Source organism: Aeromonas sp. FDAARGOS 1405, from assembly GCF_019048265.1.
GTDB classification, from domain to species: Bacteria; Pseudomonadota; Gammaproteobacteria; order Enterobacterales; family Aeromonadaceae; genus Aeromonas; species Aeromonas veronii_A.
Map to the genome: position 1 here is coordinate 2,741,704 of NZ_CP077311.1, position 57,671 is coordinate 2,799,374.

Here is a 57,671-nt window from a genome sequence, read left to right on the forward strand (position 1 = left end):
CACGGACATTATCAAGAACGAGCAACTGAGCGACCTGCTGTTCGATCATGCCGAGCAGCTGGACATGGACTCGGACTACTGGTTTCGCCTGCGCGGCCAGAGCATCAACCCGATGATCGATGCGGTGACCCCCTTGCTGGGGCTGGTGCAGCGGGTACGCCTGCTGTCGCGCTACGACCGGGTGCCCGAGCTCTACCAGCGGGTGGTGACCGAGATCCAGTCCATCGAACAGGAGCTGATGGCGCAGGGCTACGAGAACGGCGTTGTCCTCTCGTTTCGCTACATCCTCTGCACTTTTATCGATGAGGCGGTGATGGGACGTGACTGGGGTAGCCAGAGTGAATGGTCCCAACACTCCCTGCTGGCCCGCTTTCACAACGAGACCTGGGGGGGCGAGAAGGTGTTCGTACTGCTGGCGCGCCTGCAGGAGGACCCGGTGCGCTATCGCGACATTCTGGAGTTCATCTATCTCTGTCTGTGCCTCGGTTTCGAGGGGCGCTACAAGGTGATGAGCCAGGGCCGTGACGAGTTTGAACGGATCGTCAAGCAACTGCACAAGCAGCTGTCACCTGAAAGTGGCGGCGAGGCCCCCAGCGTGTTTCATCTTGATCTCGGTCAGCAGGCATCTCGCTACCAGCTGCGCAAGCAAGTCTCCCTGCGCACCCTGTTTATGGGCGGCGCGCTGATCCTGGCCATCATCTTTGGCCTCTATCACCACCAACTCGATAACCAGACCCAGGACGTACTGCGTCAACTGGGCGAATTATTAAAATAAAATACTAAGGAGAGCACGCCGTGATTCGTATAGAGCTACCGGTACTGGTGGAAAGACTCAACCCCATCTGCCGTCACATGCTGGAGGAGGCCGCAGCCCTCTGCGTCAATCATCAAGGGGCCGAGATCCGCATCGAGCACCTGCTGCTGAAGATGCTGGAGACCCCCCTCTGCGATGTGCGCCAGATCCTCAAACGGGCCGAGGTCGAGGTTGAAGAGTTAAAGAGCCTGCTGCAACCCTCGGCGGCCGATAACGGTTATGGTCAGGGTTATCCCTCCTTCTCGCCGCTATTGGTGGAGTGGCTGCAAGACAGTTGGTTGCTCGCCTCCGCCGAGCTGCAACACGGCCAGCTGCGCAGTGGCGTCATGCTGCTTGTGCTGCTGATGACCCCCCACCGTTACCTGCCGGTCTCGGTGACCCGTCTGCTTGCCAACGTCAATCGCGAACTGCTGCGCCAGCAGTTCGACGACTGGGTCAAAGATTCCGCAGAAACCCAGGTTACCGTTGCGGCAAATGGCACTGCCACTCAGGCTGCATTGCCCGCTGACGCCAGCTTGCTGGCCCGCTTTACCGTCAATGTGACAGAACAGGCCCGTCAGGGGTCGCTTGATCCCGTACTCTGCCGGGATCACGAGATTGATCTGATGATCGACATCCTCTCCCGTCGCCGCAAAAACAACCCCATCGTGGTGGGGGAGGCGGGTGTCGGTAAAAGTGCCCTGATCGAAGGGTTGGCGCTGCGCATCGTCGCAGGCCAGGTGCCGGAAAAATTGCGCGATGTGGAGCTGATGACCCTGGATCTTGGCGCCATGCAGGCCGGAGCCTCGGTCAAGGGGGAGTTCGAGAAGCGTTTCAAGGGGGTGATGCAGGAGGTCAAGGATGCCGTGCGACCTGTCATCCTCTTTATCGATGAGGCTCACACCCTGATTGGTGCCGGCAACCAGGCGGGCGGCATGGATGTCTCCAACCTCATCAAGCCCGCGCTGGCACGGGGCGAGCTGCGCACCATCGCTGCCACCACCTGGGGCGAGTACAAGAAGTACGTTGAAAAAGATGCCGCCCTGTCGCGCCGCTTCCAGCTGGTGAAAGTGGGTGAACCCAATGCAGATGAAGCCACCGTGATCCTGCGCGGCCTGCGCAGCATCTACGAGAAGGCCCATGGGGTGCTGATTGACGAGGAGGCGCTGCAAGCTGCCGCCCAGCTCTCCGCCCGTTACATCTCCGGCCGTCAGCTGCCGGACAAGGCGATCGACGTACTCGATACCGCCTGTGCCCGGGTGGCCATCAACCTCACCACGCCGCCAAGCGCCGTCAGTCACCTGCAAAACGAACTGCGCCAGCGCGAGCTGGAGATCCGTCAGCTGGAGCGCCAGAGCCTGATTGGTCTGGGTGACAACGATGAGCGCCTCGCCGAACTGCAAGCGGCCCAGCAGACCTGTCGTGACAACCTGCGTGAGCAGGAAGCCCGATGGCAGCAACAGCAGGGGCTGGTGCATCGGATTGTCGAACTGCGTGCCGCCCTGCTGGCGGATCAGCAGGATGAGATGCTGGCCAGAGAGGCGCTGGATCTCGCCGATGCGCCGCTCGATCCGCAAGCGGCCGCCGGGCAGCTTGCCGGGCTCGAGCGAGAATTGTCCGAGCTGCAACAGGGTGAGGTGCTGGTCTCTGCCCACGTCGACAAGACTCAGGTCGCCGCGGTGATAGCCGAGTGGACCGGGGTGCCGCTTAATCGCATCTCCCAGGGGGAGCTGGATGTGGTGACCCGTCTGCCGGAGTACCTTGGCGAGCTTATCAAGGGGCAGGATGTGGCGGTGGCTCACCTGCACAAGCACCTGCTGACCGCCCGCGCCGACTTGCGTCGTCCGGGCCGCCCGCTCGGGGCCTTCCTGCTGGTGGGGCCAAGCGGGGTCGGCAAGACCGAAACCGTATTGCAGATTGCCGAGCTGATGTTTGGCGGTCGCCAGTATCTGACCACCATCAACATGTCCGAGTATCAGGAGAAGCACACCGTATCCCGTCTGATCGGTTCGCCTCCCGGCTATGTCGGCTTTGGCGAGGGTGGCGTGCTGACCGAAGCCATTCGCCAGAAACCCTACTCGGTGGTGCTGCTGGATGAGGTGGAAAAAGCCCATCCTGACGTGCTCAACCTCTTCTATCAGGCGTTCGACAAGGGCGAGCTGGCGGATGGGGAAGGGCGGATCATCGACTGCAAGAACGTGGTCTTCTTCCTCACCTCCAACCTCGGTTTCCAGACCATCGTTGAGTATGCCGAGCAGCCCGATGTGCTGCTGGATGCCCTCTATCCGGAGCTCGCCGCCTTCTTCAAACCGGCCCTGCTGGCGCGGATGGAGGTGATCCCCTACCTGCCGCTCGGTCACGACACGCTGGTGCAGATCGTCGGTGGCAAACTCAACCGGCTGGTCAAGCTGCTCAAGGAGCGTTTCGGTGCGGAGGTGGTGCTGGAGAGCGAGGTGGCCGAGGAGATCCTGCTGCGGGCCAACCGTAGCGAGAACGGCGCGCGGATGCTCGAATCCGTCATCGATGGCGCCCTGTTGCCGCCGGTCTCCCTGCAACTGTTGCAGCGCCTCTCGGCCGGTGAGCCCATCAACCGGGTGCGCTTCTCGGTGGCCGATCACCAGTTTGTGGCCGAGGTGGAGGGCTGACCATGGAGCAAGCCCTCGCATTCGCCCTCGCGCTCACCTCGCAACGGGATGAACAACATCTCTGCCACTGGTGGAGCTCGACCCTCAATGCCAGCTTCCAGCCCAAAGGCTTGCTGCTTGGCATGCTGGATGTGAGCGGCCGTCAGCTGGAGTGCAAAGGGTGGGTCAAGGGGCAGGAGGTGGCGCTGGCGCTGGCGGTGGATGATTTCTCTCATCCCCTTGCCTATGTGCTGCACAAGGCGCAATCCCGCACCTGGGACTCCCTCCATGGTGGCGCTCGCATCGAGCATGCCGGTTTTCGTGAACTGCTGGCCAACCTTGGCCAGCCGTGCGGCCTGCACGCTTTTCCACTCAATGATGGCAACGGCAAGCCGTTTGCCGTGCTGGCGATGATGGACAGCGGCGATGTGCTGCAGGAGTGGGCGGCCCGCCCCGAGCTGGCCAGTCTGGCCCAGGTCTTTTGCAACCAGCTCACCCTGATCCGCGATCTGGGACGTAGCCGCCGGGATCAGAGCGTGCTGCGCGACTCCCTGCGTCAGATAAAGGGGGAGGGGGAGCGCCAGCGCCAGCATGAGAAGTTGCTGGGCGAGCAGTTGGTTGGCCAGTCGGCGGTGATCCGCGGCCTGCGCGAGCAGATCGCCCAGGCGGGCCAGCACAAGCTGACCGTGCTCATTCAGGGGGAGACCGGCAGTGGCAAGGAGGTGGTCGCCCGGCTGGTGCATAAGTGCTCCGATCGCGCCAACAAGCCCTTCGTCGCCATTAACTGCGCCGCCATTCCGGAGAATCTCATCGAGAGCGAGCTGTTCGGTTATCAGAAGGGAGCCTTCTCCGGTGCCCTCTCCAACAAGACCGGGCTGGTGGCGCAGGCCAATGGTGGCACCCTGTTTCTCGATGAAGTGGGCGACATGCCCGCCGCCATGCAGGCCAAGCTGCTGCGGGTGCTGGAAACCCGCAGCTACCGGCCCCTTGGGGCAGAGCAAGAGTATCACTCCGATTTTCGCCTCATCGCGGCCACTCATCAGCCGCTGACCCGCCATGTGGAGGAGGGGCGGTTCCGTGCCGACCTCTACCATCGTCTCTGCCAGTGCCTGCTGCTGATCGCCCCGTTGCGAGAACATATCGAAGATGTGCCGCTGCTGTGCCAGCACTTCATGGCCCAGTTTGCCGCGCAGGATGACAAGGGACTGGCTGGCTTGCAGCGCAAGTTCCTCAAGCAACTGCAAAGTTACGACTTCCCCGGCAACGTGCGCGAGTTGCGCAACCTGCTGGAGGTGGCCTGTGCCCACACCCGTCACGGTGAAGAGGTAGGGCTTGGCGCCTTGCCACCGGAACTGCGGGATCGGGTCTGTGCCGAGCTGCCCGATGCGCTGGATGATTACAACCATATCCGCGATCTGCGCCGGGCCATGCAGCAGTACGAGGCATCGGTGATTGAAGCGCGCCTGCGCTACTTTCAGGGCAATCGCATGCTGGTGGCCGAGAGCCTCAATATTCCCAAGCGCACCCTGGATCACAAGTGCCAGAAACTGGAGGTGAACTGATGATCATCATGGGTTTGTTGCCCCTGCTGCTGGCGACCGGCAACGCAGTCCCCCCCCTCGATATGGCGGGTTGGCAAGCGTGTCGCCGCGAGCCATCCCCGCTGATCCGGCTCGCCTGTTATGACGCCCTTGGCAATGAGGCGATGCCATCAGGCAGCAAGGAGAGCACCAAGTCTCCGTCCTGGCTGGCGATAGCGGAGCAGGAGTTGGCACGAGTGCCCGATAGCTCCCCCTTCCTGTTGCGACAGGATGAGGAGAGCGGCACGGCGGTACTGACCCGTCCGGCCCTGCGCGGTGCCACCCTGGCGATCGGCTGCGTCAACAACATCACCCATATCCGCTTGCGACTGGATGCGCCGTGGCGCGGGGAGAGTGTCGAGGTCGCGCTGGATGGACAAGCCACTCGCAGCAGTCAGAGCTGGTTTATCCGGGATCAGGGATGGCTGCTCGAATATGGCCGCGGTCTGCCCGCTATAGAGGAGCTCAAACGCTGGATTGGTCATCGTGAATTGCAGGTTCAGGCGGCCAACGGTGCCTTGCTGCGGGTCGATCTCGGCGGTCTGAAAGAGGCGCTGATACCGGTGCGCCAACAGTGTCGCTGGTAGGGGGGCAAATGAGCTATCAACACCCCTGGTGTAGCCGTCTGCTCACCAGCTTGCCGGATGCACAGATCAAAGGGGCTGTGCTGGCCGATGAACCGCGCTGGGACTATGTGGAGACCGAGCTGGTCAAGTTGGGCTCCCTTGCCCACAGCCAGGTCGATCTCAATGCGGTGGCCGAAGCCTGTCTGGGGTTGCTGGAGAGTCGCACCAAGGATATGCGGGTGTTGGCCCAGCTGTTGCGCTGCCTGCAACATCCGGCCAAAGCGACCCCGATGGGAGCGGCATTGAGTTTGCTGGAAGCCTGGATCAAGGCTTACTGGCTGTTGGCCTGGCCCGGGAATGCGGCTCAGAAGCAGCGATTGATGGTGCAGATCATCAAGCGCTTCGAGGGGGCCCTGCCGAGGGTGAGCGAGAGCGCTTCGGCGGCCGAGCTGGCTCAGTTGCTGGCGCAGGCTGAACAGCTGGAGGCCGTCTGGCTGGCCCAGTGCCCCGACAAGAGCGAGCTGCTGGATCCCCTGATGATGGGGTTGAAGCGAGCGCAGCGACAACAGGTTGTCCAGGCTCAGGCTGATGCCGGAACTCAACCTGTAAGCAGCGCTGTTGCAGCCACCGCCAGCGCGAGCAGCATGGCGAGCGCTATGGTGCTCAGTGGCAGCAGCAAGGGCTCCGGCATCGAGATTGACAGCTCCAACGATCGGGCATGGCGACAGACCCAGCTCAAGGTGGCGGAGCTGCTGATTGAGCGCCAGCCGGAGGCTGCGATCGGTTATCGGCTGCGTCGTCACGCCATCTGGGCCGGCATCACCACCCCGCCGATGACGGCGCAGGGGAACAAAACCCAGCTGGCCTCCATGTCGGTGGACATGGTGGATGAGTATCGCGCCGCCATGGGCACGCCAGATCTGGCGCTCTGGCAGCGCATCGAGCAGAGCCTGATGCTGGCCCCTTACTGGTTCGAGGGGCACAGGCTCTCGGCCGAGGTGGCCCAGAAGCTGGGATATGGCGCGGTGGCGCAGGCCATCATGGCGGAGCTGGATGCGTTTTTGCTGCGTCTTCCCGCGCTGCGGGATCTCACCTTCAGCGATGGTTCTCCGTTTCTCTCCTCCGAGTGCAGTCGCTGGTTGCAGCCTGCCAAGAGTGGTGGAGGCGGCAGCGGACAGGCCGAGCTGGCCGAGGAGGTTGCCTTGCGTCATGGGGAGCAGGGGATTGCCGCCGCGCTCGCCCTGCTTGATGAGCGGATGGCACAGATGAAAGAGCCAAGAGCCCGCTTCCATGCCTTGCTGGTGCAGGCGGAGTTGTTGGAGCAGGAAGGCATGGAGGCGCTTGCGCGCCAGCAATATCAACACTTGTGGCAAGAGGCGAATCGCCTCGGGTTGTCGCAGTGGGAGCCTGGGCTGGTCAGCCGCCTGGCCCCCTATGCCGCTCATTTGCCGAACTAAGTGCCGAAATGAGTCATTGAGTCGGAGTTGGATCACATTTTATGTTCAAAACCATTTTTACCTTGTCGAGGCAACAGCTGCCGAAACTGAAACCCTCCTGGCCCCTGCTCGGTGTGGTGCTGTGGGTTGTCGCCCTGATCCTGGTGTGGTGGCTGGGGCCTCGCATCGAGATCCGTGATGCCAAGCCATTCGAGCCCTTGTGGGGGCGGGTGGTGTTTACCCTGCTCTGGCTCTGGTTGCTGCTGGGGGTACTCTCCTGGCGGGTATGGCGCAAGATGAAGCAGCTCAAGGCCGAGCGCCAGCATGAGGTGCTGCTGGAACAGGATCCGGTCAAAGGGCTCATCGACAAACAGGCGCAGTTCCTCAATCGTTGGTTGCAAGCCTTGAATGAACACCTTGGCAAGGGGGCGCCCTACGCCATGCCATGGTATCTGGTGCTGGGTCTGCCCGGCAGCGGCAAGAGCAGCCTGATCCACCGTGCCAATCCGGCCAACAAGCTCAATCCCAGACTCGATACCGAACTGCGGGACGTGGCGCAAGGCCAGCTGGTTGATTGCTGGCTGGGGGAGCAAGCCGTGATGCTGGATCCGGCCGGCGCGCTGTTGTCACAAGCCGAGCCCGAGCTGGATCCGCAAGCTCGCAAGCATGAGCGGCTCTGGCTGCATTTGCTGAACTGGCTCAACGAGCACCGTCGTCGTCAGCCCCTTAATGGTCTGGTACTGACCGTTGATTTGGCATGGCTGTCCGCTGCCAGCGTGGCCGAGCGCAAGGCGTATGCCCAGCTGATGCGAGCCCGGTTGCAAGAGGTGTCGGCCACCATGAATACCCGGCTGCCACTCTATGTCACCTTCACCAAACTCGATATGCTGCGCGGCTTTGATGTGGTCTATGAGCAGTTGGATAAAGAAGCACGTGACGCCGTGCTGGGGGTGACCTTCAACCCCGGCAGCAGTCAGGGCAAATCCTGGCAGCAGGATCTGGCGTTGTTCTGGGATCAGTGGGTCGACAATCTCAACCGCAATCTGCCGGAGATGATGCTGGCCCGGCTCGATGCCGCCCAGCGCAACGCCCTCTTCTCGTTTGTTCGTCAATTGGCGGGTCTCAAGGATTATGTGACCAGCCTGCTCGATGAAACCCTGACCATTGAAGAGAGCAAGCCACTGCTGGTGCGCGGCGTCTATATCAGCTCCGTTTATCAGCAAGGTGTCCCGTTCGATGCCTTTGCCCAGGCCGCTTCCCGGCGTTACAGCTTGCCCGAGCCGATCCACTCCGCCCTGCGCGGGGAGTCCAACACCTATTTCGTGCGCAAGCTCTTCTCCTCGATCATCTTCCCGGAGGCCCATCTGGCCGGAGAAAACCGGCTGCATACCCTCTATCGCCGCCGCCGGATGACCATTGGCCTCGGCTGTTTGTCGCTCTTCTCTGCCGCCCTGATCGGTGGCTGGCACTACTTTTACCGGGTCAACGAGGAGGCGGGTCGCAATGTACTGACCAAGGCGCAGGCCTTTATGGAGACGAATGAGGTGGCCGATGCCCACGCCTTCGGGGTGAGCCAGTTGCCGCGTCTCAACCTTATTCGCGAGGCGACCCTCTCTTTTGGCAACTACCGGGAACGCATGCCGCTGGTGGCGGATCTCGGCCTCTATCAGGGGGACGAAATTGGCCCCTATGTGGAGGGATCCTATCTGCAACTGCTGAGTCTGAGCTTTCTGCCGGCCCAGATGCAGGGGCTGCTGGACGATCTCGACCAGGCGCCGGCTGGTAGCGAGGAGAAGCTCGCCATTCTGCGGGTGATGCGGATGCTGGATGATGCCTCTGGTCGCAACAAGGAGCTGGTGGAGCAGTACATGGCCAACCGCTGGCAAAAAGCGTTCCCGGGGCAGGGGGCAGTGCAGGAGCAGCTGATGGGGCATCTTGACTATGCCCTCGATCATACCGACTGGCATGGCGCTCGCGCCGCTCGTGATCAGGCCGCCATCACGGCATTTTTGCCGTTCAAGGAGCCGGTGTATGGCGCCCAGCGGGAGCTCGGTAAGCTGCCCATGTATCAGCGGGTCTATCAGAATCTGGTGGTGAAGGCGGGCGATGTGCTGCCGCCTGCTCTCAACGTGCGTGACGAGGTGGGCCCCGCCTTTGATACCGTCTTTGCCCTGCGCAACGAGAGTGCCGGTCAGGTGCCGCGTCTGCTGACCTGGCCCGGTTTCAGCGATTTCTTCCTCAAGCAGGACAAGGCGCTGCTAGACCTGACCGCCATGGATGCCTGGGTACTGGGCCAGCGCAAGCTGAGCCAGTTGAGCGAGGCCGATCGCAAGGATATCACCCGTCAGGTCAACGATCGTTACGTCACCGATTACGTCAACCAATGGCAGACGTTGCTGACTAACCTTGACATCCAGCCTCTCTCCAGCCCCGAGCAGGCGCTGGATGTGCTCTCCACCATTACCGGTAATGACCAGCCGTTCCTGCGGGTGCTGGCCGCACTGGATGATAACACCCGTATTCGCAAACTGTCCGATGTGGAAGGGGATCCGGCACAGGCACTCACGGCGCGTATCGGTCGACCCTTTATGGCCACCAACGGTGTCTTGACCAGCCGTGGCGAGCAGGGGCCGCTGATTTCGGAAGTGAACCAGAAGCTGATTGAGCTGCAGCATTATATGGAGCTCATCGTCAATGCCACCGAGCCGGGACAGTCAGCCCTCAAGGCGGTGCAGTTGCGTCTGGCCAACAAGTATGCCGACCCGGTCTTTGCTCTGCAGCAGTATGCCCGTGGCCTGCCAGACCCACTTAATCGCTGGGTGGGGCAGCTGGCGGATCAAAGCTCGCAACTGGTGGTCGATCTGGCGATGTCATCCCTCAATCAGGAGTGGCAGGAGAAGGTGTTGGCACCGTTCAACAGCCAACTGGCAGATCGTTATCCGTTTAACCCGGGCTCAGCCAAGGATGTGCCGCTCTCAGAGATGGAACGTTTCTTTGCCCCCGGCGGCACGCTGGACAGCTTCTATCAGGTCAACCTCAAGCCGATGGTTGAAGGCGGGCTGATGGAGGGTGAACTGAGCTCACCCATTCAGGCCGAGCTGGTCAAGCAGCTGGATCGCGCGGCGCGCATCCGCCAGACCTTCTTCAGTCAGCAGGGCAATCTGGAGGTGCAATTTGCCCTCGAGCCCATCGAGCTCACCGCCAACAAGCGGCGTAGCGTGCTCAATCTGGATGGCCAGTTGCTGGAGTATGCCCACGGTCGTCGCAACAAGATCCCGCTGGTGTGGCCAAACACCATGCGCGACGGGGCCGAGAGCAAGATCACCCTGGTACCGGCTGCTCGTGAACGGTCGCCGCGCAGCGAAGGCTTTGTCGGACCCTGGGCCATGTTCCGCCTGATGGACAAGGGGGAGCTGACCCGGGTCAACGACGCCACCTTTGATGTCCGTTTTCCAGTGGATCACGGCGCCATGACCTATCGGGTCTATACCGACAGTGCCCAGAACCCCTTTACCGGCGGCCTGTTCAGCCAGTTCAGATTGCCTGAATCCCTCTATTGATCATGCAGGGGGGCATACGAGCCCCTCTCATCTTGGAAGCCGATATGTCACAGAATCAACAAGGCCAGCAGGCATTGAAGGTGGGGCGAGACCCCAGAATGTTGCCGGAATACGAGGCGCTGCGCGCCGAGATCAACAAGCTCAGTCACGCCTCCCGCCCCGAGGTGGATTGGGTCCGGATCCATCAGCTCGCCAGTCAAATCTTTGAAAAGCACGGGGTGGATCTGCAGACCGCCATCTACTTCACCCTGGCACGATCCCGGCTGCAGGGATTGAGTGGCTTTACCGAAGGGTGCGAGTTTCTCGCCAATCTGATCGTCACCCAGTGGGAGAGTGTCTGGCCGCCGTTACACCAGGAGCGGGCCCGTATCGAGATGCTCGACTGGTTTATCGCCCGCATCAGCGACGTGATCCGCCAGTACCAGATCAGCCACGAGGACAAGCGGTTGATCTACCGCTGCGAGCGTGCACTGCAACTCATCAGCGAGAAGTTGCACAACGTCGGCCTCAGTCGCATTCCCCGGGTCGAGAATCTGGTGCACTTCATCGAGGGGTACACCCATCTGTTTGACGAGACAGAGATCGTCATCGTCTCCGATGAGCCGGGACTCAAGGAGGAGCTGCAGATCCCGCCGATGGTCTTTTTCAAGCCGGATATTGAGCAGAGCCACGGCAGCGTGGCTTCGGCATCGACCCCGCACCTGCCTCAGGGCAGCATTCTGGTGGGGCGCGAGAAGGGACAGGTCAAGCCGACTGTGCTCAAGATCGAGCCGCATCGAAAACAGCGGCCCGCCTGGTTCTGGTTTGGTTGTGGCCTGCTCAGCTGCGCTTTGCCCATGATGGGGTGGTTTGGGTGGCAACATCAGCAGCAGGAGAAGGCTATCGCGGCGCAACGGCTGCAACAACCCGCCGCAGCGCTGCCACAGGCCCTCAGTTATGACGATATTCGCCAGGCACGTATCGTACTGGGGGAGCAGACCCTGCAGGGGATGGAGAACGAGTTGGTGTCACGTTATCAGGCCCAGTTGGACCGACTGGAGCGGGCCTCTCCCCTCTACTGGTACCGTTATGGCGATGGGCTGCGCAATTCGCTGCAGATGCTCTATCCCGACTCGCTGGCGGTCAAGGCCCTCGACAAACAGTGGCAGACCGCGCTGGCTGGCCAGCAGGGTGACCTCAACCGGGTGCCAACCTATCTCGAGGCCCGCGCCGGGGTCGATGCCCTGATCGCTCAACTGCTGGAGCTGGAGCGTCAGCGCAAGACAGTCACGATTTCCTACCTCAAATCCCAGCTCTACGAGGTGCAAAAGAACCTGATGCAGGGCATCCCGTTCAGTGTGCGACTGAGCGAACTGGAGGCTCGAAAAGCGTCGCAGGAGCCTATTACAGCCGCCGAGCTGAAAGGAATAGAGAGTGACTTGCAAGCCCTCAATATTCGGCTTTACCAACTACAGCATGGGTTACCTGATAGTTGATTACTCTGTGTTACGCAATATTTTGCGCACGATATGGAGTGTTTAACTATAGGTGCAACATTTGGCAGGGAAATTGCTCAGTTTGCGCAATTCCTTGCTAACAGCCCACCCTGTTGTTTATCGAAAAATGGTAACTGGCTGATTTTATTTGGTTAATTTTACCGATGCTGAATGGCATAGCCTGTGCTGTGGCCTGTTCTGTTTATTCGTTGTTTATCAAAAGTCCCTGTGCCCGGAGCGTTTCACCGGCTGTCACAGGGGCAGAGGGAGGATGCCGTTGCGTCTCCCCGCTCATATGGAGAATGACTATGTGTCCCGCTATCGCACTGCTCGGTGACATTGGCACCGACCACGATGGCTTTCCACCGACCCCGGTGATAGCTGCCAGTCCTGACGTGTTCCTCGATGGCAAGCCTGTGGCCCGTCAGGGTGATCCACTGGCACCCCACGACAAGCCCAACAATCCACCTCACCCGCGCAGCATCGCCGGAGGCGTAGGGTCTGTGCTGGTCAATGGCAAACCTATCGCTATAACCGGCACCGCGGTGGATTGTGGTGGCGTAGTGATTGGTTCCGGTAGCGGACAGGCCGGTTAGAGAGTGCTGTCACTGTTTTGATCGGTTATGAGGTAAGGCCGTCAATGATGGCTTTATCTCATCATCGAACCACCAAGTAGCGCGCCGCGGGCGTGCGGTAGCTATGGAGAAGGCACAAGATGGCCAATAGCACAGGATTACAATTTACCGCCAAGGTGGGGGCGCTGCCCGAGAGCACCTTCGTGGTGGCCAGTTTCCAGCTGGATGAGGGGCTGAACCGGCCGTTCAATCTGCAGCTGGAGGTGGCCAGCAGCCAGCCTGATGTCGACTTTGGCGCCGTGCTGGACCAGCCCTGCGAGCTCATGGTGTGGTACAACGGCGAGCTGCAACGCCGGGTGTGCGGGGTAGTGAGCGAATTTGCCCAAGGGGACAGCGGCTTTCGTCGCACCCGCTATCAGCTGCAAGTCAAACCCGCCCTGTGGCGACTGGGGTTGCGCCAGAACTCCCGCATTTTTCAGGCGCAGAAGCCCGACGAAATCCTCAGCATCCTGCTGCAAGAGCACGGCATCACCGACTACGCCTTTGCCCTGAAAAATGAGCATGCCCAGCGGGAATACTGCGTCCAGTACCGCGAAACAGACCTCGATTTCGTGAACCGCCTCGCAGCCGAAGAGGGCTTGTTCTACTTCCACGAATTCGAGCAAGGCAAACACCGCATCGTCTTTGCTGACGATGCCGCAGCCCTGACTGCCGGCCCCGAGCTCTTTTTCAACCTTGGCAACCGTTCGCTGGAACAAGGTCCTTACGTGCGCCAGTTCCACTACCGCGAGGCGGTGCGTCCCTCTGATGTGGAGCTCAAGGACTACAGCTTCAAGACCCCGGCCTATGGCCTCTCCCACAAGAAGCTGGGCGCAGAGCTTGAGCATCAACGGGACACTTACCAGCACTTCGACTACCCGGGCCGCTACAAGCAGGACCCGAGTGGCAAGGCGTTTGCCCAGCACCGGCTCGATGCCCTGCGCAATGACGCGGTGGCAGGCAGTGGCAAATCCAACTGCGCCGCCTTGTTGCCGGGCCAGCACTTTTCATTGACCGAACACCCCAACGGTAGCCTCAACACCGACTGGCAAATCGTCCATATCCGCCACACCGGTGAGCAACCCCAGGCGCTGGAGGAGGAGGGCGGCAGCGGCCCGACCGTCTACCACAACGAATTTGGCGTGGTGAAGGCAAGCACCACCTGGCGGGCCCGCGTCGGCAGCCCCGAGGCGCCCCACAAGCCGATGGTGGACGGCCCGCAAATCGCCATCGTAGTCGGCCCCGAGGGCGAGGAGATTTACTGCGACGAGCACGGCCGGGTGAAGCTGCAATTCCCGTGGGACAGATATGGCAGCTCCAACGACCAGAGCTCCTGCTGGGTGCGAGTATCGCAAGGCTGGGCCGGCGGCCAATATGGCATGATGGCCATCCCGCGTATCGGCCACGAGGTGATTGTCTCGTTTCTGGAAGGAGACCCTGACCAGCCCATCGTGACGGGGCGCACCTACCACGCTACCAACCGGCCACCGTATGAGTTGCCGGCCAACAAGACTCGCACCGTGCTGCGCACCGAAACCCACAAGGGCGAGGGTTTTAACGAGCTGCGTTTTGAAGACCAGGCGGGGCAGGAAGAGATTTATATCCACGGTCAGAAAGACCTGAATGTGCTTATCGAAAATGATGCGGCGTGGCATATCAAGCACGACGAGCACCGCGATATCGACAACGAACGGGTCACCCGCATCAAGGCCAACGACCACCTGACGGTGGAGGGTGAGAAGCGTGACCAGATCAAGGGGGACTATTCGCTGACGGTGGATACCTCCATGCATCAGAAGCTGGGTCAATCTCTGCTGGTTGATGCTGGTCAGGAGGTGCATCACAAGGCTGGCATGAAGATCGTGATGGAGGCCGGCGCCGAGTTGACCCTCAAGGTGGGTGGCAGCTTTGTGAAGCTCGACGCCGGTGGCGTCACGCTAAGCGGTGGCTCCATCAAGATGAACTCCGGCGGCAGTCCTGGCTCTGGCTCCGGTTGGGCTGGGCAGATGCCGATCCAGCCCGGTGCGGTTGAGGTTGTTGCCCCCCCTGTGCCTATGGATCCGGTGCGCCAGATTGCAACGCTCAAATCGGCAGAGCCGGTCTGCGAGATTTGTGAACAACTGGCCAAGGGGGAGAGCCAGTAATGGTTTTGCCCGAGTTTGATTTGGCCAAAGGAGAGCAACTCTATCTGCTGCTCGATGGCGGGCAGATCCCCGAGCTTGAACGGCAGTTGTTTGAGGTAACCGATAGCCCCGTTTACCAGCCACTTTATCTCTACGCTCCATGGGATAGTTTGCGGGAGGTCTCGCCCTGTCTGGTTGAGGCCAGCGAGCCCTTGCTCGGCTGGTTTCAGACGCTGCCCGCCAATGCCGGATGGCTGCTTTCATCCCCTTTGTCCCTTTTGCCGCTGGCTGACCAGTTGCGCCAGCTTATCGAGGTCGAAAGTCCCTACGGTAGCCGTATTCTGCTCAAACTGGCAGCGCCGGAAACCATGGCATGTCTATTGGTGGATGCGGATCCCTGGTATTGGCGAGGGATCACACAGGTCTGGCTGCCAACCCGCACAGGTTGGCTCCATTGGCAGGTCAAAGAGGCACTTGCCGAGCCGATTGGCGATACATGCAGACTAACCGATGCACAGTGGGCACGTTTGAGTGACGTGAGCTGGCAACACCAGTTGGATGCAACTTATCACCACATGGCGCACTGGTTTCCTGCCCGATTGGCGCAGCAGAGTGATCCGCAGAACTGGATTGCCCGCTGGGCCGAGCAGGCTTATCAACTTGGATTTCAGACCGAACGCGACTTGCTGCTGTTTTTCAATGTGTTGGGATTTTTGGGCGAGTCGTGGTGGCAGGACGATGCCTATCCGGTCGTGACCAAGTTATTGACTACCCCCTCGGCACAGACCCCGTCACAACGTGTTGAACAAGCTGCCAGCTGGGCAGAGCAACACGTCATTGCACAGGAAAGAACCTCATGAGCACCCCGAATCAAGCAGCTGGCGCTGCCGGCAACAAGGATTGCAAAAGTCCGGTTGGCACTTGCCCTTTTAAAAACAAAGAGATTGCTCTGGTGCCGGTGCGTTATGCCCTGGATGAGCTCTTTGACGTGCCAGCCAAACAACCTCATCCCTTACCGTCGAAAGGGTTCAAGGGCGCCCTGGATCTAAAGGCAACGCCTTACACTTTGCGCCAACTGCGCGATGGCTGGCTCTATGTCTTTGATGAAAAAGCAAAAATTCTCGACGAGTATGAGGTTAAAGGCAGCCAATTTATTCACGAGAGCAAGGGAAGCAAGGGGCATCTGCTTTATCCGGCCAACCACAAGGTGGCGATGGCCTTCTCCCATCAGCGCTGGACCGAGCGGCTGAAAAAGGCGTATCGCAAAGAGAGCGGCCTGCGCAGCAAAGGGATGCGCTCTTTTAATCTGCTCTCGCTGGCCAGCAAGATGGGGGGCGAGCATGCGGGATTGCTCGACCTGCTCTCTACTCACGTAGCCGACATGGGCTTGCCCAACAAGGGATTCGTCAATAGTTGTGCCCCCCTTAAGGCTCCCGCAGGTATTAAACCTGGCAAGCTGTGGCACGACAAACCCGCAGGCTCACCGGAGGCTAGCAAGGCTGGCATACCAGATTTTAAGAGTGCTCTGGTGGTGGCACTCGATGACCTTATCTCGGATATGCACGATGTGACCGAGCGCCTGAGCGACATCATCCTCCGCTATGAACATCCCTTTCATGACGACAACACCCGCCACCGCTGGAACATGGCCGGTATCACCGAGATGCTGGCTCTGCCACAGCTTGATGAGAGCAGTTTGCCGGTCTCAGCCAGAGGCGACCGTCTGGCGACCTTCAAGCTCAAGAAGCAGTTGCAGTCATATCTGGTTGCCAACCATGACTACAAAGAGCGTAAGGGGAGTGGTAATCACTACATCGATCTGGGGGCCGAGCAGCGCCTGATGGCGCAGCATGCTGAACTCAAGCTGCTGGGCCTCAACCCCGACAAGTGGGCCAGCTGGCCCGGGGTGCGTTTTGATGACGAAGTGAACTGGTCTGGGCTGGAAGGGATTATCCAGCAATATGCGCGGGGCGTGGATGCTCTGCGTCCGCGCTGGCTGGCGACCTATGACGATGCCCTGCAGTTACTGCAGGCGTTACCGACCTCCCCTTTGCTGTTGGGGCTTGATAGCCAGACGGAGGATACCCAGACCCTCTTGCTGGCCAGCAGTAGCCAGTGGCTCTTTAGCCTGTTTTTTGCCCCCGATACCCAACGGGGGGCCGCGCTGACCAAGGCATTGAAAAAGGGGGCGCTGCCCGCGCTGGCACACTACGGCTTTGATATCGAAGTTAAAAAAGAGCTCGAGAACAATCCCGGTTGGATTGGGGTGGGCAATATCACCGGTGTCGCCAATGCGCTGGCGGCGATGGAAGCGATAGCCAGTAACCATCTTCTGAGCAATAGCAAGCTGTTTGGCGGGTTCCATGAGGCGGCCAAGGCAACCATGAGCGCCCTCAAAGCGGCCATCGCCGGGGCGGCCATCAAGCCATGGCAACAGCTCAGCGAGTTGCTGCATCCCCATCTGCTCAGCGGTGAAAAACTTGGCCGCACTCTGAGTCTGGTGGTACTCGAATCCATTCACACCGGCCAGCAGGTGCGCATCAACTCCGCATTTGCGGCCGAGAGCAAAGCCTTTGTGGCTCAGGTGCAGGGCAACCTGCTTGGCAAGTTGGCAACGCCCGGCAAGATAACAGAGGGCCACCTTGGCCGGATGAAGGCGGCAGGCGCCGAGTGGTCGCAGCTGAAATGGCCCCGCCTGTTATTGCTGGAAGGCGGTTTGCAGCAGGATTTTGAACGTAAGATGACCAGCTACCTCAATTTGCAGCGGCAAGGGGCGAAAGGGGCACAAGCGGCTGCCAAGGTGTGGCAAGAGTGGGGCAACTTTGGCGGGTTGGCGGCCCTGCTCAACATCGCCAACCTGACGGTGGCGCTGCAAGGGTATGACGAGAGCGCGCGCAAACTGCATGGCAACCCTGCTGCACAGCAGGAGCTGAGCCGCAACCTGGCCTACACCGCCGCCTGGACCGGCAGCGCTATGGTCGCCATCAAGCAAGGGCAGGTGGTGGTGCCTGACCATCTTCTTGAGAAACGCTTGGCTCTTGCCATGAAGGAGAACCCCGCCCTGGTGCGCCGCTTTGCGCTCACCACTGGCTGGATGACCGGGCTGGGGCTGCTGGCGGCGGGGCTGGAGGCGTGGGAAACACGCGCCAAGCTAAAGGATGATACCAATGCCGATATGGAGAGATTTGGTTACCAACTCAAGCTAGGTGGCCTGATCGCGCAGGGTATACCAGCCTTGTGGGCTTCCGGGAATCTGATAGCTGGAGCATCACTTGGTGCAATCTGGGCTCCCTGGATGGTTGCCGCTATCGGTATCGGCAGCCTGCTCTATCTGGCCGCCACCGTGATACTGGCACGCTACAGCCGTCTGCCTATTGAGCGCTGGCTGTTGCAATCCACCTGGGGCACCAAACCAGCCGGGTGGCCTGCGGCTGAAGAGTTGCTCCAGTATGAGCGGGTTGCCTGCCAGCCGACGGTGGAGCTCAAGGGGGAGACGCTGACCGTTGCGCTGCCGCCGCACCTGCGCACTATCACCTTGCAGCTGTCGATAAGGCGCCTCGGTTATGCGCCCTCCGGCCAAAGCTACCCCGCGGTGAGCGCAGTATTAGGGCCTGCGCAAGAGGCCGCCATCAAGATGACCAGCCAAGAGGCGGGGCAGGTGACATTGGTGGTCGCGGCCAATCAGGGGGATGAACTGCAGTTGCAGATAGGTTACCCGGCGGAAGAGAGTTTAAGTGGCCAGCCCTTGCGCTTTATGGCCCGCGGTACCTTGGCCAAAGGGGTGGTATTGACCGCTGAGATCGATGATAAACTGCCCGCCCAGGGCACCTTGATAGAGTTGAAATAAGATGAGTGACACCACAGAGCACAAGCAGAACGCAGAGAGTGCAGAGGCTGATGGCGCCAACCACTACTACAGCGAGCAGTACCTTGAGTTGCAAAAGGAGCCGGTTTTATATGAGTGGCAGATTGATCATCGGCAGAGGTTGGTGAGAGAGATGGCTGCGGGTTTATGCGGTTTACTTTGGTTTATTGGTTTAATGATTTTTATTAACGGTGATAATGAGCATGACTGGCAAATAACTCTCATGTTTCTGGTGTTTGGTGTATTAGGAGCACTTCAAGGACGTTATCTTTTTTCGCCTAATCAACTCTATCACTACCGAATGACTGCCAAGGGGATTTACTACACCCAGCAAGACAAGATCCCGGAAGTGGCTTATAGCATTATGCGTGGGATTGGTGGTTTGTTGATTGTGGGTAGCATCATTGCAGTCGGCTTGGTAGGCCCGCTGGCATTGGCCGGTGCAGGTGCAGGTGCATTTCTGGCCTTTAAAATCACCAATATGAAGCCAAGGATCCGCCATTATGGGTGTATTTTTAAGGGGGCAGGTGAAATATCAGTTTTTGGCAAGCTGTGCGGTATGGAAATCATGGAGATCCCGTATAGTGGAGGGGAATACGCACTCGTATTTAGCAAGCCGGAGGAATATCAACGTGTACTTGGTGATATCACGCGAGCGTTGCCGCACTATAAAGTGATTGAAGCTGCGAGCCGTAAGGAGTTTGGTTATTGAGACATGGGGACAAAGAAGCTGTAATTAAGCTTCTTTGTCCTTTGATTGACTAATAACAGAGCAAGATAGGCGACCCGGTGGCAGAGCGTTTAAGCGGCCAACCCCTGTGCTTTATGGCCCGTGGCACCTTGTAGAGTTAAAATAAGATGAATGACACCACAGAGCACAATCATAACGTAGAGAGTGCAGAGGCTGATGGCGCCAACCACTACTACAGCGAGCAGTACCTTGAATTGCAAAAGGAGCCGGTATTATATGAGTGGCAGATTGATCATCAACAATATCGCGTGTGGTTAGCCATTGCAGTGGTTGGGGGGGGCTGTGGGCCATCAGTATTGGTTTTTTAATATTTGGTAATAATAATATTGACAGACAGTTAAGTCTTTTCTTTTTTGTTTCAGGTGTTTTGGCTGCGCTTCAGGGGCGTTACTTATTTGCACCCAATCAACTCTATCACTACCGAATGACTGCCAAGGGGATTTACTACACCCAGCAGGACAAAATCCCGGAAGTGGCTTACACCATTGCACGCGGGATTGGTGGCTTGCTGATTGTGGGTAGCATCATCGCAGTAGGCTTGGTTGGCCCGCTGGCGCTTGCCGGTGCAGGTGCAGGTGCATTTCTGGCTTTTAAAATCACTAATATGAAGCCGGAAATAAAGTATTTAGGTGCACTTTATACCGCAGAAGGAACATTGAAGTCATATAGAAAGGATAATGCGTTCATTATTGAAAGCTCACCCTTTAAGTTAGTTAATCACATAGTGATTAACTGCAATGCTGATGATTTTGATCATGTTTACAAAATAGCCAGGCAGTTCACCCCGAATCATAATGAAAGAGAAGTCTTTACGTATCGTGAATTCAGAGGGTGAACAGGTTGAGAGGCTATGTTGATGCTGCCTCAACCTGCTCAGAGGCCAAATAAAGAGTTGAAATAAGATGTGTGACGCCACAGAACGGCAGAGCGTAGAGAGTCCAGAGGCTGATAGCGCCAACCACTACTACAGCGAGCAATACCTTGAATTGCAAAAGGAGCCGGTTTTATATGAGTGGCAGATTGACCATCGGCAGAGACTTGCATGGGAACTTCCGATTGCCATAGGTGGCTTTCTTTGGTCAATCGGGATCTATTTGTTATTAACGAATGGTGAGGGTTTTTTCCCTAGGAATATATTCCTTTTTATTTTTGGGGCTGTCGCAATACTTCAGGGACGTTATCTTTTTACCCCCAATCAACTCTATCACTACCGAATGACAGCCAAGGGGATCTACTACACCCAGCAGGACAAGATCCCGGAAGTGGCTTACACCATTGCTCGCGGCATTGGTGGTTTGTTGATTGTGGGTAGCATTATTGCAGTGGGTTTGGTGGGCCCTCTGGCACTGGCCGGAGCGGGGGCGGGTGCATTTCTGGCCTTTAAAATTACCAATATGAAGCCAAAAATAAATCATTTTGGACGTTATTTTCACTCTGGTGATGGCACATTCTCTACATTTAGGTCTGGGTACTCAATAAAAATTGAAAGCATCCCTTTTAAAGTTCAAAATTTCTGTGTTGTACATTGTATGCCTGAAAATTTTGAGGAAATTTATGCGTTTATGAAAAAACAGCTTCCTCAATTTGATGAGATGGAAGTGTTAAGCCGCAAAGAGTTCGGTTATTAAGCCATGTGGCAGAGAGGCTGCAATTCAGCTTTTCTGCCCTTTGATTGACCAATAATGGTGCCACCTGCAATAGCGCCTGTCAGCCTCAAGGGTCAGCAGCTTGAGATCGGGTTACCCGGTTATATCAACAATCAAGCTGCCAGTGAAAGGCACCATCATAGGGTTGCAATAACATGAGTGAAACAACAGAACAGCCGCAGAACGCAGAGGCTGATGGCGCCAACCACTACTACAGCGAGCAATACCTTGAATTGCAAAAGGAGCCTGTTTTATATGAGTGGCATATTGACCATGCCCCGCGAGCAGCATGGTCATCGTCACTGTTAATGGGTGGTGTGTGTTGGCTAATTGCATTAATGATTTTTATTAATAGCGATAGTCAGAACCCCTGGCCGTTAATTTGGGTGCTTTTAATACTGGGTGTGTGGGGTGTTATTTTTTCGCGCTACTTAACTGACCCCAACCAGCTCTATCACTACCGAATGACTGCCAAGGGGATCTACTACACCCAGCAGGACAAGATCCCGGAAGTGGCTTACACCATTGCACGCGGGATTGGTGGCTTGTTGATTGTGGGTAGCATCATTGCTGTCGGCTTGGTGGGGCCGCTGGCATTGGCCGGTGCAGGTGCGGGTGCATTTCTGGCCTTTAAAATTACCAATATGAAACCAAGAGTGTTTCATAGTGGCTGTCAGTTCAAAGGTTTTGGTGGTCTTTCCATATTTAGAGATGTTTATGGGATCAAAATTATAGAGATGCCAAGAGAGACGGGGCAGTACGGCATTGTGTTAACACACAAGGAAGATTATGAACGCGTGCTAAATGATTTAGCTCGTTCACTCCCTGACTATCAAATTACCGAAGCCAAGTCGCGCAAAGAGTTCGGTTATTAAGCCATGGGGCAGAGAGGCTGCAATTCAGCTTATCTGCCCTTTGATTGACCAATAATGGTGCCACCTGCAGGCGCAGCGCTTTGTGGCAAGAGCAACCTTTACCAGTGGAGTGGTCTTGACCGTAGAATCTGATATCACACTGCCAGTGAAAGGCACCATCATAAGGTTGCAATAACATGAGTGAAACAACAGAACAGTCTCAGAACGCAGAGGCTGATGGCGCCAACCACTACTACAGCGAGCAATACCTTGAGTTGCAAAAGGAGCCGGTTTTATATGAGTGGCAGATTGCTCATCGGCAGAGGTTGGTGAGAGAGATGGCTGCGGGTTTATGCGGTTTACTTTGGTTTATTGGTTTAATGATTTTTATTAACGGTGATAATGAGCATGACTGGCAAATAACCCTCATGTTTCTGGTGTTTGGTGTATTAGGAGCACTTCAAGGACGTTATATTTTTTCACCTAATCAACTCTATCACTACCGAATGACCGCCAAGGGGATCTACTACACCCAGCAGGACAATATCCCGGAAGTGGCTTATACCATTTCTCGCGGCATTGGTGGTTTGTTGATTGTGGGCAGCATCATCGCTGTGGGTCTGGTGGGGCCGCTGGCACTGGCCGGTGCAGGTGTCGGTGCATTTCTGGCCTTTAAAATAACCAATATGAAACCTCAAATAAATCATTATGGTTGTAAGTTTTCCAAAAAAGCTGACATCACCATTTATAGAGGTGTATATGGCATTGATATATTTGGTCGGCCATTTGACTCTGAGGGGCATGCAACCATATTCACTAACGCGCAAAAATACGAAAACGTATTGAATGATATTATTGGTTTCTTACCTGAACATAAATTGATAGAGGTTTCGACGCGCAAAGAGTTCGGTTATTAATTCAGGGCGAAGAGGCTGTAATTCAGCTTCTTTGCCCTTTGATTGACCAATAACGGTGCAATTTGCAATAGCGCCTGTTTTATTCTCATTTTTTCACTCTGCGAAGGATTTCCCATGACATATCGAGTCTTATGCCTGGCAGTGGCAGTCAGTGTGCTTGCAGCCTGTTCTTCCACTGCCCCACGTACTGACGCCGAGCTATCCCAAGCTGCAAAGCAGGGGGATGGCCGCGCCCAATATGAGCTGGCCAGACGGCTGGCAACCCAACCCGATTACCCCAATGCCATGCACTGGATGCAGCAAGCGGCTGAGCAGTCGGGCCCCTTGGCTGCCGATCAGCAGATCCGCGCCAACGCTGCGTGGCAAGTGGGTGACTGGTATCAGGCCGGGCTCGGTGAGCCCAAAAATCCGGCGCTCGCTACCCAGTGGTGGCAACGCTCTGCGCGGCTTGGCAACACCCATGCCAGTTATCGACTGGGCGTGATGTGCCAGGAGCAGCATCAAGGCAAACTGGTGAGTGAATGCCTCGACTGGTTCGAGCAGGCCGCCAAGCGGGATCATGCTGACGCTCAGCTGGTACTGGCCCGCTGGTACAGCACCCAACCGGGGGCCGATACGGATGCCGTCAAGTGGCTTGAACGGTCCGCAGAGCTTGGCAACCGTGATGCCCAGTACCTGCTGGGCGAGCGCTATGCGCAAGGTAAAGGGGTCGCCAAACGGCCGGATCTTGCGCAGCGCTGGAACGACAAGGCAGCAGCCCAGCAGCAACCGGACGCTTTGCTAAAGCAAGCCAGACAGGCCGCCCCTATCCATGGGTTCGCTGCCTATCAACGGGCTGCCAATGCCGGTTCTGCTGAAGCCGAGCTCTGGCTTGGCCAGGCTTATCTGGCCGGGGAGTTGGTATCAGCAGACCCTGCTTTGGGCCGTTACTGGCTGGAGCTGGCCGCTGCACACGGTTCCCATGAGGCCGAATATCAATTGAGTTTGCAGCAGGTAGACCGGGAGCAGCAGATCCACTGGTTAATGCGTGCTGCTGACGGTGGTGTGACCAGGGCATGGTTCGATCTGGCAGCACTGCAGCAGGAGCAAGGTGAACTGGAGCAGGCCAGAGCCAGCTATGCCAAGGCCGCCCGGAAAGGGAATAGGGCTGCACTCTATGCCTACGGTGAAATGCTGCGTTTGGGGCAAGGGGGTAAAGAAGATTACGCGTTGGCACTCAAGCAGTATCGGCAGGCGGCCCAACAGGGTGATCGTATGGCGCAATACCGGATGGGAACCATGCGTGAAGAGGGACTGGGGGCTCCGCGTAACCGGGTACATGCCTATGCCTGGCTGTCATTGGCGGCAACAGAAGGGATGCCGGAGGCGGTGCAGGCTCGTGACGAGCTGGAAGCAGCGATGACCAGGCCGGAAGTCAAACAGGCGCAGAAACTTTCAGAGCACTGGTTTGGCAAGATGCCATCACCGGCGAGGACAAGCTAAACAGCGTAGCTGCGGGCTCCGGCCTTTTTCTGAATCGAGGTCAGAACGATACGATCGCAGCCCCTCTTCAGCGGGAAGAGGGGCCGCAATAGTGCTCCCTGGCGGGCCGAGTTAGCCGAGGCTGGCCCAGGCCAACCGCAGTTTCAGTCCCGGGCCCGAGCTCCAGCCAGTGGTGGAGCTCACCACTTTACCCTGCTTGATGATGAGGAAGCTGGGGGTGACGCTCACCTGCCAGCGGGCGGCAAGGTCGCCATGCTCATCATTGTGGGTCGGGAAGGTCAGCCCCTTCCTGGCCATCCCCTGCTGCAACCTGGCTTGGTCGCCGGAGCGCAGCGCCACTGTCAGCACGTTTTCGCCGTCTCGCCATAGCTGCTCCACTGTCGGTGTGGTAACACGGCAGACTGCGCACCAGCTGGCCCAGTAATAGATCAGCAGTGGTCTGTCCCGACTCATTGTCTGCAGGTCGGCCAGAGTGCCATCTTGCAGCAGCAGTTGAGGCAGCGGGCTTTCCTCTGGCAGCGCCGGACTGCGCCAGAGGTCCAGCGCTGTCGAGATAATCACCGCCAACAGCAGCAGCCAGAGGGCTTCCTTGCTCCAGCGGCGCAGACGGAGGATCCGGGATGATGTTGCTGTCATGACTGCCCCTTGATGACCAGTGCGTTTTTGACGTTGCGCCCGAGCGCTACATGAGGGAGATCAGCCGATTGCCGATAATTTCCCCCTTGCGCTGCGGGTATGCCCCGCTCTCCCGGCAGGGTCTGTATGAGCAGGATATATCTCATCTTGTTTCTCCTTGAACAGGGGCGTTCGCAGCGTGCTCCAGAGTGGCCAGCAGAGTTGCACGGTCCAGCAGGGGAGAGAGGATCTCGCCACCCGGTAGCCCGGGGCCATAGATTTGGTTGAAAGGAATGGCCACACTGCCGCGTTGGCGCAAGAAGCCGGCGATGCTGTCGGAGGGGCGGCTCCAATCCCCGCGCAAGGCCACCACATCGGGGGCACTCAGGGCTCGTTGCACATCATCGCGCAGCAGCACGTTGAATTTGTTGGCTTTGCAGGTGATGCACCAGTCGGCGGTCACATCGACGAAGACCCGCTTGTGTTGTGCCAGGGCGTCCTGGATGGCCTGCTCCGAGAGTGGCTGCCAGTTGACGGTATCCTGTGGTGGTTTGCCCTCCATGGTGAAGGCGCCGCCGAGCAGCAGGGCTGCGGCCAGCAAGCAGCCCAGCGCCAGCCCCAGGGTTACACCGCGAATACCGTGGCGCCATACGACCGCCAGCAGCAGGGCTGCCAGTATCAGAGTCATCAGGATCACCACCCCGTTATGGCCGATATGGTTGCCAAGCAGGCTGAGCAGCCAGAAGCTGGAGCCCAGCATCATCAGGCCGAGCAGGATGCGCAGGCGCCCCATCCAGCGTCCCGGTTTTGGCAGCCAGAGCGCGAGACGGGGCAGGGCGGCGATGAGCAGCCATGGCAGGCTCATGCCAATCCCCAGTGCGGTAAAGACAAGCCAGAGTTGACCGGATGGTGCCCCGAGCGCAAAGGCGACTGCGGTACCAAGGAAAGGGGCGGAGCAGGGGGTTGCAAGCAGAGTGGCAAAGCAGCCCTGCAGAAAGTGACCGGCCATGCCGTTGCCACCCGCGGTTGCCAGGCGGGTGTTGACATTGCTGGATAACCTGATCTCGAACAGCCCCAGCAGGTTGGCACAGAACAGCAAGGTCACCACGACCATGAAGCCGATAAACCAGACGCTCTGGAACTGGATACCCCAGCCGACGGCCCCCTGGGTGGCGCGCAGCAGGGTGCTCATCAGTGCCAGCGTCCAAAAGGAGACCAGGATACCTGCGCTTGCCGCCAGGAACTGCAAGCGAACCGGGCGACGCTCACGGGTCTCCAGTTGCAGTACTGATCCCAGCTTGAGGGCCAGCACCGGCAACACACAGGGCATCAGGTTGAGAATAAGCCCACCAAGCAGTGCAGCCCCCAGGATCCAGCGCAGCGAGTGGCCACCAGCGGGTAGTGGCAGGGGATCACCTATGGTGACCTGGCGCTGCCAGGCTTCATCACCATTGACCAGTACCACGCCCAATTGCTGATGACGGATATCCGGTGCATCCCCTTGCCAGCCATCGCTGACCGGAATGCGGGCAATCAGGGTATTGCCCTGCACCTCCAGGCTGGGCTCGCCAAACTCGACCCCCTCCAGCTGCTGGAGGAAAATCTGCGGAGCCCGCCACCCCTCTTGCTGCTTAGCGCTCAGCTGTAGCCGGTTTTGCTGGTAGCCGGCCTGGAGGTTGACGCTCTTGGGCATGGCTTGTGGCAGCTTGCTCATCGCCTGTGCATAGGCAAGATCGAACCCGTCCGGTGCCGTACCATCCAGAGCAAGGGCAAAAGGGTAGTCGGTCAGGATGCAGACGTTGCTGCAGGTTGAAAGGCGTAATGTGCCGGTCAACTCTTTGCGGTTGCCATGGCCAAGGCTGATGGGAAAGGTAACGGCCTGCTGATACCCCTGGGTCGACATGCCGCTGACCGCGAATCGCTCTGGCACTGGCCAGTGCCATTGTTGAGTGAGTTGGGGATCATCCCAGAGAATTTCAGGGGCAATTCCCCCTTCACCCGGGTTTTGCCAATAGGTTTTCCAGCCGGACTCGAGTGCCAGACTGAGCAGCATCCGGGGCTGTGCCGGATCCCGGCTATCTGCTTGCAGCCGGATTTGTGCGTGATCGTTGCGGGGGCTGGTGAGCCAGCCGGTATCGCTGGCCAATCCGATGGATTGCCACAGCAGGCTGCCCAGCAAGAGGGCAGTCTTGAAGATGTTTGACATGGTGTTGTCTCTTGAAAATGAAAGTCAGGGTTGTTTAAGCCGCGACTGACTCATTCTCGCCAGACACAAAGGGTGAGATGAAGCCGCCGTTCTGGCGGAGAGATATTTCTGGGTGGGGGGAGGGGGGGCGAGCAACGGGGCAGTGGTGCCAGCAGGGCGATCAGGAATGCGATGGCAAAGAAGATCTGTTCGGCGCATTGCAGGCTGGCGGCACTGAGCCACTTGCCGTTGAGATGGCAACTGCTGGGTTGCGGCGTTGCGGCGCGGCCATCCTCATCGACATCGATGGCGGAGGATGGGGCGGTCAGCATATGGCAGCCAGCGGCTATCTCCAGCTGAGCCAGCCTGGTCAGCGGCTGTAGTGCACAATTGAGCAGCAGAATGCAGACCAGCAGCAGGAGTCTTGTCGCCACGCGTTGTCGCAAAATCATGTTGCTCCTGCCTTCTTGGAATGGGGCACATCCTATCGATCAATGACAGCCCGGGCAAGCCGGTCGGATGGATCCCCGTTTCTTGCAACCGGTGAGTTGCCACCCAGCCCTCGTAACTGGCCGAGTACCGAGCGTGCTGGCCAGATCAGTCTGCCAATGCTCCGGACAAGGGCAATCGCTCCGCTACCAACAGTCAGTGATGTTCCGCGCATGCAGGCAGTCAGTGTAAAGAGAACCCGTCGAGTACTGAATGGACATTGGGATATGGGGACCCATGTCGAGACGAGAGAAAGGCCAGGCTGAAGATGGTTCATTTGGCGCAAAATCATCTCTTTTGGTCGCCAAATATTGAAAGCGTTTTCAGAAATCCTTTTCAACTGTGATCCGCTTCAAAGCTTTTTCGGGCGCCAACCTCTAGCATTGGCCCCACGAATTAGGGGCTAGCGCTCCCGATTTTCCCGCTGTGGGAGGTAACCGGATGATCCGGCTATTTCCTTCGTTACTTTCGACGGTCATCACGGATGGCCGTTTTTTTTTTGAGTTATTTCACGGTAAAGGGTCGAGTGGCTGACGCTTTCCCGTTAAAATTCCGCTTTTGCATCTGCCCGTGAGTCTTGATGTCTGCCTCCACCCTCTCCCCGGATAGTTATCTGCTGCTCAGTGCCTTGCAACTGCAGCGTGTCGCCAGTACCCGTCTGTTACAAGATACGCTGGGGGCGGGCCATGAGCTCGCCAGCCACCTGACCCGGCTCCATGACGCCGGCCTTGTCAGATTGCGCGGGGAGCAGCAGTGGAGCCTGACTGCAGAGGGGACGCTGGCGCTGATCCTGGGGGTGCGGGCTGGGCTTTGTGCTGCCCCTGACTGGAGCCGGGTCTCCTCGGTGACCGGCCAGGATCTGGTGCACGGGCTGGTGCGCGAGCTTTGCAGGGGCAAGGCGGGCGAGATCCCGGCTTTCTTCTCTCCCGGTGATCTGCTCACACTGCTCGATACCGCAGATGCCCATCTGCTGCTGGCGGGTTCCAGCCCCGCCTGGCAGCAACTGTTGCTGGAGCACTTCTCGCTGCAGCTGCTTCTCGATGCCCCTTATGAAGAGCACTGGCCGCTGGCCAATGCGCTAGTGCGCTGTGCCCCCGAGGTGCAGGCGCAAGGTAAGGCGTTTGAGGCGGAGTGGCGCTGGCTCTGTGGGGATGGCGAAAGCACCGATTCCAGCCTGTTGTGGCCTGCCCTGCAGGCGGTTGCCTCGCAGGGGGAGTGTGGCCCTTTGGGTGAGCGGTTGCTCACGGCTCTGGGCCAGTGGCAGGCCGAGGGTCATGAGGGGCAGTGGCCGCGTGCCTTCAGTGCTTTGCTCTGGCTCGGCTGGTTGCAGCAGGCAGACCCCGTCATTGCCAGCGAGCAGCGCAAGAAGTGGCAGCGCAGCCTTGGCGGACAATTTCCGCTGCTGGCCGATCTGCTCAGCCAGTGGGCCGGTGAGCGGCATGGGCAGGCGGTCGGGCTGTTCGATACCCTGCAACTGCCGGTGGAGGAGCTGCACTGGGGCTATCTCTGGCTCGATCTCTGCGCGCTGGCCCGTCACGGCGCCCAGAGCGCGCAGGTGGCCATGCTGCACAAGTGGGATCTCTCCCACCTGCTTGACGCCGAACCCCATCATCGGCTGATGGCGTTTTGTCAGGATCTGCTGCGCCTGCTGCTGGGAGAGGGGGCCAAAGGGGCGCCACTCTGCCAGCTGCGCAACAGCGAGGCCGAAGACGAAGAGTCAGAAGAGGAAGGCGGCGAGGAGAAGGGGGCAGCCTCCGCCAGCTGGCTCAACTGGCTGCAGGGGCTGGGACGTGCCAGCGGTGTGCGCAAGCCGCAGGAGCGGCTGGTGTGGCTGCTTCACGCCGATGGCCCCGAGCTGGAGTGCAAGATCCAGAAACTCAGCACCAAGGGGGAGTGGACGGCGGGCCGCCGGGTCGATCCCACCCTGCTCTCCACCCAGTATGCGGCGCTGCTCGATGAGCACGACTGGGCAGTGGTGCGCACCCTGCCGCGGGTGATGGGACGCTTGCCCCGGGATGTCTGGGCGCCGCTGGCCGATCACCCCCGCCTGTTCAACGCCAAGGGGCAGAAGCTGCAGCTCGCCATCACGGCGCCGCTGCTGCAGATTATCGCGACCGAAGAGGGGATGAGTGCCTTGCTGATCCCAGATGCAGCCGCCCGCGGGGCCCATATCATGCCGCTGGCGCAGGATCTGTGGCAGCTCATCCTCACCCCGCAGCCGCTGCTCGACCGTTTGCCAGCGCTCGAATCCATCCCGCTGCTGCCCGCCGAGGGGATGAGCGAGTTGCAGCGCACTCTGGACGGGATCGCCGATCTGCCTTGGCACAGCCAGGTTGAGGGATTGCACGGCAATGCCGAACTGGCCCCCTGGCCGGGCATTCCTTCGGTGCAGCTCGATTGGCAGGATGGCCAGCTGGCGGTCAAGCTGGTGACCCGTTTTGACGAGTTGCCTCCCCAGCCTCTGGGCAAGGGGGAGAGCATCATCCGTCAAGGGATCAAGGGTAACCACTATTGGCAGCGGGATCTCGGAGCCGAGAAGGGGCAGGCCCAACTGCTGCGCAATCAGCTTCCCATCGATCTGCCCGGCAGCGAGTGGCGCCTTGAAGGAGAGCAGGCACTGGCATTGGTCAATGCCCTGCCGGAGCTGGTGGATACCGGTGTGGTCATTCACTGGCATCAGGACAGCACCCGCCTCAAGAGCCTCGATGAAGCGGCACTGAGCCTGCGCATCGAGCGGCGGCAGGACTGGTTCCAGGTCGAAGGGGCGCTGGCCCTCGATGAGCATCAGATCCTCGATTTGCGCCTGATCCTGCGTCAGCTGACCCCGGGTCAGCGCACCGTCCAGCTCGACGAAAAGACCAGCCTGATGCTGAGCGACAAGCTGGTGGAGCGGCTTTCCATGCTGGGGGCCATGCTCGACGACGAGCAGCGGATCAACCACAAGCTGGCCTATCCGCTTACCCGTCTGCTCTCGGTCATCACCACCGAGGGGGATACGGCATGGCAATCTCTGCAGCAGGAGTGGCAGCAGGAGGTATCCTGCCCGCCGGAGCTGCTCACCGCGCTGCGGGATTACCAGAAGGAGGGGGTGCGCTGGATGGCGACCCTGGCCCATCACGGTTTTGGCGCCTGTCTGGCCGATGACATGGGTCTTGGCAAGACGTTGCAGGCGCTTATCGTGCTGCGCATGCGCCAGCACCTTGGCCCTGCGCTGGTAGTGGTGCCCAAGTCGGTAGTCACCAACTGGCAGGAGGAGGTGGCCCGTTTCGCCCCCGAGCTGGAGGTGGTGATCTTTGACAATCCCGCCGAGCGCGAGCGCATTATTCGCGATGCCAAAGCGGGGCAGGTGATCATCATCAATTACGGTATGCTCGGCAGTCTGGCGGAGGCGCTCAAGGGGCGTCGCTGGCCCTCCATGGTGCTCGATGAGGCACAACAGATCAAAAACGCCGGTACCCAGCGCGCCAAGTTGTTGTTCCAGCTGGAAGGGGATTTTCGCCTCGCCCTCTCCGGCACGCCCATCGAGAACCATCTGGGGGAGTTGTGGAGCCTCTTTACCTTTATCAACCCGGGGTTGCTCGGCAGCCTTGGCGAGTTCAAGCGCCGCTTTGGCAAGGCGGTCAAGGATCCCCAGCATATGGCGTTGCTGCGGGCGGTGATCAGCCCCTTCATCCTCCGTCGTCTCAAGCAGGAGGTGTTGACCGAGCTGCCAGACAAGACCGAGATCATTCACCACATCAGCCTCTCCCCCGAAGAGCGTCAGCTCTACGAGGCGACCCGGCGTGAAGTGGTGCAGCAGGTGCAAAGTGCCGATGGTCGTGCCCTGATGCATGTGTTGAGTGGCCTGACCCGGTTGCGCCGGCTTTGCTGTTCGCCGGAGCTGGTGATGCCCGAGTGGTCGCAAACCAGCAGCAAGCTGGATGAGGCGATGGCCCTGCTGGAAGAGGCGATCGACGGTGGTCATCGGGTGCTGGTGTTCAGCCAGTTCGTCGACCTTCTGAGTCTGTTGCGGGCCCGCATCGAGCAGAAATCTTGGGATTATTGTTATCTGGATGGCGGCTGTTCGGCCAAGGCGCGGCAGGACTCTATCCTGCGTTTTCGCCACGAGGAGGTGCCGCTGTTCCTCATCAGCCTCAAGGCGGGGGGCACCGGCCTCAACCTCACCCAGGCCGATACCGTGCTGCACCTCGATCCCTGGTGGAACCCGGCGGTGGAAGATCAGGCGAGCGATCGGGCGCACCGGATGGGCCAGACCCAGCCGGTGACCGTCTATCGGCTGGTGTGCGAGCAGACGGTGGAGGAGAAGATCGTCGCCCTGCACGACGAGAAGCGGGCGCTGGCCGATGGCCTGCTGAGCGGCCAGTCCGAGGTGCGCGGGCTAGATGTGGAGAGCTTGCGGGCCCTGCTGATGGGCTGATTGGCGACGCCACCTTTCATACCTCCTATCGATACAGAAAAGGGAGAACATCCAGAGATGTTCTCCCTTTTCTTATTTGGGATACAGATGCGGGATACTCGTTTATCGCGGAAAGGCGGCCCGGTTATCCCAGATCCAGCTATCCCAGATCCAGTCACCCCTGATAGAGATAGAGGTGCAGCCGCTCGATGATGGGCTCGCCGCCAATTTTGCGATCTCGCCGCGCCTGCCGGCTCTTGGGAGGATAGTTGCCCAGATGGGTGACTGCAGGCGGGGTATCGGAGCAGAGCAGCAGAGGCAGGCTCGCCTTGATCTGCTGCTTGCGCGGGGTGCGCTCCAGCCAGAGCAGGTTGATCATCGGGTGAGTCTTGACCGGGCGGCGGATCCGCAGCTCGGCATCGGCGGGCAGACGGCGAATGTCGTACACCTCCTGATCCACCATCTTGCTCCACTCCTCGTTGTTGGAGAGGGCCGGTATGTAGCGGCGGCTGCGCTCCAGCATCTCAAGCACCTGCTCGCGACTGAGGCGATTGATGGTCTGCTTGTCAGCCCAGGTAAAGCCAAGGGATTGCAGCTCCCCCGCCAACAGGGTCAGTTTGCGGTAGACCTGCAGAGTGATCACGCCGGGCAGGGCGGTATGTACCAGCTCGAACTTCTCGTCCCGTCCCCCCGCCTGCTGCACCAGCCCCTTGAAATCGAGCTTGCGCTGATTGATCTCCTCAACCAGAGGCTGGATCAGCGGAGCGGCGGCGGCAGGAAAGCGCAACCAGCCGGGCAGCCGATGAGTTGCCTTGGTGGAGCAGCCGGGGCGGGCGCTGTGGTCCCGATAAGCGGCGAGGGTGGCCGCCAGCGCGGCTTCACCGTTGAGATAGCCCACCTCAATTTGCTCGATCGGGTCGTGTTCTTCCCCCTGTGGCACCGGGGGGAGGGGATAGACATGGGCCTCCTGCAGCTCGAGTTGGCCAAGCAGATCGGCCAGCTGGTTGAGAGAGGCTTCAATGGCGGCCATCTGTTGACGCAGGGCGGCGGTCGGGGTAAAGGTATCCATCGATGATCCTGTGGTCTGACCCGCTGTTGACGACACCAGGTATGACATCGCTGCGGGTAGCAAAACTACTGTATAAATAAACATACCAGCATGCGGTTAGAGTGCCAAGAGGCACTTTGAGGAGGGGGCAATGTGCGCCTCTGAATGGGGATGCGGTGCTGGTTTTATTTATGTTTCATTGTGTTAAATAAGGGTAATCACAAGATCATTAAATTAACAATTTCGTGTAACTCCGCTGTTGCCAGTTGTTCACACCTTGTCCATCCCTGCATATGTAAAGCAGTAAAATGCATATATAGATGGGGGCCATGCAGCACAATATGCTGTGCGACTCTGCTGGCCAACCATGAAGATAATTAGTTGTTTAAAATCAGGGTGTTAAAATTAAATCCTGCCATTTTTAAACATTAGATTTACTAATGTAACGTATCAAAATTCGTCAATTGAGTCGGTCTGACTCCCTGACTAAGCTTTGCGCATCAAATTGAAGCCCAGTGCGTAAACAAATATTCAGAGGAGCCACATCATGGCCAACATGACTTATACCGAAACCGGTTACCAGCATTCCAGCCAATTGAATCTGGTTGCTCGCGTTAAAATGACCGTTCTGACCTGGCTGGAGCGCAGCCGTAGCCGTCGCCAGCTCTCCGAGCTGCCCGAGTACCTGCTCAAAGACATCGGCCTGAACGAAGCTGACCGTTATCAAGAAACCACCAAGCCGTTCTGGCGTGGTTAATCAACCGGGCATGGATGCCTTGTTTTTCTGCTGAGTCGTTTGCTGTTCTGCCCCGTGGCGCCCAGCCGCCAGGTCTGTTGTCTGTTTTATCTCCCCCCGCTTTACGTTGATCCTTTTTCCTCTCCTCTTTATTCCACATCGCTACTGTCATTGCTGTCATCGTTAGATTGTTATCACACTTGTATCGTTAATGTTTGAATTTGTTTAAAAATCGGTTTTAAGCCGCAACGCCTTGCGTATAATCCGGCCATAGTATTCCAGCGCAAGAGGGTGAGACGGATGATTCCCCAGCACGATTTTTTGGCCATGACCCGCAGCCACGAGTGGCAGCTCGATCCCTTTGATTTTGCGCTGCCGGATGGCACGCAAGTCAGCGTCTGGGATACCGGTGTCATCTGTCTGGAGCCTGCCAGCGGAGCGAGCGGCCAGCCGGGGGGGCGCAAGGATATCGTCCTCTCCTGCGGTATTCACGGCAACGAGACCGCCCCCATCGAGATCTGCAACCAGCTGCTGAGCCGTCTGCTCTCTGGCGAGCTGAGCGCCCGCCATCGGGTGCTGTTCCTGTTTGGCAATCCGGCGGCGATGAACCTCGGGCTGCGGGAGGTGGAGGAGAACATGAACCGGCTCTTCTCTGGCGCCCACAGCAAGGGGGAGGGGCTCTGCAATCGGGAGCGGATCCGCGCCATGCGTCTCGAGCAGTATGTGAGCCGCTTCTTTGCCGATCCGGCTCGTCCCCGTTACCACTACGATCTGCACACCGCCATTCGCGGTTCGCGCCACGAGAAGTTCGCCGTCTACCCCTTTCCCCACGAGCGGCCCCACTGCCGCGAGCAGGTGCAGTTCCTCGGCGCCTGCGGGGTGCGCACCATTCTGCTCTCCGCCAGCCCGACCACTACTTTCAGCTACTACAGCTCACGCCAGCATGGAGCCCACGCCTTTACGGTGGAGCTGGGCAAGGTCCGGCCATTTGGTGAGAACGACATGACCCGCTTTATCGAAACCCGGCAGGCACTGCAGGAGCTGGTCACTCAGGATGAGGTGGTGCTGGAGCCGTGGCGGGCGGATGATTTCACTCTGTTTGTTATCGATCGGGTGATCACCAAAAAATCAGCGGACTTTCGCTTCCTGTTCGCCAGCGATGTGGACAACTTCACCGAATTCCCCCAAGGGTTCGTGCTGGCCGAGGATGGTGAGCTGCGCTACACGGTGGAAAAGCCGCGTGAGGCGGTGGTCTTCCCCAATGCCAATGTGGCGATCGGCCAGCGCACTGTGTTGCTGGTTGTGCCGACAAGGCTCTGGGAATAGCGGTGATAGTTTTGCCTGCAGAGTGATGATGCATCCGCAGGCGGCGCCAAGTCATTGTTTTAGTCGGTGGCTCAGACACAGCAGCGGTTAGCCGCAGTAATAAAAAACGGGGCCAGTCATCTGACTGGCCCCGTTTTTTATCGGGTTCAAGCGGTGAGGCTTAGCTGTTGTTCTTCACAAACAGGGTCAGCTCCTGGCCGGGCTTAAGGTAATCCCCTTTATCCAGCTGGTTCCAGCGCATCACATCGTTGATGGCCACCTGGAAGCGAGCCGCGATGGAGGAGATGGAGTCGCCACGGCGAACCTGATACACCATCGATTTGTCGCTCTTCTTCCCTTGCTTGGGATAGACCACCAGCTTCATGCCTGGCTTGAGCGCCGACTTGGCATTCAGACCATTCCACTTGGCGAGCTCTTCGTGGGAGACGCCGTGTGCCTGGCTGATACTCCACAGGTTGTCACCCGAGCGCACCTTGTAACTGACCTTGGCCTTCTGGCTGCTGCCACGGCTTGCCAGCTGCTGCGGTTTGCTGGCGGAACTGGCCTTGCTGCTGACCTGACCGTGGGTCGGGATCACCAGTTGCTGACCGCGACGCAGGTTGTTGCTGCGCAGATTGTTGGCCAGCTTCAGCTCACTCACGCTGACGCCATGATTCTGGGCGATGCGTGACAGGGTATCGCCACTGGTGACCTGATAGGAGCGGGTACGAATACGCTCGCTCTTGGGCAGATCGGCCAGTGCCAGCTCCAGGGTATCGGCATATTCTACCGGTACCAGCAGGCGGTAAGGGCCACGGGGCGACATCACGCCACGGCTCAGGGCCGGATTGACCTCCTTGAGCTGTGACGTGCGCAGACCGGCCAGTTGGGCGGCCACATTCAGATCGATCTGGCTGCCGGTCTCCACCACTCGCAGCTTCGGCTCGTTGGCGAGCACCGGCAACTGGATATTGTATTTGTCAGCATTGCTGATCATGTCAGCCATGGCGAGGATCTTGGGCACATACATCCGGGTTTCGCGCGGCAGATCGAGCGACCAGTAGTCGGTCGGCTTGCCTGCGCGCTGGTTACGCTGGATGGCGTTGCGCACCCGGCCTTCACCGGCATTGTAGGCGGCCAGCGTTTGCAGCCAGTCACCGTCAAAGAAGCGGTTCAGGTATTCCAGATAGTCGAGCGCCGCATTGGTGGAGGCCAGCACATCGCGCCGTCCATCATACCAGTTGTCGTGGCGCAGACCGAAGTTTCTGCCTGTCGCTGGCACAAACTGCCAGAGTCCGACGGCATTGCTGCGGGATCGGGCATGGGGATCAAACATGCTCTCGATCATCGGGACAGTAATAAGCTCCATTGGCAGCTCACGCCGTTCAATCTCCTCTACCATCAGATAGAGGTAGGGTTCAGCCCGGCTGGCAATGGTCGCCAGATGCTTATCATTGCGCAACAGCCACTCACGTTGCTGGCGGATGCGCGGGTTGTCCGGAGTTTCCAGTTGCATATCATCGCTGATACGCACCCACAGATTGTCCGTCTCTTCCATTTCATCCAGTTGTTCATCGCCAAACAGGAAATGGGAAGAGTGTTTTTTATGCGCTTTTTTCTTGACCTGGGGGGACTTGATCGGCTCGATTGCCGTTAGCGCCCGGTCATCCTGATGGCTCAGGTTTTGGCAGCCGCTGAGCAACAGCGCTGCCAATAAGGCCGTTCGTACCTTCATCTCGTTCCGGTCATTTTTGGGAAAAACAGCCCGCATCATAAGGGGCAATGGCCCCCTGATCAAGGTTTGTTCAAAAAACGTCCTTCCACTGACGCAAGATGGTGAAGGTATCTACCGGATTTTCCACGCATTTTAGCCCCTTCTTTTCAGCAGAAAATTTTACCGAATCGAGCTCGCAGCGCAGAAAAACATTAAACTTGCGTTCATCCTCCAGCCGGGTGGGCAGGCTTGGCAGCCCTTGTTGCCGCAGTTTGCTGATCAGTCCGATCTGATCACGGATCGCCGGATTGTCCGGTTCAACTGCATAGGCAAAGCGCAGGTTGGAGAGTGTGTACTCATGGGCGCAGTAGATCAGGGTCTCGTCGGGCAGGGCGGCAAGGCGCTGTAACGAGTGGTACATCTGTTCCGGCGTCCCTTCAAACAGGCGGCCACAACCGGCCGAGAAGAGGGTATCGCCACAAAAGAGCATGCCGTTACCATAGTAAGCGATATGGCCACGGGTGTGCCCGGGCACATGGATTACCTCGAGGGCGAGGCCGTGCCAGTTGATCTGATCACCATCTTCGAGCCACTGGCCATGATGATCCGGCATGGGGTCAAGTTTGGGGCCATACAGTCTCGCGTGGGGGAAGTGCTCGAGCAATGTGCTGACGCCTCCCACATGGTCATGATGGTGGTGGGTGAGCAAGATGGCATCAAGCACGAGATCCAGTGCCGAGAGCCGCTCCAGCACGGGGGCGGCATCGCCCGGATCGACAACCAGACAGTGATTTTCGTGTCTAATCAACCAGATGTAATTGTCATTAAAGGCTGGAACTGTGATCACTGGATACATGAGTCTGCTTCTCTTTAGGGAGGGTATCTTATATAACAGGATGGCGTTCGAAACCGCGAGTTGAACCCTATTATGCAGGTGGCACGTACCGAACAACAAATCGAGATCCCGACCAGCTGGTCAGCGCTGCCTATGGGTGACTGGGTGGCGGCCGAAATTCAGGAGCGGCTCGACAGCTGGTGCCCCAACTTGTTCGGGTATCACTTGCTCAAGGTCGGAGCCCTGAGCGCCGAGCTCTCCTGCAAATGTTCATCCATTCGTCATCAGGTGGGTGTCGCGCCTGAGGGACGACTGCTGGACATCTATGGCGATCCCCTCGAGCTGCCGGTGCGAACCGGCAGCGTCGATGCCTGTCTGCTGGCTCACTGCCTCGATTTCTCCGCCGATCCCCATCAGGTATTGCGTGAAGCCGAAAGGGTGCTGACCGATGATGGCTGGCTCATCATCAGTGGTTACAATCCGGTGAGTCTGGTGGGAGTTGGCCACTGTATCCCTTTTTTACGGCGCAAGTTGCCCTGGTCTGCTCGGATGTTTACCCCTGGGCGGGTGACGGACTGGCTGCATCTATTGGGGTGTGAAGTGATGTTTGACGAGCGTTTCGGTTACTCGTTTATGGGTAAACAGAGCTGGCACAGCTGGTGGCGGGAGAGTATCGGGCGGGATTATTGCAAGGCGTTTGCGTCGGTATACGTGATTGCTGCCCGTAAACGGCGTTTTCCACTGATCCCGGTGCGGCGGCGCTGGCAACTGCCAAAGTCCCTCGCCACACCGGGCATGGCCCGTCAGGGCTGGTAACCGGTATCCTCGGCCAGATCCTTGCCGCAGGCGGCATCTCTGGCCAACTCGTCGCACCGTTCGTTCTCCGGATGGCCGGAGTGGCCCTTTACCCAGAGCCACTCAATCTGGTGGCGACCCACTTCTGCATCCAACTCCTTCCAGAGATCGACGTTCTTGACCGGTTGACGATTGGCGGTCATCCACCCCTTCTTTTTCCAGCCGATGATCCACTGGGTGATCCCCTGGCGCACATATTGGCTATCGGTGGTGAGGCGCACCTTGCAGGGCTCGTTGAGGGTTCGAAGCCCCATGATGGCTGCCATCAGCTCCATCCGGTTATTGGTGGTCAACTTGAATCCGGCGGAAATTTCCTTGCGGTGCTTGCCGTAGACCATCACGGCCCCGTAACCACCCGGGCCCGGATTGCCGAGGCAGGAGCCGTCGGTATAGACATCAATCTGTTTTAACATGAGCAATCAATCTGTTTTAACATGAGGCTTGGGGTAAACTAGCGAGTAAGTAAAGCCGAAGTTTGACATAGATTGGATCATGAACACACCCCAACTGAATCGCCAGATCATTCTGGATACCGAAACCACAGGTATGAATACCGGTGGTGGCCCCGTTTACCTTGGCCATCGCATCATCGAAATCGGCTGTGTGGAGGTGATCAACCGCAAGCTGACCGGTAACCACTATCACGTTTATATAAAACCTGATCGTCCGGTCGACCCGGAAGCGGTACAGGTGCATGGTATCACCGACGAGTTTCTGCGGGACAAACCGTCGTTCAGCCAGATCGCCGACGAGTTCCTCGAGTTCATCCGCGGCGCCGAACTGATCGCCCACAACGCGCCGTTTGACGTGAGCTTCATGGACTACGAGTTCAGCAAGCTCGGACTCAACTTCAAAACGGCGGATATCTGCACCATCACAGATACCCTGGCGATGGCGCGGGATCTCTTCCCCGGCAAGCGCAACAACCTGGATGTGCTGTGCGATCGTTACGGTATCGACAACTCCCACCGTACCCTGCACGGGGCTTTGCTCGATGCGGAGATCCTGGCGGACGTCTACCTGCTGATGACCGGCGGCCAGACCAAACTCAATCTGGCCACCGAAAGCAACGAAAACGAAAGCAATCAGGACACCAGTATTCGTCGGTTAGAGAGCAACCGACCCGCCCTCAAGGTGGTGCGTGCCAGTGCCGAGGTTCAGGCCCTGCACGAGGCGAGACTGGATCTGGTACAGAAAAAGGGAGGAAGTTGTCTGTGGCGGCAATGAGCAAGTGGTGTGCCGGTCTGCTGTTGTTGCTCTCGCTGGGGGCTATGGCGACCGAGGTATTTGCCCCTTCCGATATTCCGCTGCTGGATAACCGCTTTCGCATCGATTACGGCGTGAAGGAGATCACCTTCATCATCAAGCGCAAGCCGGGCACCCCGTCCGTGATCCTGGTTCGCCCCGATGGCAGCAAGCTTTACGTGGGCAAGGTCAAACCCGCAGATGTGGGTTGGCTGGCGCTGCCGGAGCATGATCTCATTACCCTGCGCAATCCCATGCCGGGCCCCTGGCAGGCGATTGGCGAGGTGGATCCCGACAACCGGGTGCGCATTCTCTCCGATATCCGGCTCGATATCGCCGCCCTGCCGATGCAGCTCTATCAGGGGGAGGTGGTCAAGCTCAAGGCGTGGTTGCTGATCAATGGTCAGCCGCCGCAAGATAAATACTATCTCTCTGATCTTGGCATGACCGTCAAGCTGCAATCGTTCAGCGATGCCGATAAGAAAGAGGTCGTGCTGGATCAAGTACTTGGCCACTATCGCGATGATGGCAAGGGGCTCGACGAAGTGCCGGGCGATGGCATCATGACGGCGGAAGTGACGCTGCAGGATATTCCCGGTGGCAAGTACCGCGCCATGTTCAGCACGGGCAATCAGGTTTTTGTCCGTGCCCGTTATCAGGATGTTCTGCTTTACCCCTATCCGTTCAGCTATAACTTGTCGCCGCCTTCGGATGAGCTGGGTGCCAAGCTCTCACTGCTAATCGACCGTGATGAGCTGGATCCCGCCTCCGTGGTGGTCAAGGGGAGTGTGACCAGCAATGTGGGCGGCCTCTACGAGTTCAGCGAGACCGCCAGCGACCCCAAGCTTGATATCGATCTCTCCAACATCAAGGAGGTCGGTCAGCATGAGGTGAAAGCAACCCTCTATGGCACCACTCGCCTGGGGCGCGAGCTGAAAATCGAATTACCGGTAAAGACCTTCAATATCTTCCCGCCTCCACCGCCTCCCGCAGAGGTGGCGTCGGCAGCTGCTCCGATTTCCAGCGCCGAGTCTACCGAAGAGCAGCCTGAAGAGGGAATGGGGTGGCTACTTTGGGTTCTGGTTGGGGGTGGGGTACTACTGGTGTTGCTGGGAGGCGCAGGTTTTGTGGTGATGCAAAAACGGCGTGCTTTTAAACGTGCGCTAGCAGCAGCTCAGGCTGAAAATCAACAAAACGGCCAACCGGCAGCCAAGCTGGATCTCAATTTGCCAGAGCAGTAGCCCAGACTCGGGAAAAACGATACACCAGAGAGAAGAAACCGCCCTCGATAAGCAGGGCGTTTTTTTAGCTCGAACCCTTAGGATAAGGGATTGGCAGCAATCAGTGATCGCCAATATAGACATCCTTGTTCTGCTCGCGGATTTCGAGGAACTTGTCCAGATTGGCCATCATCAGCTCGACCAGCTGGGGGTCGAAATGCTGCCCCTTCTCCTCTTCAATCAGGGCCAGCACCTTGTCCAGCGGCCACGCTTTCTTGTAGCAGCGATCCGAACCCAAGGCATCGAACACATCGGCCAGTGCCACGATCCGTCCTTCCAGTGGGATATCGGCCCCCTTCAAACCGCGGGGATAACCGCTGCCATTCCACTTCTCATGGTGATTGCCTGCTATGGTGGCGCCAATCTGGAACAACGCCAGATCGCTGCCGGAGAGCATATCCTGACCGAGTTGGGCATGAGTTTTCATGATCTCCCACTCTTCCGGGGTCAGCTTGCCCGGTTTGTGCAAAATGGCATCGGGAATACCCACCTTGCCAATGTCGTGCAGTGGTGAGGCCCGTTTAACCAGCTCGCTCTGCTCTTCGCTCATCCCCAGCAGATGGCAGAAAAGCTCGGTGTAGAGCGCGACCCGTTTGACGTGTAACCCTGACTCCTTGGAGCGGGTTTCGACCAGTTCGCCGATGCGATAGATGATCTCCCGCTGGTTGTCGGCGATCACCTCGTTGAGCCGGATATTTTCAAGTGCCACTATGATGTTTTCGGTAAACAGGGTCAGCAGGCTGGTATCGATCTGACTGAGCTGGCGAGTGGTCTCGATATGAAACAACAGGTGGTGGCGCGGGTTTTGGCAGTAGAGCACCATCTGGTTGGTGTTGTAGATATTGCAGCCCCGGGTCATGGCCTGACGCAGTATCTCGGGTGCCTCTGTCAACCGCACCGGGGGATGACCTGGCAGCAGGGGCTCCAGCAGTTGATCCTTCACTTCGTAGGCATATTGTTTTACATCGTAAATCTGGGTCTCTCCCAGATGGAGCAGGGCGCTCAGCTGCTCTTGGGCGCCTTCGACAAACTGACGCAGCGCCCGTTTCTCAAAGATCCCCTTGGAGGCCTCAATGACTTTTTCCAGCCCTTGCCGGTTGCTTTCCAGGGTGCGGATATCCCGATAGGAGCGCAGGCTGGCACGCAGCAGGGTGCGCAGCTTCTGGGAGGTGAGCTCGGTTTTATCCTTGTAGTCGTTGATGTCGTAGTTGGTCACCACGTCATCTTCCGGCGCTTGGCCGGGTTGGCCGGTACGCAGCACGATTCGTACCATCTTGTTTTGCAGCTCTTCACGGACATATTTGACGACATCAAGACCGGCGTGATCGACCTCCATCACCACGTCCAGCAGCAGCAGTGCAACATCCGGGGTGGTGGCCAGCAATTTTTTTGCCTCTGCTGCCGAATAGGCATGCAGAAACTCGATGGGACGATTGTCAAACTCGAATTTGTTTAAAGTGATCTTGGTGATGCGATGCACTTCCGGTTCATCGTCAACAATCATCACCCTCCAGCCTGCTTGCTGCGCGTCGGGGAGGGAGAGCTCGTCATCATCAATAATCAGGATCTGGTCATCCATCATACAATCCTGTTTGGCATCCTGTGCTTACATTAACTGCTTCACTAAGGATAGGAAACTTATTGAGAAATAAAATTTGATCTCGAAAAACTATGGTCGAAATAGGCAAATGGAACCCTGCGTGACAGTGTTGTTGTCCGGCTGCTTTCTTCGTCCAATCATGGGACTAGCGTGCATAAGCCCGTTTCTCTGTTCGGGGGCTGATGGTAGTGATTAGTGATGTTTGAGCCGGATAGACGAGAAATAATCGCATTTGATAGTGATTCCCATTTGTGTGTAGCATAGGCAACACACTCAACGAGGAGCCTCATTGTGTCCCCATCTCTGCCTCCCAATCGTCCCCGTCTGCTGACTGTCAAAGCCATTACCCAGATCACCCCCCATTTGCGTCGTATCACCTTTGGTGGCAGCGAACTGGCTGACTATCCCTTCACCTGCGGTGGGGCCCATATCAAGGTGATGCTGGCCCAGCCCCATCAGGTAGAGCCGGTGCTGCCTGCAATGACCCCGAGCGGCCCGCGCTGGAGTGACCCGGCTGACAAGCCGGTGATCCGCACCTACACCATCCGCGCGTTTCGCCGTGATGAGCAGGAAATTGATATCGACTTCGTGCTGCACGGTGACGGCGGGCCCGCCAGCGCCTTTGCTACCCATGCCAAGCCGGGAGAGAAGGTAATCCTCTCCGGGCCGGGTGGTCCCAACCCTATGCTGCAACCGGCCGAGCATTACTGCCTGGTAGGGGATCTCACCGCCTTGCCCGCCATCATGGCGATGTGCGAGGTGATGCCTGCCGATGCCAGAGGGGAAATTGCGATTCTGGTGCCGGATCAGGCCGATGCTCAGCCGTTGACGCTGCCGGTCGGGGTGCGCTGTCACTGGTTTGTCGGCGAGCCCGAGTCCAGCGGCCTGCTGGAGCATGTGATTGCTCTGCCGCTGGTGCGCGATGGTGGCTTCTTCTGGCTGGGTGGGGAAGAGGCGCTGGTGCTGCCGCTGCGCCGCCATTTTCGGTCTGTGCTCGAGGTGGATCGCCAGTCGCTCTACGCCGTGCCGTACTGGCGTCGGGGCAAGAGTGAAGAGGCCTATCACCAGACCCGTCACGATGTGATGGATAATTAAGCGGATGCGAAAGAATACCTGATTCACCCTTGCAAATAAAAATGATTTGCATTTAGTATTGCGCCGTCCCGATGTCAGTCGGTACGGCGCTTTTGTTATTGATGGCTGCGAGTGGCATAGCACAACGCAGGGCCTGCCGTGATGCACTGATGTTCGGGGTGATGGGGCATGGACGACTGTTCATGCCAATGAACTCCATCACTTTGCACCGGGTCTGGCGAGGTCAGACAGGGATGTCGGTGGTGTTGGCCTTGGTTGTTTTATGTGGAGTGTTGATGATGCGTACATCATCCCGACGATTTGCAGTGCATCCGCTGGTGTTGTCCCTTTTTGCCCTGCCAGTTCTGGCCCAAGGGACTGCGCCTGTCGCCGCTCATGAAACTATGGTGGTGACGGCGACCAAAACCCGGCACAGCGAGCTGACCGCCCCGGCCAGCGTCTCTGTGGTGACCCGGGCCGAGCTCGACAAGCTCAATGTCAATGATCTGACCGGCGCTCTGAAACAGTTGCCGGGGGTCAATATCAGCCCTGCGACCAGCTACGGCCGCAGCGAGATCAAGTTGCGCGGGCTGGAGGGGGATTACACCCTGTTGCTGGTCAATGGCCGGCGTATCAGCTCCCGCGATGCCCTTACCTCCGGTTATGGCAATGATTTCGATCTTTCCGCCATCCCCATGGCGGCCATCGAGCGTATCGAAGTGATCCGTGGACCCATCTCCTCCCTCTACGGCGCAGATGCGCTGGGTGGGGTGGTCAACGTCATCTTGCGTCAACCCGCGGAGAAGACCGAAGCGGCGGCCACCTATACCTTCAGTGACCCCACCGACGGTCAGGGGGGGACTATCAACAAGGCGAGCGCCTATGTGGGCGGGGCACTGATCGACAACAAACTGCTGGCCAACCTGGTGGTGGAAGGGAACCACAGAGATGCCTGGCAGAGCGAGCAGAGCATCAACCCCAAGGCTGATGCTATCGAGCAGCGTGAAAAGCTGGGGGTCCTCTCCAACGTCAAATGGCTGATCGACGATCGTCAGGATCTGGATGTGGGGATGAACTACGCCAAAGACGATCGGGAGGCCCACTGGAACAACTACGGCCAGACGCCGCGCAATATCCAGCAGATGGAGCGACTGGGGCTCAATGCCACCCACGTCGGCCGTTGGGATCAGTTCGACAGCCGGGTCGGCTATGCCTTCGAGCAGGTGGATCTCTTTGATGACTCCGAACTGATGACGGCGCTGAGCAAGACCAGCGGCGATGTGAGCCAGACCAACCACACCTTCGATGGCCAGCTGAGCGGTAATCTGGGCAGCCACCTGCTGACCAGTGGTGCCGAGTACCGCATCACCGAACTCAAGCATAACGTCAACCTCAAGGGGGGGGATGTCAGCGTCAACCAGAGCGCGCTCTATCTGCAGGATGAGTTTGGCTTTGGCGATCTGGCGTTGACCCTGAGTGGCCGGGTCGATCACCACGAGACCTATGGCACCGAGTTCAGCCCCCGTGGTTATGCCCTCTACAGCCTGGCTGACAACTGGGTGGTCAAGGGCGGCATTGGCAAGGCGTTCAAGGCGCCGACTATTGCCCAGTCCAACCCGGATTATGCGGTAGCCGCCTGTCGCGGTCGCTGCGCCGTGGTGGGCAACCCGGATCTGAAGCCGGAAACCGCCGTCAGCTACGAGCTGGGCACCGCCTATGATGGGTCGTTCTGGGGCGCCGGGGTTACCGCCTTCCACAACGATATCAAGGACAAGATCCAGAGCGAGGCATGGACCTCCACCTGGCGTCCGGCGGTGATGACCTATCAGAACGTCAGCAAGTCCCGCATCAAGGGGGTGGAGCTGAGCGGCTGGTTTGATATTACCGATGACCTGACCCTCTCCAGCAACGTCACCCTGATCTACGGGGAAGACAAGACCAGCGGCAAGGATCTCTATCGGACGCCGGAGCATACCGCCAACGCTAAGCTGGAGTGGCAGGTCATCGAGAGCCTGAGTACCCAGCTGGGCTGGAACTACACCGGCAGCCAGATCCTCCCGGTTCCGCGCATGAGCGGCACCACCTATGAGACGACTGCAGGATTCCACACCCTGGATGTCGGGGCAGTCTGGAACGCCACCCGGGCACTGGATCTGAAGTTCGGACTCAACAACCTGACCAATACCAAGCGTGACTGGGTTGCCACCGAGGCCGATCAGATCCTCGACGGGCGCACTGTCTATGCCGGTGTGGCCTACAAGCTGTAATGGCTGAACGGGAGCCCGCATTGGCGGGCTTCCGCTGTTGTCAGGGGATCACCTCGGGTGACGGCTTTTATTTCAACCACATGTATTTCAACAACATGCGCATTGCCACCATAAGGAGTTAAAGGGTGTTTAGAGACCAGACCTCGCTGTTCTGGCTGGGATTGTTCCTCCTGTTTGTACTGCTTTCTCTTTCGCTCGCCACCGGTGCGGGTGTCTATGGTGCTCGCGAGGTGCTCGGCTACCTGATGGGGGATGCCCGCTGGGCTGGCGACGAGAAGCTCGCCATGGTGCTCAATACCTTGCGACTGCCGCGCACCCTCTGCGCCATGGTGGTCGGCGCCTCTTTATCTCTGGCTGCCTCCTTGTTGCAGAGCGCGACCCGCAACCCGCTGGCGGAACCCGGTCTGCTGGGGGTCAACGCCGGGGCCGTCTTTGCGCTGGTGGTGGGGCTCACCTGGTTCGGGGTGGAGTCCGCCTACGGCTATCTGCTCTGGGCCGGACTCGGCGCGCTGCTCGGCAACGTGATTGTGCTGGGGCTCGGCATGATGATTGGCCGCTCCAATCCGCTGAAGCTCATTCTGGTCGGGGTGGCGCTCTCCGCCACCTTCGGCGGTCTCTCCAGCTTTCTGCTGCTCTCCAACAAGATGGTGCTGGAGCAGTACCGCTTCTGGAACCTCGGCTCCCTGTCGGCGGCCAACCTCGATGCCATCATTGCCGTGTTGCCCTTCGTGCTGGCGGCGTTTGTCATCACCCTGCTGCTCTGTCGCCAGCTGACTCTGATGCAGATGGGGGACAGTCAGGCCCAGGCGCTGGGGATCCGGCCCAACCGGGTGCGAATTGGCGTGCTGTTGGCCGCCACCCTGTTTACCGCCAGTGCCATCGCCATCGCCGGCCCCATCGGCTTTGTCGGCTTTCTGGCCGCCTACTGTGGCCGACTGGTAGAGCCGGTAAAGCTGTCGGTGCAGGTCTGTTTCTCCGCCCTGTTCGGCATGCTGTTTCTGCTGTTGGCCGACATTCTGTCGCGCTGGCTGATCCAGCCGTTCGAGTTGCCAAACGGGGTCATTCTGGCCCTGATCGGTGCACCAGTGCTGATCGCCATCGTTCATCGCGGGGGCTTTCGCACCCTGCTGACCGTCAAGTGAGGGTCTGATGCGTACACCTACCGATATGCTCTGCCTGCGGGCCGGCAACCGCTCTTTGCTGCTCCATCTGCCGAGCTGGCGCTGGCTGGCGCTGCTGGCCATGGTGCTGCTGGCGCTGGGTCTGCTGGCCCTGAGCGTTGGCGGCGGCAAGCTCGGCTTTGCCGGGGTGGTCAACACTCTGCTGGGGGAGGGGACCCGGCTTGAGCAGCTCACCCTGTTCAAGATCCGGTTGCCGCGCATCCTTGGAGTGGTGGTGGCGGGGGCGGCCATGGGGCTCTCCGGCTGTCTGGTGCAGACGCTGGTTCGCAACCGGCTGGCCACACCCGACATGGTGGGGGTCAACAACGGGGCCTCTCTGGCCATCATCGTCTTCTCCCTCTACCTGACGATAGGCAGCTGGCCTTGGTGGGCGGCCCCCATCGGCGCCATCTTCGCGGCGCTGGTGCTCTATGCACTTTGCCGCAAACCGGGTGAGCAGGGCTATCTGTTCGTGGTGATCGGCATCGGCCTCTCCGAACTGTTCGAGGCGCTCGGCCAGTTCGTGATGTCCACTCAGGCCCTGCTGCACCTGAGCTCTCTCTATCTGTGGAATATGGGCAGCTTTATCGCCGTGGGGTACAGCACCATCACCCCCATCGCCATCCTGTTGCTGCTGCTCTGCCCGTGGATCGTCTATCTCTCCCGCTCGCTGGCGGTGCTGCGCTTTGGCCCCGAGATGGCCAGAGGGCTTGGCGTCAACGGCGATCGGGTGCAACTGGGCATTCTGGCCCAGGCCGTTCTGGTGGCGGCGCTCGGCACCGCCATCGGCGGCCCCGTGGTCTTTATCGCCATGGCGGCCCCCATTCTTGCCTCCTGGCTGGTGAAAGACCGGGTGGTGCCGCTCTGGCTGGCGGCGCTCAGCGGCGCCTTGCTGCTGCTTGCCAGCGATACCCTGGTTCGGGGGCTGGCCAGTCCCCACGAGGTAGCGACCGGCATCATGACCCGCATTCTCGGCGGCCTGTTGCTGCTGTTTCTTCTTGTTAACGATCGCCAGAGGGCTGACTGATGACGCTCACCGTAAACCGCCTCCACTTCGCCTATCAGCAGACCCCCATTTTGCGGGACATCTCTTTCAGCGTGCCGAGAGGCAAGCTGGTGGGGATCGTCGGCCCCAACGGCTGCGGCAAATCGACCCTGCTCAAGCTGCTATCCGGACAGATGAAAGCCCAACGCGGCGAGATCCTGCTCAAAGGCAAGCCGCTTGCCAGCTACCCCATGAAGGGGCTGGCGCGGGAGCTCGCCTATCTGCCCCAGCGGCCGACCCTGCCTGCCGGCATTCTGGTGGAGCAGTTGGTGCAGTATGGCCGCCACCCTCATCAGGGCTGGTTCAATCAGTGGGGTGAGGAGGATGCCCGCATGGTGCGTATTGCCTGCGAGCGGATGCAGCTTGAAAGCATCTGGCAGCAGAGCGCAGCGTCCCTCTCCGGCGGGCAGGCGCAGCGGGCCTGGCTTGCGATGATCCTGGCGCAGGACAGCGACATGGTGCTGCTCGACGAGCCCACCAGCGCCCTCGATATCGGTCACCAGACCGAGGTGATGGAGGCGATCCATCGCATCACCGCCGAGGGCAAAACCGTGCTGCTGGTGATCCACGATCTGGCGATGGCGGCCCGCTACTGTGACGAGCTGATCGCCATCGGCGAGGGGACCATTGCCGCTATGGGCCCGGCCCGGGAGGTGGTGACCAAGGATCTAATCGACCGGCTCTACCAGACCAGTGTCGACATTCTGCATGCCCCCGGCGACGGGGCGCCCATTATCGTGCCCCGTCGCCACGAACATGGCCGCACCCTGCGTTCGGCGAGTTGAGTCATATGGGCCTGCTCTGTGGGCCCGCCGAGTATATTCACGCGGCCGATTATCCGGGCCGTGCAACGAGAAGGAGTGAGATGATGAAGCGTTTTGCCGCCCTGGCAGCAGCCATCCTGATGCTGGCCGCGCCGCTGGTTCAGGCGCAGGAGATGCGTGAAGTGACTGATGCGTTTGGCCAGAAGGTGCAGGTGCCAGTTCAGCCAACGCGGGTGGTGGTGCTGAGCGAGCTCGAACTCGACAGCACCCTGACTCTGGGGCTGACCCCCATCGGCGCCGTCAATGGCCGTGGTCAACCCACCTTGCCCCGCTACTTGCTGAACAAGGCGGGCATGGGGATCCAGGTGATCGGCGATCTCGACAGCCCCAATCTGGAGTCGCTGATTGCGCTGGAGCCCGACCTTATCCTGACCGGCCAGACCCGTCCCGAGCTGCTGACCTTGCTGGGGGAGATCGCGCCGACCGTGGTGACCAGCAAGTGGGGTGAGCCGTGGCAGGATAGCTTCCGCCGCACCGCCCACACCCTCAACCGCGACCAGCAAGGGGATACTTTCTTGCTGCAGTATGCCGAGCGGCTGACTCAGGCCCGCAGCAAGCTTGCCAAGCATCAGGGGGAGAGCATCAGCATAGTGCGCTGGAACCCCAAGGGGCCGAGCTTTATGTATCAGGGCACCTTTGCCAGCAGCGTAGTGGAGTCGATGGGGCTGGTACGCCCAAGCAAGCAGCAGGGTACTGGCGCCCCCCACTCACCGGCGCTGAGTCTGGAGTCCCTCAATCTGCTGGATGCTGACTGGCTGGTGGTCGGTACCCTGAGCGCCACCGGTGATGCGGTGGATGCCATGCGTCAGGCGGAGCAGACCCCGGCGTTCCAGCAGCTGCCGGTGATCAAGGCCAAGCGCTTTGGCGCCGTGGACGGATCGCTCTGGACCTCCAGCGGTGGCCCGCAGGCGGCCCTCAAGGTGATCGAGGATGTGGAGCAGTTGCTGGCAACCCGCAGCTGAGTGCCATGCGCACCAGAGGTTGACCACATGAACAGGTTGATCAAAAGAAGAGGGAGGCTGATGCCTCCCTCTTGCGTTGTCACTCTCTATCGTGACCTCTTCGGCGAGCCAGAGCCGTTTATTGCGGTTGGATGGCTGTCACTGTGAGCTTGCCGCTCTGGCTTTCGGCATGAAAGTGGATGGCATCCCCCACCTTGAGCCCCTTGAGTTGGGCCGGATCTACCACTCGAAAGACCATGGTCATGGGGGGCATCTTGAGGTTCTCGATCGCCTCGTGCTTGATGCCGACCTTGCCGCTCCCCTCATCGAGGCGGGTAATGACCCCCTTGGTCATCACCATTGCGCCCTGTTCGCTCATCTCACCTGTCTGGCTCATCTCGTGCCCTTCATGGTGCATCATCTCTTCGGCTTGCAGGTTGGTCTGGGTGGCAAGGCCAAGCAGCAATGTCAGGGTCAGCGTTTTGTAGTTCATGATGGTTTCCTTATCGTTCAGTCAATATGGATCGTGAAATCGGGTTATTCGGATTGCGGGTTCGCGCTCTTGCCAAGGCTGCGACTACGCCACAGGTAATAGGCCGCTGGCAGCACCAAGAGGGTCAGCACCAGCGCGCTCACCATGCCGCCGATCATGGGGGCGGCGATGCGCTGCATCACCTCGGAGCCGGTGCCATGGCTCCACATGATGGGCAAGAGGCCGGCGATGATGGTGACCACCGTCATCATCTTGGGACGCAGGCGCAGGGCGGCGCCGTGGATCACCGCCCGGTGCAGACCCGCCTTGTCCGGCTTGCCACTGGCCACCAGGTCATCCCAGGCGTGGTTGAGGTAGATCAGCATCAAGACGCCGGTTTCCACCGCCACCCCCGCCAGAGCGATAAAGCCCACCCCGACCGCCACCGAGAGGTTGAAGTCGAGCAGCCAGAGGGTCCAGATCCCCCCCACCACCGCCAGCGGCAAGGTGGTGAGAATGAGCAGCACCTCCTGGAAGCGGCGAAACGCCAGATAGAGCAGCAGCACGATAATGGCTACCGTGAGCGGCACCACGTAGGCGAGGCGCGCCTTGGCCCGCTCCATGTACTCGTATTGGCCAGACCAGGTGAGGGCGTAGCCCGCCGGCAGCACCAGCTGCTTGCCCACCTTTGCCTTGGCCTCAGCTACAAAAGAGCCGATATCGCGGCTGCGAATATCGACGTAGACCCAGCCGTTGAGGCGCGCATTTTCACTGCGCAGCATCGGGGCCTCGTCGCTGATATAGACCCGGGCCACATCCGCCAGCGCGATACGCGCACCGCTCGGAGTCACCACCGGCAGCAGCTCGAGGCTGGCCACTGAATCGCGATAGCTCTGGGGGTAGCGCAGGTTGATAGGGTAGCGTTCACGTCCCTCGATGGTCTGGCCCACCTCCATGCCGCCCACCGCGGTGGCGAGCACCGCCTGCACGTCGGCGATGTTGAGGCCGTAGCGGGCCGCTTTCAGCCGGTCGATGTCCACCTTGACGTAGCGGCCACCGGCGACCCGCTCGGCGTAGACCGATGAGGCGCCCTCCACCTTGCCGACGATCTGTTCCAGCTGCTGGCCGAGCTGCTGGATCACCTTGAGATCGGGCCCCGCAATCTTGATGCCGACCGGGGTCTTGATGCCGGTGGCCAGCATGTCGATGCGGGTCTTGATGGGGGGCACCCAGGCGTTGGTGAGGCCGGGGAAGCGGATGAGGGAGTCGAGCTCTTCTTTGAGCTTCTCCGGGGTCATGCCGGGGCGCCACTGATCGCGGGGTTTGAGCTGGATGCTGGTCTCCATCATCACCAGATCCGCAGGGTCGGTGGCTGATTCGGCGCGCCCCGCCTTGCCGAACACGTTCTGCACCTCGGGCACGGTACGAATGAGCTTGTCGGTCTGCTGCAAAATCTCCCGCGCCTTGCCCACCGAGATATTGGCTGCGGTGGTGGGCATATACATGATGTCCCCCTCATCGAGCGGCGGAATGAACTCGGAGCCCAGGTACTTGAGCGGCCAGAAGCCCGCCACCGTCACCACGGCGGCGATGGCCAGGGTGGTTTTCGGGCGGGCCAAGACGGCTTTGAGCAGCGGCACATAGCCCTGGCTTAGCCAGCGGTTGAGCGGGTTGGCCTGCTCCGCCAGTACCTTGCCACGGATGAAGTAACCCATGATCACCGGCACCAGCGTGATGGCGAGCGCGGCAGCCGCCGCCATGGCATAGGTCTTGGTGTAGGCGAGGGGATGGAACATCCTCCCCTCCTGCGCCTCCAGCGCAAATACCGGCAGGAAGCTGATGGTGATGATGAGCAGGGAGAAGAAGATGGCGGGCCCCACCTCTATGCTTGCCTCGGTGATGATGCGCCAGCGGTTCTTATCGGTGAGCGCCTCCCGCTCCATGTGTTTGTGGACGTTCTCGATCATCACGATGGCGCCATCCACCATGGCGCCGATGGCGATGGCGATGCCCCCCAACGACATGATGTTGGCGTTGATCCCCTGCAGGTGCATCACGATAAAGGCGGTCAGGATGGCGATGGGCAAGGAGATGACCACCACCAGCGACGAGCGCAGGTGGAACAGGAAGGCGAGGCAGACCAGCACCACCACCGCGAACTCCTCTACCAGCTTGCCGGAGAGGTTGTCGATGGCGCGCTGGATAAGGTCGGAGCGATCGTAGACGGTGACGATCTCCACCCCCTCTGGCAGGCTGCTTTTCAGCTGAGCCAGCCGCGCCTTGACCCCGTCGATGGTGTGCTGGGCATTCTCGCCATAGCGCATCACGATGATGCCGCCTACCACTTCCCCTTCACCGTTGAGCTCGGCCAGGCCGCGCCGGCTCTGGGGCCCGGTGACCACATCTGCTACATCGCCCAGCAGCAGCGGGGCGCCGCGCACAGTGGTACCGAGCGGGATCTGCTTCAGATCCTCCACGCTTTTCAGATAGCCGTTGGAGCGCACCATGTACTCCGCTTCCGCCATCTCGATGACGGAGGCGCCGGTCTCCTGATTACCCTGCTTGATGGCGGTCTCGATAAGGGAGAGCGGAATGCCGTAGGCGCGCAGCTTGTCCGGGTCGACCCGCACCTGATACTGGCGCACCATGCCGCCCACGGTGGCGACCTCGGAGACCCCCTCCACCGTCTGCAACTCGTACTTGAGGAACCAGTTCTGCAGCGAGGTGAGCTGGCTGAGGTCATGCTTGCCGGTTCTGTCCACCAACGCGTACTGATAGACCCAGCCCACCCCGGTGGCATCGGGGCCGAGCTGGGGGCGGGCTGAGGCGGGCAGGTTGGGCGCAACCTGGCTCAGATACTCCAGCACCCGGGCGCGGGCCCAGTAGAGGTCGGTGTTGTCGTCAAACAGCACATAGACGAAGGAGTCGCCGAAGAAGGAGTAGCCGCGCACCGTGGTGGCCCCCGGCACCGCCAGCATGGCGGTGGTGAGCGGGTAGGTCACCTGATCCTCCACCACTTGAGGCGCCTGGCCCGGATAGGAGGTCTTGATGATCACCTGCACGTCGGAGAGATCCGGCAGGGCGTCCACCGGGGTTTGCTTGACCGACCAGAGCCCCCAGGCGGTGAGCATGAGGGTCAATAGCAGCACCAGAAAGCGGTTGCCGATGGACCAGCGAATAATCGACGGGATCATGATTGAACTCCTTTCTCACCAAGTACAGAGAGCGGAGAGCGGTTGCCTGCTAGGCAGCGAATGATGGCAGGGATCATGATTTCTTCTCCACCTCGGGCATCGCCATCTGATGTTGGCTATGGTCCATCCCTTCCATCTCATCTTTTGCCTGCTCCGGAGCGTGGCCGCTGGCCGGGGCCTTCTCCTGATGGATGTTGGTGATGCGGTACTCATCCCCCTCCTGCATTACCTGCAGGTGCAGGGTCTGCCCCTCGACCAGCTTGCTGATATCGACCCCGTCGGCGACGGTGAACTCCATCTCCATGGCGGGCCACTGCCACTCGGGGATGGGCTGGTGGGAGACCATCAGGGTACGTTTGGCCAGATCGATGCTTTCAACCTCGCCCTGAGTCCACACCTGGGCAGGGCGCACCGCCGTCATGCGCTGGAAGTCCGAATCGATGGCCGACTCGGAGTCGAGCAGGAACTGGGCAGAGCTGACGATGTTATCCCCCGCCTCTACCCCAGCCTTGATGGCCACCTTGTCGCCAAACTGGGGGCCCAGAGTGACGGCCACCGACTTGAAGCTGCCATCCCCCAGCGCCAGCACCAGCCGGTCCTGACTGCCGGTGCGGATCACCGCTTCGCTCGGCACCACCAATTGCGGCTCTCCCTTGCCCGCCTGAATGGTCACCTTGGCGAACATATTGGGTTTCAAAAACTCGTCCGGGTTGGCGAAGCGCAGCCGTACCTTGAGGGTACGGGTGGTGGCATCCAGAGTCGGGTAGAGGTAATCCACCTTACCTTGCCAACTGCGGCCGGGGGCATAGTCGAGGGTCATGGTGACCGGATCCCCCACCTTCAGCTGGGCCGCCTGGCGCTCGAACACCTCTGCACTCACCCACACCTGCTTGAGGGTGCTGATGTTAAAGAGGGCCGCGGCAGGCTCCACATACTGGCCTTCTCGCACCTTCAGCTCGGAGACATAACCGCTGCTGGGGGCATAGAAACGCACCGTCTCCTGCACCTGACGGGTGCGCTTGAGGGCCGCTATCTGATCTGCCGGTACCTGCAGGGACTTGAGCTTGCCTTCGGCGGCGCGCAGCAGCAGCGGGTTGGCAGTGTTGAGGGCCAGCAGGTATTCGTGCTGGGCGTTGACCAGATCCGGGGCGTAGAGCTCGTAAATAAGGCTCCCCTTGCTCACCTGCTGCCCTTCGCTCTTGATGGCGAGGGTGCGGATCCAGCCCGCCATGCGGGCGTTGACCGCCTCCAGCTTGTCCTCGTCATAGCCGACGTAGCCCACCGTCTCGATCTGCTGGTGGATAGGGAGCTTCTCCACCTTGGCAAGCCGCACCCCCAGGTTCTGCTGGATCTCGGGGCTGATGGTGACAGTGCCCGGTGAGCCGCCCTGTTTTTCCTCATAGACGGGGATAAAGTCCATCCCCATGTTGTCCTTGGCCGGGGCATTGCGCTTGTCGCGCGGATCCATGGGGTTGACCCAGTAGAGCGGCGTCTTCTCCTTGGCCACGGTGCTAGCAGTGGTCTGTTTGGCAGCCCAGTAACCGCCACCGGCGCCGAGGGCCAGCAGCAGGGCTGATACCAGCAGTTTCTGGCTCATCGCACACCCCCACTTAGTGGCAGGGTGGCAAAGTTCTTGGCGGCGATAAGGCCGGTAACAGGGACAAGTGACATCATATCTCTTCTCTTGTGCAGGCCGCCGGATCGGAGATGGACAAGGCATCACCTAAGGGATTGGCGGCAAACGGGGCGCAGCTGTATCAGCGCGCACGGCTCCCAGTGAGCGGGCCGGTTTGGCCGGGGCACAGGGTCAGGCAAGGCGGCAGGAGACGGGCAAGCCGAGGCTTGCCGCTGCCGCAAGAGAAGATCTTTCTAGTGTCGCAGCACCGACAACATCAGGTGTCGGCGCGGCCAGGAGGGGGGATGGGTACCGCGTGATCGCAGGAAGGGATCCCGCAACCAGTTATCAAGCAGTGCAGTTGCGAAGTTACTGCCAAGTAGCAGGGGGAAGATCAGCAGGGCGACCAATACACCCAGCAGAGCTATCGCGCCGAAGGAGAGGGCATTGACGCCGGTCTGCATCTGGCACTCATCGCCCATGGCCGACCCCTCGTCTCCCTGATGGCAGGAGAGGGCCATGGTATCGCTCGGGTGAGACATTGCGGGCATCGCATGAGAGCTCTCGCCATCCGCCATCGCCATGGATGAATCCAACATCACCATTGGCAGGGGGCTGCTTTGGGTCGTCTCGGAGGAGAGGGGAGAACCATGCCAGCTGATGCAGAGGGTCAGATTGCACACGAGCAGCAGCGCCAGCAATAGCCGGGCTAGCAGGGCAGAGGGCAATCTTGTCGCAAGCTGGGTGAGTGACAATCCGGTCATCCTTCAGGATCTGGTATCCAGACTCTAAACCTTGCTTCTGGGAGAAGGTCAAGGCGAGGGCTGGCGCTGTTGTTGCAGATAGATGTCGCTGTATTTCTCCAGCAGCTGATCTATCCACTGCCTCATGCCCGGCGCTTGCAGCATGGGTTCCAGCTGTTCGAGGGTGCCAAGATGGGGAGATTGTAGTGAAACAGAAATATAGAGCTCACCGCGCTGCAGTGGCCACTGCAGATCAGTCATTCCGCTGCTCGGGTAATTTTCGCTCAAAAACAGGCGGCCGGAAGAGCGGCCATAGGGAACGAAGTCGACCCGGTCACTGGCCAGCAGGCCAAATACCTGCTTGAGGGAGTTGACCCTGTAGATGCGGGTATTTGCTTGCAAAAAATCATCCATTTCGCTGCCAAGGCTGACGCCTATCATCATGGCTCCCCGCAGTCCGGTCAGATCCTCCCGTCGCTGCAGCAAGCGGCTGCCGGGTTGGCGCACGAACACCGCCATGTCATTGATGGCCATGGGCGTTCGGGTAAAGCGGGAGTAGTGTGCTCTCTCTTCGTTGCGCAGCGCACAGATATTGATGTCGACCTCTCCTTTCGCCACTTTCTGCTGACAGCGGGCCCAGGGGCCCACATAGGAGAGATCCACATTGAAACCCAACCGTTGATAGAGGGTACTGACTACTTCGGCACAAACGCCGATGATCTTGCCATCGCTCAGCCAGTTCCAGGGGGGATAATCGTGATGACCACAGGCGGAGAGGGTAGTGGTCGTCAAGGTCGTCGCGAGCCAGAGCTGAGCCAGCATATCCGGATCCTGTGCAAAAAAGTCTCGATGTGTGTCATTGAAGCACACCGCAGACAAAAAAATACCCCCGCACGGGCGGGGGTAGTTTGTTATCGGTGGCACGCCCGTGGAGAGCGTTACGGCTTGGCGCGTTTTTCCGACCCTTTCATGATGAGGCGGAAGAAGAGCGGGATAAAGAAGATGGCGATAAAGGTGGCCGCCAGCATGCCGCCGATGACCGGCCAGCCGAGAGCGTGACGGCTTGCGGCACCGGCGCCGCTGGAGGTGACCAGCGGCACACAGCCGAGGATGAAGGCCAGCGAGGTCATCACGATGGGGCGAAAACGCAGGCGCGCCGCCTCCAGTGCCGACTCGATGAGGCTCATCCCCTCCTCGTGCTTCATCACCGCGAATTCCACAATCAGTATGGCGTTCTTGGCGGCAAGGCCCACCAGGGTCACCAGCCCGATCTGGAAGTAGACGTTGTTGGTGAGTCCTACCAGCCAGGTGGCCAGCAGGGCGCCGAACAGGGCGAACGGTACGGCTGTGATCACCGCAAACGGCAGGCTCCAGCGTTCGTACTGGGCTGCCAGGATGAGGAAGATCATCACAATACCGAAGCCGAACGCCATGCCTGCGCTACCGGCAGAGGCCTTCTCCTGATAGGCGGAACCGGTCCACTCCAGTTTGGCATCGTTGCCAAGGGTGCTGTTGGCCACCTCTTCCAGTGCGGCGATCGCCTGACCCGAACTGTAGCCGGGTGCCGGCTGTGCCATGATCTTGGCTGCCTGGAAGATGTTGAAACGCTCTACCAGCTCGGGGCCAGTGGCATCACGGACCGTCACTAGGCTGCTGAGCGGGATCATCTCGCCGGTGTTGGAGCGCACGTAGACGTTGCGGATATCGCTCTTCTTGGCGCGGTAGTCCGCTTCGGACTGCAACTGTA

Annotated in this window: 43 protein-coding genes (2 of these 43 only partly in view); 29 read left to right on the top strand and 14 right to left on the bottom strand. The window is 59.3% G+C overall.

From position 1 onward, the window contains the following. From icmH to I6L35_RS12990, 17 genes are all read left to right on the top strand, one after another. Positions 1–775, top strand: partial view of a type IVB secretion system protein IcmH/DotU gene (gene icmH / locus I6L35_RS12910; protein WP_005347302.1) — the 3' portion only. 5 nt of this gene lie to the left of the window's left edge; the window shows 775 of its 780 coding nt (coding positions 6–780); its start codon lies off the left edge, out of view; its stop codon occupies positions 773–775. 20 nt (positions 776–795) lie between these two features. After that, on the top strand, positions 796–3,438 hold the full coding sequence (gene tssH, locus I6L35_RS12915) for a type VI secretion system ATPase TssH (RefSeq protein WP_216978374.1): 2,643 nt from the start codon (positions 796–798) through the stop codon (positions 3,436–3,438). A 2-nt stretch (positions 3,439–3,440) separates the two neighbouring features. Beyond that, entirely contained in the window at positions 3,441–4,979 is a 1,539-nt protein-coding gene (locus tag I6L35_RS12920; RefSeq protein ID WP_005347300.1) for a sigma-54-dependent Fis family transcriptional regulator, read from the top strand. Beyond that, on the top strand, positions 4,979–5,584 hold the full coding sequence (vasI, locus tag I6L35_RS12925; RefSeq protein WP_216978375.1) for a type VI secretion system-associated protein VasI: 606 nt from the start codon (positions 4,979–4,981) through the stop codon (positions 5,582–5,584). The genes I6L35_RS12920 and vasI overlap by 1 nt, the downstream gene beginning before the upstream one ends. An 8-nt stretch (positions 5,585–5,592) precedes the next feature. Beyond that, the gene (gene tssA / locus I6L35_RS12930; protein WP_216978376.1) at positions 5,593–7,020 is read left to right on the top strand and encodes a type VI secretion system protein TssA; all 1,428 of its coding nucleotides are present in this window, start codon (positions 5,593–5,595) and stop codon (positions 7,018–7,020) included. A gap of 41 nt (positions 7,021–7,061) precedes the next feature. Beyond that, positions 7,062–10,559 (top strand): type VI secretion system membrane subunit TssM, encoded by a 3,498-nt coding sequence (gene tssM / locus I6L35_RS12935; RefSeq protein ID WP_216978377.1) that lies wholly within the window; start codon positions 7,062–7,064, stop codon positions 10,557–10,559. Between the two features lie 44 nt (positions 10,560–10,603). Then, positions 10,604–12,034, top strand: coding sequence for a VasL domain-containing protein (locus I6L35_RS12940; protein WP_216978378.1), 1,431 nt, complete (start codon positions 10,604–10,606; stop codon positions 12,032–12,034). Positions 12,035–12,342: 308 nt separating this feature from the next. After that, the gene (locus tag I6L35_RS12945) at positions 12,343–12,630 is read left to right on the top strand and encodes a type VI secretion system PAAR protein (protein WP_005347295.1); all 288 of its coding nucleotides are present in this window, start codon (positions 12,343–12,345) and stop codon (positions 12,628–12,630) included. A 119-nt stretch (positions 12,631–12,749) separates the two neighbouring features. Next, entirely contained in the window at positions 12,750–14,792 is a 2,043-nt protein-coding gene (locus tag I6L35_RS12950; protein WP_216978379.1) for a type VI secretion system tip protein VgrG, read from the top strand. Beyond that, entirely contained in the window at positions 14,792–15,631 is an 840-nt protein-coding gene (locus tag I6L35_RS12955; RefSeq protein WP_216978380.1) for a DUF4123 domain-containing protein, read from the top strand. Before I6L35_RS12950 ends, I6L35_RS12955 begins: the two co-directional genes overlap by 1 nt. Continuing rightward, positions 15,628–18,618, top strand: a complete 2,991-nt coding sequence (locus I6L35_RS12960; RefSeq protein WP_216978381.1) for a toxin VasX — start codon at positions 15,628–15,630, stop codon at positions 18,616–18,618. Before I6L35_RS12955 ends, I6L35_RS12960 begins: the two co-directional genes overlap by 4 nt. Position 18,619: 1 nt before the next feature. Continuing rightward, positions 18,620–19,348, top strand: a complete 729-nt coding sequence (locus I6L35_RS12965) for a hypothetical protein (protein ID WP_216978382.1) — start codon at positions 18,620–18,622, stop codon at positions 19,346–19,348. 289 nt (positions 19,349–19,637) lie between these two features. After that, positions 19,638–20,222 (top strand): hypothetical protein, encoded by a 585-nt coding sequence (locus I6L35_RS12970; protein WP_216978383.1) that lies wholly within the window; start codon positions 19,638–19,640, stop codon positions 20,220–20,222. Positions 20,223–20,289: 67 nt separating this feature from the next. After that, complete coding sequence (locus I6L35_RS12975) at positions 20,290–21,015, top strand: hypothetical protein (RefSeq protein WP_216978384.1); 726 nt, start codon at positions 20,290–20,292, stop codon at positions 21,013–21,015. A gap of 173 nt (positions 21,016–21,188) precedes the next feature. Next, entirely contained in the window at positions 21,189–21,908 is a 720-nt protein-coding gene (locus I6L35_RS12980) for a hypothetical protein (RefSeq protein WP_216978385.1), read from the top strand. A 176-nt stretch (positions 21,909–22,084) separates the two neighbouring features. Then, positions 22,085–22,804, top strand: a complete 720-nt coding sequence (locus tag I6L35_RS12985) for a hypothetical protein (RefSeq protein ID WP_216978386.1) — start codon at positions 22,085–22,087, stop codon at positions 22,802–22,804. A gap of 114 nt (positions 22,805–22,918) precedes the next feature. Continuing rightward, complete coding sequence (locus I6L35_RS12990) at positions 22,919–24,286, top strand: tetratricopeptide repeat protein (protein ID WP_216978387.1); 1,368 nt, start codon at positions 22,919–22,921, stop codon at positions 24,284–24,286. Positions 24,287–24,397: 111 nt separating this feature from the next. Here the strand turns inward: I6L35_RS12990 and I6L35_RS12995 are convergent, their stop codons facing one another. The 3 genes from I6L35_RS12995 to I6L35_RS13005 all read right to left on the bottom strand — a co-directional run bounded on the left by I6L35_RS12995 (position 24,398) and on the right by I6L35_RS13005 (position 27,538). Beyond that, positions 24,398–24,922, bottom strand: coding sequence for a protein disulfide oxidoreductase (locus I6L35_RS12995; protein ID WP_216978388.1), 525 nt, complete (start codon positions 24,920–24,922; stop codon positions 24,398–24,400). A gap of 142 nt (positions 24,923–25,064) precedes the next feature. Continuing rightward, entirely contained in the window at positions 25,065–27,107 is a 2,043-nt protein-coding gene (locus tag I6L35_RS13000; protein WP_216978389.1) for a protein-disulfide reductase DsbD, read from the bottom strand. 50 nt (positions 27,108–27,157) lie between these two features. Beyond that, positions 27,158–27,538 (bottom strand): hypothetical protein, encoded by a 381-nt coding sequence (locus tag I6L35_RS13005; RefSeq protein ID WP_216978390.1) that lies wholly within the window; start codon positions 27,536–27,538, stop codon positions 27,158–27,160. Positions 27,539–28,155: 617 nt separating this feature from the next. Between I6L35_RS13005 and I6L35_RS13010 the strand changes: the two genes are divergently transcribed. Continuing rightward, on the top strand, positions 28,156–31,992 hold the full coding sequence (locus tag I6L35_RS13010; RefSeq protein WP_216978391.1) for a DEAD/DEAH box helicase: 3,837 nt from the start codon (positions 28,156–28,158) through the stop codon (positions 31,990–31,992). Between the two features lie 154 nt (positions 31,993–32,146). Here I6L35_RS13010 and I6L35_RS13015 read toward each other — a convergent pair whose 3' ends face one another. Then, a complete protein-coding gene (locus tag I6L35_RS13015; protein WP_216978392.1) occupies positions 32,147–33,040 on the bottom strand; it encodes a DNA replication terminus site-binding protein in 894 nt (297 codons plus the stop codon). 526 nt (positions 33,041–33,566) lie between these two features. On the opposite strand from I6L35_RS13015, the gene I6L35_RS13020 reads away from it, so the two are divergent. After that, positions 33,567–33,776, top strand: coding sequence for a DUF1127 domain-containing protein (locus I6L35_RS13020; RefSeq protein WP_005337823.1), 210 nt, complete (start codon positions 33,567–33,569; stop codon positions 33,774–33,776). A gap of 279 nt (positions 33,777–34,055) precedes the next feature. After that, complete coding sequence (gene astE, locus I6L35_RS13025) at positions 34,056–35,081, top strand: succinylglutamate desuccinylase (protein ID WP_216978393.1); 1,026 nt, start codon at positions 34,056–34,058, stop codon at positions 35,079–35,081. Between the two features lie 160 nt (positions 35,082–35,241). Here the strand turns inward: astE and I6L35_RS13030 are convergent, their stop codons facing one another. Continuing rightward, positions 35,242–36,795 carry a LysM peptidoglycan-binding domain-containing protein gene (locus tag I6L35_RS13030; RefSeq protein WP_216978394.1) on the bottom strand — a complete coding sequence of 518 codons (1,554 nt, stop codon included), beginning with the start codon at positions 36,793–36,795 and terminating at the stop codon, positions 35,242–35,244. A 70-nt stretch (positions 36,796–36,865) separates the two neighbouring features. Next, on the bottom strand, positions 36,866–37,630 hold the full coding sequence (gene gloB / locus I6L35_RS13035; protein WP_042055494.1) for a hydroxyacylglutathione hydrolase: 765 nt from the start codon (positions 37,628–37,630) through the stop codon (positions 36,866–36,868). A 72-nt stretch (positions 37,631–37,702) separates the two neighbouring features. Between gloB and I6L35_RS13040 the strand changes: the two genes are divergently transcribed. Next, entirely contained in the window at positions 37,703–38,425 is a 723-nt protein-coding gene (locus I6L35_RS13040; RefSeq protein ID WP_202003466.1) for a methyltransferase domain-containing protein, read from the top strand. Here the strand turns inward: I6L35_RS13040 and rnhA are convergent. After that, positions 38,413–38,877, bottom strand: a complete 465-nt coding sequence (gene rnhA / locus I6L35_RS13045) for a ribonuclease HI (protein ID WP_005337815.1) — start codon at positions 38,875–38,877, stop codon at positions 38,413–38,415. The genes I6L35_RS13040 and rnhA overlap by 13 nt on opposite strands. A gap of 79 nt (positions 38,878–38,956) precedes the next feature. On the opposite strand from rnhA, the gene dnaQ reads away from it, so the two are divergent. Next, positions 38,957–39,691, top strand: coding sequence for a DNA polymerase III subunit epsilon (dnaQ, locus tag I6L35_RS13050; protein ID WP_216978395.1), 735 nt, complete (start codon positions 38,957–38,959; stop codon positions 39,689–39,691). Continuing rightward, positions 39,688–40,950, top strand: a complete 1,263-nt coding sequence (locus tag I6L35_RS13055; RefSeq protein ID WP_216980283.1) for a TIGR03503 family protein — start codon at positions 39,688–39,690, stop codon at positions 40,948–40,950. The genes dnaQ and I6L35_RS13055 overlap by 4 nt, the downstream gene beginning before the upstream one ends. A gap of 100 nt (positions 40,951–41,050) precedes the next feature. Here I6L35_RS13055 and I6L35_RS13060 read toward each other — a convergent pair whose 3' ends face one another. Beyond that, a complete protein-coding gene (locus tag I6L35_RS13060; protein ID WP_216954328.1) occupies positions 41,051–42,568 on the bottom strand; it encodes an HD domain-containing phosphohydrolase in 1,518 nt (505 codons plus the stop codon). A 312-nt stretch (positions 42,569–42,880) separates the two neighbouring features. Between I6L35_RS13060 and I6L35_RS13065 the strand changes: the two genes are divergently transcribed. The 6 genes from I6L35_RS13065 to I6L35_RS13090 all read left to right on the top strand — a co-directional run bounded on the left by I6L35_RS13065 (position 42,881) and on the right by I6L35_RS13090 (position 49,921). Next, positions 42,881–43,684 (top strand): siderophore-interacting protein, encoded by an 804-nt coding sequence (locus tag I6L35_RS13065; RefSeq protein ID WP_216978396.1) that lies wholly within the window; start codon positions 42,881–42,883, stop codon positions 43,682–43,684. A gap of 278 nt (positions 43,685–43,962) precedes the next feature. Further along, positions 43,963–45,930, top strand: a complete 1,968-nt coding sequence (locus tag I6L35_RS13070) for a TonB-dependent receptor (RefSeq protein ID WP_216980284.1) — start codon at positions 43,963–43,965, stop codon at positions 45,928–45,930. Positions 45,931–46,055: 125 nt separating this feature from the next. Continuing rightward, positions 46,056–47,072: an iron ABC transporter permease gene (locus I6L35_RS13075; RefSeq protein WP_216978397.1), complete on the top strand. Its 1,017-nt coding sequence runs from the start codon at positions 46,056–46,058 to the stop codon at positions 47,070–47,072. Positions 47,073–47,079: 7 nt separating this feature from the next. Then, on the top strand, positions 47,080–48,117 hold the full coding sequence (locus tag I6L35_RS13080; protein WP_182963560.1) for an iron chelate uptake ABC transporter family permease subunit: 1,038 nt from the start codon (positions 47,080–47,082) through the stop codon (positions 48,115–48,117). Continuing rightward, positions 48,117–48,920: an ABC transporter ATP-binding protein gene (locus tag I6L35_RS13085; protein ID WP_076495127.1), complete on the top strand. Its 804-nt coding sequence runs from the start codon at positions 48,117–48,119 to the stop codon at positions 48,918–48,920. Before I6L35_RS13080 ends, I6L35_RS13085 begins: the two co-directional genes overlap by 1 nt. Positions 48,921–49,003: 83 nt before the next feature. Continuing rightward, entirely contained in the window at positions 49,004–49,921 is a 918-nt protein-coding gene (locus tag I6L35_RS13090; protein WP_021231222.1) for an iron-siderophore ABC transporter substrate-binding protein, read from the top strand. Positions 49,922–50,039: 118 nt separating this feature from the next. Here the strand turns inward: I6L35_RS13090 and I6L35_RS13095 are convergent, their stop codons facing one another. The 6 genes from I6L35_RS13095 to I6L35_RS13120 all read right to left on the bottom strand — a co-directional run. Beyond that, complete coding sequence (locus I6L35_RS13095; RefSeq protein ID WP_204383633.1) at positions 50,040–50,393, bottom strand: copper-binding protein; 354 nt, start codon at positions 50,391–50,393, stop codon at positions 50,040–50,042. A 44-nt stretch (positions 50,394–50,437) separates the two neighbouring features. Further along, entirely contained in the window at positions 50,438–53,566 is a 3,129-nt protein-coding gene (locus I6L35_RS13100; RefSeq protein WP_216978398.1) for an efflux RND transporter permease subunit, read from the bottom strand. Positions 53,567–53,639: 73 nt separating this feature from the next. Continuing rightward, complete coding sequence (locus tag I6L35_RS13105) at positions 53,640–55,163, bottom strand: efflux RND transporter periplasmic adaptor subunit (RefSeq protein ID WP_216978399.1); 1,524 nt, start codon at positions 55,161–55,163, stop codon at positions 53,640–53,642. Between the two features lie 272 nt (positions 55,164–55,435). Continuing rightward, positions 55,436–55,936, bottom strand: coding sequence for a hypothetical protein (locus tag I6L35_RS13110; RefSeq protein ID WP_058055875.1), 501 nt, complete (start codon positions 55,934–55,936; stop codon positions 55,436–55,438). A 57-nt stretch (positions 55,937–55,993) separates the two neighbouring features. Then, positions 55,994–56,746 carry an ABC transporter substrate-binding protein gene (locus I6L35_RS13115; RefSeq protein ID WP_216978400.1) on the bottom strand — a complete coding sequence of 251 codons (753 nt, stop codon included), beginning with the start codon at positions 56,744–56,746 and terminating at the stop codon, positions 55,994–55,996. Positions 56,747–56,862: 116 nt separating this feature from the next. After that, positions 56,863–57,671 carry the final stretch of an efflux RND transporter permease subunit gene (locus I6L35_RS13120; protein WP_216978401.1) on the bottom strand. Its footprint extends 2,302 nt past the window's final position, so only the last 809 of its 3,111 coding nucleotides appear in the window; its start codon lies off the right edge, out of view — the gene reads right to left on this strand; its stop codon occupies positions 56,863–56,865.

Excerpts from the sequence above, each read along its gene's own strand:
- I6L35_RS13020 (WP_005337823.1), top strand. The coding sequence starts at position 33,567 with ATGGCCAACATGACTTATACCGAAACCGGTTACCAGCATTCCAGCCAA.
- tssM (WP_216978377.1), top strand. The coding sequence starts at position 7,062 with ATGTTCAAAACCATTTTTACCTTGTCGAGGCAACAGCTGCCGAAACTG.
- I6L35_RS13095 (WP_204383633.1), bottom strand. The coding sequence starts at position 50,393 with ATGAACTACAAAACGCTGACCCTGACATTGCTGCTTGGCCTTGCCACC.
- I6L35_RS12955 (WP_216978380.1), top strand. The coding sequence starts at position 14,792 with ATGGTTTTGCCCGAGTTTGATTTGGCCAAAGGAGAGCAACTCTATCTG.
- I6L35_RS13010 (WP_216978391.1), top strand. The coding sequence starts at position 28,156 with ATGTCTGCCTCCACCCTCTCCCCGGATAGTTATCTGCTGCTCAGTGCC.
- I6L35_RS13040 (WP_202003466.1), top strand. The coding sequence starts at position 37,703 with ATGCAGGTGGCACGTACCGAACAACAAATCGAGATCCCGACCAGCTGG.
- I6L35_RS12990 (WP_216978387.1), top strand. The coding sequence starts at position 22,919 with ATGACATATCGAGTCTTATGCCTGGCAGTGGCAGTCAGTGTGCTTGCA.
- vasI (WP_216978375.1), top strand. The coding sequence starts at position 4,979 with ATGATCATCATGGGTTTGTTGCCCCTGCTGCTGGCGACCGGCAACGCA.
- rnhA (WP_005337815.1), bottom strand. The coding sequence starts at position 38,877 with ATGTTAAAACAGATTGATGTCTATACCGACGGCTCCTGCCTCGGCAAT.
- I6L35_RS13080 (WP_182963560.1), top strand. The coding sequence starts at position 47,080 with ATGCGTACACCTACCGATATGCTCTGCCTGCGGGCCGGCAACCGCTCT.
- I6L35_RS12965 (WP_216978382.1), top strand. The coding sequence starts at position 18,620 with ATGAGTGACACCACAGAGCACAAGCAGAACGCAGAGAGTGCAGAGGCT.
- I6L35_RS12975 (WP_216978384.1), top strand. The coding sequence starts at position 20,290 with ATGTGTGACGCCACAGAACGGCAGAGCGTAGAGAGTCCAGAGGCTGAT.
- I6L35_RS13115 (WP_216978400.1), bottom strand. The coding sequence starts at position 56,746 with ATGCTGGCTCAGCTCTGGCTCGCGACGACCTTGACGACCACTACCCTC.
- I6L35_RS13085 (WP_076495127.1), top strand. The coding sequence starts at position 48,117 with ATGACGCTCACCGTAAACCGCCTCCACTTCGCCTATCAGCAGACCCCC.
- I6L35_RS12950 (WP_216978379.1), top strand. The coding sequence starts at position 12,750 with ATGGCCAATAGCACAGGATTACAATTTACCGCCAAGGTGGGGGCGCTG.
- I6L35_RS13100 (WP_216978398.1), bottom strand. The coding sequence starts at position 53,566 with ATGATCCCGTCGATTATTCGCTGGTCCATCGGCAACCGCTTTCTGGTG.
- I6L35_RS13055 (WP_216980283.1), top strand. The coding sequence starts at position 39,688 with ATGAGCAAGTGGTGTGCCGGTCTGCTGTTGTTGCTCTCGCTGGGGGCT.
- gloB (WP_042055494.1), bottom strand. The coding sequence starts at position 37,630 with ATGTATCCAGTGATCACAGTTCCAGCCTTTAATGACAATTACATCTGG.
- I6L35_RS12940 (WP_216978378.1), top strand. The coding sequence starts at position 10,604 with ATGTCACAGAATCAACAAGGCCAGCAGGCATTGAAGGTGGGGCGAGAC.
- I6L35_RS13015 (WP_216978392.1), bottom strand. The coding sequence starts at position 33,040 with ATGGATACCTTTACCCCGACCGCCGCCCTGCGTCAACAGATGGCCGCC.
- I6L35_RS12980 (WP_216978385.1), top strand. The coding sequence starts at position 21,189 with ATGAGTGAAACAACAGAACAGCCGCAGAACGCAGAGGCTGATGGCGCC.
- I6L35_RS12995 (WP_216978388.1), bottom strand. The coding sequence starts at position 24,922 with ATGACAGCAACATCATCCCGGATCCTCCGTCTGCGCCGCTGGAGCAAG.
- I6L35_RS12920 (WP_005347300.1), top strand. The coding sequence starts at position 3,441 with ATGGAGCAAGCCCTCGCATTCGCCCTCGCGCTCACCTCGCAACGGGAT.
- I6L35_RS13090 (WP_021231222.1), top strand. The coding sequence starts at position 49,004 with ATGAAGCGTTTTGCCGCCCTGGCAGCAGCCATCCTGATGCTGGCCGCG.
- I6L35_RS12945 (WP_005347295.1), top strand. The coding sequence starts at position 12,343 with ATGTGTCCCGCTATCGCACTGCTCGGTGACATTGGCACCGACCACGAT.
- I6L35_RS13030 (WP_216978394.1), bottom strand. The coding sequence starts at position 36,795 with ATGAAGGTACGAACGGCCTTATTGGCAGCGCTGTTGCTCAGCGGCTGC.
- I6L35_RS13060 (WP_216954328.1), bottom strand. The coding sequence starts at position 42,568 with ATGGATGACCAGATCCTGATTATTGATGATGACGAGCTCTCCCTCCCC.
- I6L35_RS12960 (WP_216978381.1), top strand. The coding sequence starts at position 15,628 with ATGAGCACCCCGAATCAAGCAGCTGGCGCTGCCGGCAACAAGGATTGC.
- I6L35_RS13005 (WP_216978390.1), bottom strand. The coding sequence starts at position 27,538 with ATGATTTTGCGACAACGCGTGGCGACAAGACTCCTGCTGCTGGTCTGC.
- astE (WP_216978393.1), top strand. The coding sequence starts at position 34,056 with ATGATTCCCCAGCACGATTTTTTGGCCATGACCCGCAGCCACGAGTGG.
- I6L35_RS13000 (WP_216978389.1), bottom strand. The coding sequence starts at position 27,107 with ATGTCAAACATCTTCAAGACTGCCCTCTTGCTGGGCAGCCTGCTGTGG.
- tssA (WP_216978376.1), top strand. The coding sequence starts at position 5,593 with ATGAGCTATCAACACCCCTGGTGTAGCCGTCTGCTCACCAGCTTGCCG.
- I6L35_RS12985 (WP_216978386.1), top strand. The coding sequence starts at position 22,085 with ATGAGTGAAACAACAGAACAGTCTCAGAACGCAGAGGCTGATGGCGCC.
- dnaQ (WP_216978395.1), top strand. The coding sequence starts at position 38,957 with ATGAACACACCCCAACTGAATCGCCAGATCATTCTGGATACCGAAACC.
- I6L35_RS13070 (WP_216980284.1), top strand. The coding sequence starts at position 43,963 with ATGCGTACATCATCCCGACGATTTGCAGTGCATCCGCTGGTGTTGTCC.
- I6L35_RS13105 (WP_216978399.1), bottom strand. The coding sequence starts at position 55,163 with ATGAGCCAGAAACTGCTGGTATCAGCCCTGCTGCTGGCCCTCGGCGCC.